Origin of the sequence: uncultured Cyclobacterium sp. (genome assembly GCF_963977555.1) — a bacterium.
Taxonomy (GTDB): Bacteria; Bacteroidota; Bacteroidia; order Cytophagales; family Cyclobacteriaceae; genus Cyclobacterium.
This window is the reverse complement of sequence record NZ_CAXBPD010000025.1, coordinates 1-57,671: the sequence shown is the minus strand read 5'-3', so window position 1 is coordinate 57,671 and position 57,671 is coordinate 1. Positions and strand designations below refer to the sequence as shown.

Annotated in this window: 46 protein-coding genes (1 of these 46 running past the window's edge); 16 read left to right on the top strand and 30 right to left on the bottom strand. The window is 38.5% G+C overall.

From position 1 onward, the window contains the following. From AAC073_RS22630 to AAC073_RS22620, 3 genes are all read left to right on the top strand, one after another. On the top strand, nucleotides 1-17 hold the 3' portion of the coding sequence (locus tag AAC073_RS22630) for a fibronectin type III domain-containing protein (protein ID WP_339926101.1). It extends 1,309 nt beyond the left edge of the window; only the last 17 of its 1,326 coding nucleotides appear in the window; its start codon lies off the left edge, out of view; its stop codon occupies nucleotides 15-17. A 1,947-nt stretch (nucleotides 18-1,964) separates the two neighbouring features. Further along, nucleotides 1,965-3,380 (top strand): histidine kinase, encoded by a 1,416-nt coding sequence (locus AAC073_RS22625; RefSeq protein WP_339926100.1) that lies wholly within the window; start codon nucleotides 1,965-1,967, stop codon nucleotides 3,378-3,380. Nucleotides 3,381-3,434: 54 nt separating this feature from the next. After that, a complete protein-coding gene (locus AAC073_RS22620; RefSeq protein WP_339926099.1) occupies nucleotides 3,435-4,121 on the top strand; it encodes a LytTR family DNA-binding domain-containing protein in 687 nt (228 codons plus the stop codon). Between the two features lie 146 nt (nucleotides 4,122-4,267). On the opposite strand, the gene AAC073_RS22615 is transcribed toward AAC073_RS22620, so the two are convergent. Further along, nucleotides 4,268-7,462 carry a PVC-type heme-binding CxxCH protein gene (locus tag AAC073_RS22615; RefSeq protein ID WP_339926098.1) on the bottom strand — a complete coding sequence of 1,065 codons (3,195 nt, stop codon included), beginning with the start codon at nucleotides 7,460-7,462 and terminating at the stop codon, nucleotides 4,268-4,270. Nucleotides 7,463-7,755: 293 nt separating this feature from the next. Here AAC073_RS22615 and AAC073_RS22610 point away from each other — a divergent pair, with 293 nt between their 5' ends. After that, complete coding sequence (locus tag AAC073_RS22610; RefSeq protein WP_339926097.1) at nucleotides 7,756-9,216, top strand: DASS family sodium-coupled anion symporter; 1,461 nt, start codon at nucleotides 7,756-7,758, stop codon at nucleotides 9,214-9,216. Between the two features lie 333 nt (nucleotides 9,217-9,549). Here the strand turns inward: AAC073_RS22610 and AAC073_RS22605 are convergent, their stop codons facing one another. The 7 genes from AAC073_RS22605 to AAC073_RS22575 all read right to left on the bottom strand — a co-directional run bounded on the left by AAC073_RS22605 (nucleotide 9,550) and on the right by AAC073_RS22575 (nucleotide 18,311). Then, entirely contained in the window at nucleotides 9,550-10,761 is a 1,212-nt protein-coding gene (locus AAC073_RS22605; protein ID WP_339926096.1) for a tetratricopeptide repeat protein, read from the bottom strand. Nucleotides 10,762-10,794: 33 nt separating this feature from the next. Continuing rightward, complete coding sequence (gyrA, locus tag AAC073_RS22600; RefSeq protein ID WP_339926095.1) at nucleotides 10,795-13,389, bottom strand: DNA gyrase subunit A; 2,595 nt, start codon at nucleotides 13,387-13,389, stop codon at nucleotides 10,795-10,797. 165 nt (nucleotides 13,390-13,554) lie between these two features. Further along, on the bottom strand, nucleotides 13,555-14,553 hold the full coding sequence (locus AAC073_RS22595) for a hypothetical protein (protein ID WP_339926094.1): 999 nt from the start codon (nucleotides 14,551-14,553) through the stop codon (nucleotides 13,555-13,557). Nucleotides 14,554-14,646: 93 nt separating this feature from the next. Further along, the gene (locus AAC073_RS22590; protein WP_339926093.1) at nucleotides 14,647-15,159 is read right to left on the bottom strand and encodes a hypothetical protein; all 513 of its coding nucleotides are present in this window, start codon (nucleotides 15,157-15,159) and stop codon (nucleotides 14,647-14,649) included. Nucleotides 15,160-15,278: 119 nt separating this feature from the next. Further along, nucleotides 15,279-15,932 (bottom strand): ribulose-phosphate 3-epimerase, encoded by a 654-nt coding sequence (gene rpe / locus AAC073_RS22585; protein WP_339926092.1) that lies wholly within the window; start codon nucleotides 15,930-15,932, stop codon nucleotides 15,279-15,281. Between the two features lie 68 nt (nucleotides 15,933-16,000). After that, nucleotides 16,001-17,635, bottom strand: coding sequence for a S8 family serine peptidase (locus AAC073_RS22580; protein WP_339926091.1), 1,635 nt, complete (start codon nucleotides 17,633-17,635; stop codon nucleotides 16,001-16,003). Further along, nucleotides 17,622-18,311, bottom strand: a complete 690-nt coding sequence (locus tag AAC073_RS22575) for a hypothetical protein (RefSeq protein ID WP_339926090.1) — start codon at nucleotides 18,309-18,311, stop codon at nucleotides 17,622-17,624. The genes AAC073_RS22580 and AAC073_RS22575 overlap by 14 nt, the downstream gene beginning before the upstream one ends. A 52-nt stretch (nucleotides 18,312-18,363) precedes the next feature. Here AAC073_RS22575 and AAC073_RS22570 point away from each other — a divergent pair, with 52 nt between their 5' ends. Further along, nucleotides 18,364-18,993, top strand: coding sequence for a phosphoribosylanthranilate isomerase (locus AAC073_RS22570; RefSeq protein WP_339926089.1), 630 nt, complete (start codon nucleotides 18,364-18,366; stop codon nucleotides 18,991-18,993). Here AAC073_RS22570 and trmB read toward each other — a convergent pair. The 9 genes from trmB to holA form a co-directional block, all read right to left on the bottom strand. Then, nucleotides 18,990-19,655, bottom strand: coding sequence for a tRNA (guanosine(46)-N7)-methyltransferase TrmB (gene trmB / locus AAC073_RS22565; protein WP_339926088.1), 666 nt, complete (start codon nucleotides 19,653-19,655; stop codon nucleotides 18,990-18,992). The two genes, AAC073_RS22570 and trmB, sit on opposite strands and share 4 nt — an antisense overlap. Before the next feature lie 2 nt (nucleotides 19,656-19,657). Beyond that, the gene (locus tag AAC073_RS22560; RefSeq protein ID WP_339926087.1) at nucleotides 19,658-20,965 is read right to left on the bottom strand and encodes a folylpolyglutamate synthase/dihydrofolate synthase family protein; all 1,308 of its coding nucleotides are present in this window, start codon (nucleotides 20,963-20,965) and stop codon (nucleotides 19,658-19,660) included. 9 nt (nucleotides 20,966-20,974) lie between these two features. Then, on the bottom strand, nucleotides 20,975-21,928 hold the full coding sequence (locus AAC073_RS22555; protein ID WP_339926086.1) for an energy transducer TonB: 954 nt from the start codon (nucleotides 21,926-21,928) through the stop codon (nucleotides 20,975-20,977). A 3-nt stretch (nucleotides 21,929-21,931) separates the two neighbouring features. Further along, the gene (locus AAC073_RS22550) at nucleotides 21,932-22,324 is read right to left on the bottom strand and encodes a biopolymer transporter ExbD (RefSeq protein WP_040418020.1); all 393 of its coding nucleotides are present in this window, start codon (nucleotides 22,322-22,324) and stop codon (nucleotides 21,932-21,934) included. Between the two features lies 1 nt (nucleotide 22,325). Continuing rightward, entirely contained in the window at nucleotides 22,326-23,027 is a 702-nt protein-coding gene (locus AAC073_RS22545) for a MotA/TolQ/ExbB proton channel family protein (RefSeq protein ID WP_339926085.1), read from the bottom strand. Nucleotide 23,028: 1 nt separating this feature from the next. Beyond that, the gene (locus tag AAC073_RS22540; RefSeq protein WP_339926084.1) at nucleotides 23,029-23,682 is read right to left on the bottom strand and encodes a hypothetical protein; all 654 of its coding nucleotides are present in this window, start codon (nucleotides 23,680-23,682) and stop codon (nucleotides 23,029-23,031) included. A gap of 137 nt (nucleotides 23,683-23,819) precedes the next feature. After that, on the bottom strand, nucleotides 23,820-25,493 hold the full coding sequence (locus AAC073_RS22535; RefSeq protein ID WP_339926083.1) for a TonB-dependent receptor: 1,674 nt from the start codon (nucleotides 25,491-25,493) through the stop codon (nucleotides 23,820-23,822). After that, complete coding sequence (locus AAC073_RS22530; protein WP_339926082.1) at nucleotides 25,493-28,495, bottom strand: tetratricopeptide repeat protein; 3,003 nt, start codon at nucleotides 28,493-28,495, stop codon at nucleotides 25,493-25,495. The genes AAC073_RS22535 and AAC073_RS22530 overlap by 1 nt, the downstream gene beginning before the upstream one ends. Before the next feature lie 13 nt (nucleotides 28,496-28,508). Next, nucleotides 28,509-29,534, bottom strand: coding sequence for a DNA polymerase III subunit delta (gene holA / locus AAC073_RS22525; RefSeq protein ID WP_339926081.1), 1,026 nt, complete (start codon nucleotides 29,532-29,534; stop codon nucleotides 28,509-28,511). A gap of 122 nt (nucleotides 29,535-29,656) precedes the next feature. Between holA and AAC073_RS22520 the strand changes: the two genes are divergently transcribed. Beyond that, entirely contained in the window at nucleotides 29,657-30,355 is a 699-nt protein-coding gene (locus AAC073_RS22520; RefSeq protein ID WP_339926080.1) for a tetratricopeptide repeat protein, read from the top strand. On the opposite strand, the gene AAC073_RS22515 is transcribed toward AAC073_RS22520, so the two are convergent. Together AAC073_RS22515 and AAC073_RS22510 are read right to left on the bottom strand one after the other, a co-directional pair. Then, on the bottom strand, nucleotides 30,342-31,178 hold the full coding sequence (locus tag AAC073_RS22515) for a universal stress protein (protein ID WP_339926079.1): 837 nt from the start codon (nucleotides 31,176-31,178) through the stop codon (nucleotides 30,342-30,344). The two genes, AAC073_RS22520 and AAC073_RS22515, sit on opposite strands and share 14 nt — an antisense overlap. 15 nt (nucleotides 31,179-31,193) lie before the next feature. Continuing rightward, on the bottom strand, nucleotides 31,194-32,120 hold the full coding sequence (locus tag AAC073_RS22510; RefSeq protein ID WP_339926078.1) for a glyoxylate/hydroxypyruvate reductase A: 927 nt from the start codon (nucleotides 32,118-32,120) through the stop codon (nucleotides 31,194-31,196). Nucleotides 32,121-32,353: 233 nt separating this feature from the next. On the opposite strand from AAC073_RS22510, the gene AAC073_RS22505 reads away from it, so the two are divergent. Further along, nucleotides 32,354-33,202 carry a DUF2911 domain-containing protein gene (locus tag AAC073_RS22505; RefSeq protein WP_339926077.1) on the top strand — a complete coding sequence of 283 codons (849 nt, stop codon included), beginning with the start codon at nucleotides 32,354-32,356 and terminating at the stop codon, nucleotides 33,200-33,202. A 227-nt stretch (nucleotides 33,203-33,429) separates the two neighbouring features. Here the strand turns inward: AAC073_RS22505 and AAC073_RS22500 are convergent, their stop codons facing one another. Further along, nucleotides 33,430-35,154: a sodium:solute symporter gene (locus tag AAC073_RS22500; protein WP_339926076.1), complete on the bottom strand. Its 1,725-nt coding sequence runs from the start codon at nucleotides 35,152-35,154 to the stop codon at nucleotides 33,430-33,432. A gap of 96 nt (nucleotides 35,155-35,250) precedes the next feature. Beyond that, nucleotides 35,251-37,743: a PIG-L family deacetylase gene (locus AAC073_RS22495; RefSeq protein WP_339926075.1), complete on the bottom strand. Its 2,493-nt coding sequence runs from the start codon at nucleotides 37,741-37,743 to the stop codon at nucleotides 35,251-35,253. Between the two features lie 159 nt (nucleotides 37,744-37,902). Between AAC073_RS22495 and AAC073_RS22490 the strand changes: the two genes are divergently transcribed. Next, nucleotides 37,903-38,847 carry a phytanoyl-CoA dioxygenase family protein gene (locus tag AAC073_RS22490; RefSeq protein WP_339926074.1) on the top strand — a complete coding sequence of 315 codons (945 nt, stop codon included), beginning with the start codon at nucleotides 37,903-37,905 and terminating at the stop codon, nucleotides 38,845-38,847. Between the two features lie 13 nt (nucleotides 38,848-38,860). Here the strand turns inward: AAC073_RS22490 and AAC073_RS22485 are convergent, their stop codons facing one another. Both AAC073_RS22485 and AAC073_RS22480 read right to left on the bottom strand, forming a co-directional pair. Beyond that, nucleotides 38,861-41,038 carry a DUF5916 domain-containing protein gene (locus tag AAC073_RS22485; RefSeq protein WP_339926073.1) on the bottom strand — a complete coding sequence of 726 codons (2,178 nt, stop codon included), beginning with the start codon at nucleotides 41,036-41,038 and terminating at the stop codon, nucleotides 38,861-38,863. Between the two features lie 174 nt (nucleotides 41,039-41,212). Continuing rightward, nucleotides 41,213-42,406 carry a Gfo/Idh/MocA family oxidoreductase gene (locus tag AAC073_RS22480; protein WP_339926072.1) on the bottom strand — a complete coding sequence of 398 codons (1,194 nt, stop codon included), beginning with the start codon at nucleotides 42,404-42,406 and terminating at the stop codon, nucleotides 41,213-41,215. A 254-nt stretch (nucleotides 42,407-42,660) separates the two neighbouring features. On the opposite strand from AAC073_RS22480, the gene AAC073_RS22475 reads away from it, so the two are divergent. Beyond that, a complete protein-coding gene (locus AAC073_RS22475; protein WP_339926071.1) occupies nucleotides 42,661-43,341 on the top strand; it encodes a hypothetical protein in 681 nt (226 codons plus the stop codon). 114 nt (nucleotides 43,342-43,455) lie between these two features. Next, nucleotides 43,456-44,655 carry an L-2-hydroxyglutarate oxidase gene (gene lhgO, locus AAC073_RS22470; protein ID WP_339926070.1) on the top strand — a complete coding sequence of 400 codons (1,200 nt, stop codon included), beginning with the start codon at nucleotides 43,456-43,458 and terminating at the stop codon, nucleotides 44,653-44,655. A 110-nt stretch (nucleotides 44,656-44,765) separates the two neighbouring features. On the opposite strand, the gene AAC073_RS22465 is transcribed toward lhgO, so the two are convergent. The 5 genes from AAC073_RS22465 to AAC073_RS22445 all read right to left on the bottom strand — a co-directional run bounded on the left by AAC073_RS22465 (nucleotide 44,766) and on the right by AAC073_RS22445 (nucleotide 49,088). After that, complete coding sequence (locus AAC073_RS22465; protein WP_339926069.1) at nucleotides 44,766-45,113, bottom strand: hypothetical protein; 348 nt, start codon at nucleotides 45,111-45,113, stop codon at nucleotides 44,766-44,768. Nucleotides 45,114-45,295: 182 nt separating this feature from the next. Continuing rightward, nucleotides 45,296-46,519: an NAD(P)/FAD-dependent oxidoreductase gene (locus tag AAC073_RS22460; protein WP_339926068.1), complete on the bottom strand. Its 1,224-nt coding sequence runs from the start codon at nucleotides 46,517-46,519 to the stop codon at nucleotides 45,296-45,298. Between the two features lie 21 nt (nucleotides 46,520-46,540). Then, nucleotides 46,541-48,073, bottom strand: a complete 1,533-nt coding sequence (locus AAC073_RS22455) for a helicase HerA-like domain-containing protein (protein ID WP_339926067.1) — start codon at nucleotides 48,071-48,073, stop codon at nucleotides 46,541-46,543. 123 nt (nucleotides 48,074-48,196) lie between these two features. After that, the gene (locus AAC073_RS22450; protein ID WP_339926066.1) at nucleotides 48,197-48,604 is read right to left on the bottom strand and encodes a DUF4332 domain-containing protein; all 408 of its coding nucleotides are present in this window, start codon (nucleotides 48,602-48,604) and stop codon (nucleotides 48,197-48,199) included. Nucleotides 48,605-48,635: 31 nt separating this feature from the next. After that, a complete protein-coding gene (locus tag AAC073_RS22445; RefSeq protein WP_339926065.1) occupies nucleotides 48,636-49,088 on the bottom strand; it encodes a DUF937 domain-containing protein in 453 nt (150 codons plus the stop codon). A gap of 768 nt (nucleotides 49,089-49,856) precedes the next feature. Between AAC073_RS22445 and AAC073_RS22440 the strand changes: the two genes are divergently transcribed. Then, the gene (locus AAC073_RS22440) at nucleotides 49,857-50,558 is read left to right on the top strand and encodes a molecular chaperone DnaJ (RefSeq protein WP_339926064.1); all 702 of its coding nucleotides are present in this window, start codon (nucleotides 49,857-49,859) and stop codon (nucleotides 50,556-50,558) included. 839 nt (nucleotides 50,559-51,397) lie between these two features. Here AAC073_RS22440 and AAC073_RS22435 read toward each other — a convergent pair. Together AAC073_RS22435 and AAC073_RS22430 are read right to left on the bottom strand one after the other, a co-directional pair. Then, the gene (locus AAC073_RS22435) at nucleotides 51,398-52,000 is read right to left on the bottom strand and encodes a tetratricopeptide repeat protein (RefSeq protein ID WP_339926063.1); all 603 of its coding nucleotides are present in this window, start codon (nucleotides 51,998-52,000) and stop codon (nucleotides 51,398-51,400) included. 14 nt (nucleotides 52,001-52,014) lie between these two features. After that, complete coding sequence (locus AAC073_RS22430; protein ID WP_339926062.1) at nucleotides 52,015-52,830, bottom strand: 2,3,4,5-tetrahydropyridine-2,6-dicarboxylate N-succinyltransferase; 816 nt, start codon at nucleotides 52,828-52,830, stop codon at nucleotides 52,015-52,017. A gap of 36 nt (nucleotides 52,831-52,866) precedes the next feature. Here AAC073_RS22430 and AAC073_RS22425 point away from each other — a divergent pair, with 36 nt between their 5' ends. The 5 genes from AAC073_RS22425 to AAC073_RS22405 all read left to right on the top strand — a co-directional run bounded on the left by AAC073_RS22425 (nucleotide 52,867) and on the right by AAC073_RS22405 (nucleotide 57,464). Further along, the gene (locus AAC073_RS22425) at nucleotides 52,867-53,982 is read left to right on the top strand and encodes a glycosyltransferase (protein WP_339926061.1); all 1,116 of its coding nucleotides are present in this window, start codon (nucleotides 52,867-52,869) and stop codon (nucleotides 53,980-53,982) included. Between the two features lie 264 nt (nucleotides 53,983-54,246). Then, the gene (locus AAC073_RS22420) at nucleotides 54,247-54,918 is read left to right on the top strand and encodes a metal-dependent transcriptional regulator (protein WP_339926060.1); all 672 of its coding nucleotides are present in this window, start codon (nucleotides 54,247-54,249) and stop codon (nucleotides 54,916-54,918) included. A 165-nt stretch (nucleotides 54,919-55,083) separates the two neighbouring features. After that, on the top strand, nucleotides 55,084-55,533 hold the full coding sequence (locus AAC073_RS22415) for a DUF255 domain-containing protein (RefSeq protein WP_339926059.1): 450 nt from the start codon (nucleotides 55,084-55,086) through the stop codon (nucleotides 55,531-55,533). Next, nucleotides 55,533-56,915, top strand: a complete 1,383-nt coding sequence (gene mnmE, locus AAC073_RS22410; protein WP_339926058.1) for a tRNA uridine-5-carboxymethylaminomethyl(34) synthesis GTPase MnmE — start codon at nucleotides 55,533-55,535, stop codon at nucleotides 56,913-56,915. Before AAC073_RS22415 ends, mnmE begins: the two co-directional genes overlap by 1 nt. 81 nt (nucleotides 56,916-56,996) lie before the next feature. Beyond that, a complete protein-coding gene (locus AAC073_RS22405; RefSeq protein WP_339926057.1) occupies nucleotides 56,997-57,464 on the top strand; it encodes a hypothetical protein in 468 nt (155 codons plus the stop codon). Nucleotides 57,465-57,671: the final 207 nt, after the last annotated feature.

Genomic DNA, 57,671 nt, shown 5'->3' with positions numbered 1-57,671 from the left:
TAAAAATAGCGCCTTAACTCTAGTCGATTAAACGATTAATTTAGCTGAACATCATAAATGCCTTTTGTCCAAACTCCCCCTTTAAAAGAAAGGGGGACTCAGGGAGATTCATTTCATTTTTAGCATGCAAAATCGGTAATTGGCTCCACATATAGACTGGTAATAGGGCTATGAGAATTTCTTTTTTTTAAAAAATACTCAACAAATCCCCCTTGATCCCCCTTTAAAAGAAAGGGGGAGTCGCGTGAATTTAGATTTTGAGCGGCTTTTAGGGTCGTGTTCTTTTTTAGTAATTTAACCTTCTGATTAGGTGATCCTTTGGGTTTGCCTTCCTTCTAATTTATTATCGGGTTTCGGTTTTGGTATTCCCAAATCAAAACAAAGAAGCCTGAAGGGCTGAAACTATAATAGCCACGGGTGAAGCCCGTGGTAATGAAAATCTACACGATCTTGATTTTGGCGGTATTGTTGCCCCTTTTCTGCAACAATGCTGACAAAATCATATTGACGAAAGCGCTATATTTTCGTCAAAAGATTTCGGATTTTCCAATGAATCCCCTCCCTATTATTGTCATGACAAATTCAACAAATCCCCTCCCGATTATAGTCGGGACAGGCTTACCCCCTTTCACTAGGGGGAGTCGCGTGAATTTAGATTTTGAGCGGCTTTTAGGGTCGTGTTCTTTTTTAGTAATTTAACCTTCTGATCAGGTGATTCTTTGGGTTTGCCTTCCTACTATTTTAGTATTGGGCATCGGTTTTGGTATCCCAAATCAAAACGAAGAAGCCTGAAGGGCTGAAACTATAATAGCCACGGGTGAAGCCCGTGGTAATGGAGAGCTACACGATCTTGATTTTGGCGGTATTGTTGCGCCTTTTTTGCAACAATGCTGACAAAATCATATTGACGAAAGCGCCTTAAGGGACTAAACGATGGGTTTAAAGCTTATACGATTCGTCAAAGAATTTCGATTTTCCCCAACAAATCCCCCTGCCCCCTTTCGCTAAGGGGGAGTCGCATGAATTTAGATTTTGAGCGGCTTATAGGGTGGTGTTCTTTTTTAGTAATTTCACCTTCTGATTATGTGTTCTTTATGGGTTTCCCTTCCTTCTAATTTATTATTTGGTTTCGGTTTTGGTATCCCAAATCAAAATGAAGAAGCCTGAAGGGCTGAAACTATAATAGCCACGGGTGAAGCCCGTGGTAATGGAGAGCTACACGATCTTGATTTTGGCGGTATTGTTGCGCCTTTTTTGCAACAATGCTGACAAAATCATATTGACGAAAGCACTTTAAGGGACTAAACGATGGGTTTTAAATTTGCACAATTAGTTAAAGAATTTCGGTTTTTCCAACAAATCCCCCTACCCCCTTTCGCTAAGGGGGAGTCGCATGAATTTAGATTTTGAACGGCTTCTGGGTAGTGCTCTTTTTTGGTAATTTAACCTTCTAATTAAGTGATTCTTTTGGGTTTGCCTTCCTTCTGTTTTATTATGATGTTAAAAAGGATCTCAGTTTTTCCAACAAATCCCAGTATGGGGTGATATGTATTTACATTTCCCTATGGCTTCGACTCCGCTCAGCCGCCGGGTATTGGCTCGGAACATCTACTGGTTTTTTTTGGGATTCAACCTTTGGTAGATTGGCAATTGCTTTAGTTAACAATTCCATCCCTGTATTTCCCCATTTCGTCACATTTCTTTGATTGGAGCTTCTGAATAGAATAATCTTGTGTAAAGATTAACAAACACCAATACCTGCATTTACACCATACGGATGTTCTCATTTTAGAATCGCCATGACAAAAACAAATAAAAAATGCTATATACTATTGACTATTGTAGGATTACTATACAATATCTACTTGGCTTATGCTGCCCATAAATATTCCAATCAACTTAACCCAGCACAAACCGAGTGCAAAGTATTTGGTTTGAATTTTAATTTATAAATTGAACCCCTTATGAAAACTAAATCATTAGCATTTCGACAAATCGAATGGTGGATCGTTACATTGGTCTTTCTGATTATCGTTTTAGTCAATATTCTTAGCGCAGGTAATATAAACCACCGTGGAGCAAATCATGAAATGATTGGCTATTTTGCCAAAATATTTATCCCTCTGATTCTATTTTTGGTGTTTTACCTTTTTCATATGGTACTGATTCCAAAATACCTAAGGAATAAAAAAATGGGCCCCTTAATTTTTTTAAGCCTACTTATTGCCATTTTCTCTTATGTCATCATTACCTTATTTTCTATTGGTTCCAAAATAACAGAATCCCCATTCACAGCATTTTATTTTAAAATAATGGCCATTTACATGGGCTATTTGGTTTGGGTGATTTTTTTAAAGCAGGTACTAACTCCACCCAAAATGAAGGATTATCAATCCTACAACTCAATCCGTTTGGGTAGCATTTTCTTTTTCCTGACTTTATTTCTACTTCAAATTGATCAATTGGTCCACAGGAGTATTGCCTTTATATTGGCGTTTGCTTTGCCTTCCATCCTTTTGGTATTGATTTACAATTACTTTCTAATTTATAAAAAGCGGCTATCTGGCAAGTCGAAGTTGGCCAATTTTTATAATGTACTTTTAATGGTACTCTTTCCAGGTTTTTTCCTACTTATAGCCATGGCGGAAGGAGATGAGATACCCCTCTTGATTGGCCTGGGTATTGGATTGCTTATCCAATTGGTAATCATCCCCATATCCAACCTTTCTTTTGATAAATATCTTGGGATGGTAGGTCAAATTAAAAACCTGAGTCACAAAGTAGAAGTAGGCTCGGCCAATTTAAGCTTCCTGAAATCTCAAATCAATCCGCATTTTTTGTTCAATGCCCTGAATACCCTTTACGGTACTGCATTGATGGAAAATGCAGAGAAAACGGCCGATGGGATTCAAAAACTTGGAGACATGATGCGCTTTATGATTCATGAAAACCAACAGGACCAAATCCCATTAAAACGAGAAATTGAATATGTTAATAATTACCTGGACCTGCAAATGCTACGCTTCGAGAATGAGGAGAACCTATCAGTGGATTTTAAACTTCCCCCTACTGAATGTGAAGGACAGATAGCCCCCATGTTGCTAATCCCATTTGTGGAAAATGCCTTCAAACATGGCATCAGCACCAAAAATAAGTCCTGGATCCGGATCAACCTGCGTTGCATGAAAGGAACCGTGCACCTGGATTTGGTCAATAGCATCCATCCCAAGAAAACTGCTGAAAATGCCAAAGACGAATCAGGAATTGGATTAGAAAATGTAAGAAAGCGACTGGAACATTACTATCCCGGAAAGTACAATTTATCCACCATTTCAAATGAAAGTGAATATTTCGTACATTTCTCCTTGCAACTGGATTGATTGAACCCGAGATACGCAATAGACCATCTATTACGTATGACAAACCTTAACTTTATGTTAAAAGCAATTGCTATAGATGATGAGCGAATGGCCTTGGAGGTGATCAAATCCCACGCCTCCAAGGTACCCTTCATTACTTTGGAAGCCGTTTTTTCTGATGGCATCCAAGGACTGGAATACCAAAGCAACAATCCGGTAGACCTTATTTTTTTGGACATCAATATGCCTGATATTTCAGGAATTGACCTGATGGCCATGCTTCCGGATGTTACCATGGTCATCTTTACTACTGCCTATTCTGAATTTGCCGTGAAAGGCTTTGAACTCAATGCACTGGATTACCTATTAAAACCCTTTCCCTTGAGCCGGTTTTTAAAAGCTTGTCAAAAAGCCCGCGATTGGAAAGCTTTGCAACCATCAGAAGAACCGGAATTTATTTTCATCAAAACTAGCGATAGCCAACAACGTGTAAATTTTTCTGAGCTCTTGTACTGTGAAGCCACAGGAAACTATGTGTCCCTTCAATTGGAGGTAGAAAAAATAATCAGCAGGATGACCTTCAAAGAATTGGAAAAACTGCTCCCCTCCTATTTTGTCCGTACACATCGCTCTTTCATGGTCAATAAAAACCGAATCAATAAGATTGAAAAACATCAGGTACAAATTGAGCAGCATTTTATCCCTGTGAGTTTGTCCTATGCTGACTTTTTGTGCTTCGATAAGCTCAGCAACCCAAAATAATTCTATCACCCCGATCTTAAGCATGTCAAAGGGTTCATCGAAGCCTTTATGATAAAAAAAGCCAGTCCATAAACGATGAACCGGCCTCTATTTTACCTTTACTAAAATGTGATTAGGGCATTATTAACCCCAATCACATTTTTCAATTACTCTTCTTCCATCGGATGCTCTTGCAACAATTCTGTTGGAGAGTAGAATCCTGTTTTGTCTTTGATTGCCGCCCTTACAGCTTTCACTTTGTCAGGACTAATGGCAGAAGCTTCGTTTCCAAAGCTATTTCTTACATAGGTCATTACTGCTGCCACTTCCTTATCATTAAGCATGCCTCCATAAGGGGTCATTGGTACTTGACCGGGATAATCCTTACCCAATACTTCGATTGGTCCCATCAAGCCATTAAGTACGATTTTGATAAACCTTTCTTCATTACCATTCACCCATTTGGTTCCTGCAAGCGGTGGGAATCCAGAGGCAGTTAGTCCTTTGCCATCTGGCTGATGACAAGTGATACAAAATCCTTCTCTACTGTAAATGGCTTTACCCATTTGGAAGAGGGTTAATTCTTCACCTTTTAACCTTGAGTTTGATGCCTTCGCCTCTTCTGCTGCCTTATGAAATACAACAGACCCGTCAGGATTGATGACCATATTTTTAACCGACATATCATTCAAGTGTGCCAAAGAAGTCTCAAATGGTTTTTGCATCCAGTCATCCATTGGATGCTCATTGGCCACCTCCAAAATGGCCAGTCCATCTTCTTTATTTATCCAAGAGGCAGCAACGATGGCCTCTAGCCTTACGCGTCCGTGTGGATCAGCAGCAGCTTTTTTAAGTAAAGCTACCTGATCAGAAATTTGATGTCCTGTATAACGGAGTATCCTTGCCACGGCAGCTCTGACCCTATGGTCTTCAGAGTCCATCAGTTTTTTCAATAAGTCCTGGTCTACAGCATTGAGTCCCCAACTCACCCATAATCCTTCCAATAAATGGTGTTCATACCTGGGATCATTTTTATCAAGTGCAGCCATCCATGTTTTCATTTTGGACAAGACTTCATTTTTGTCTCTACCTCTCAATTCAGTTCGGGTAGTATACCTGGCCCTGAATTCCGGCAACTTCAAATTATCCAATAATGTTTCAATAGAAGCGCCATCAATTGTTGGAGGTGTTACCAAAGGCCTGGAAGGGTAAGTGATTCTATAAATTCTTCCATGAACATGGTCTCTCAATGGATCCCTGGCATTGTGTTGCATATGGCCTACCAATATATTGTGCCAATCTACAAAGTAAAGAGAGCCATCAGGAGCAAATTCCATGTCAACAGGTCTGAAATTTCCATCACTGCTTTTAATAAGGTCCACCCGGTGTTCACTGTCATAGCCTGTACCATCCTCTACCATACGGTGCATTTTCATTCCTAAAAAGCCAATGGTATTGTTAATCAACAAGTCACCTTGAACTTCCTCAGGAAAATGTCTGCTGGAAACAAATTCAAGTCCTGAGGTAGGCCTTACCCTATGGGCATCTTCTATCAGGTTTGGTCCTTTGTGATTTCCTTCCCCATACCTGGATTTTACTGACCCTGGCATCATCCATCGTACATCAGGACCTGAAGTTTCTGCAAAGAAATTTTGTCCCCAATCATCAAAGGCGATGCCCCAAGGATTAGGTATAGGAAGCTGGGCGGTTCTTTCCAATCTCCTTCTGGCTGGATTGTACCTGTAAAAGCCTCCATTGGTAGCCCTTACAGGTCCATAAGGGGTTTCTACATCTGTATGAAGGAAAACCCCTTCCCCCATGTACATGGCACCTGAAGGGTCTGCTACAAAAGCTGAAATATTATGATGTGTATCATGGTCATCAAAACCACTCAACAAGATCTCTCTTTTCTCTGCGTAATCGTCTCCATCTTCATCTTTAAGAATAATGAAATTGGTGCCTTGTGAGAGATATACACCTTCAGGAGCTATTTCCATTCCAATAGGAAGGTGAAGACTGTCTGCAAAAACAATTTGCTTGTCAGCTTTTCCATCATTATCAGTGTCTTCCAGAATTAAAATTTTATCATTTGGCTTGGGGTCACCAGGTTTGTAATGTGGATAACTAGGCATTACAGAAACCCATAATCTTCCTTTTGTATCAAAAGTCATCTGTACAGGGTTGGCCAAATCAGGAAATTCTTTTTCAGAGGCAAATAATTCAACTTTATAACCTTCTGCAACTTCAAATTTATCCAAAGCATCTTGTCCGTAAAGGTATTCCAGGTTGCCGTTCTTTTCCGGATTATAATTGGTATTTACCTCTGGCAACTCAATGGTATTCTCATCAGCCATAGCCAAATCAAATTTTTCTCCTTTATTGGCTTTCCAAATTGCCTGGTCTCTATTGTCCGTCATTTGACGGATTTTCTTCAATTCGTAAGGATAGTTATCTGGTCCAAAAGGATTGTACCTACGGCCAAAGACGTGAACCCCATTTGGGATCTTATAGTCATTGTGCCACATCCAGTTTTTTTCCTTAACAGCCGCATGGATGGCACTTCTGTTGCTTTCGGCTACCGCTTTGTCTTCACCAAAGATATTGTCTGTAATGAAAGTAGAAAATTTCTTGTACCCTTCTTCTGTCAATTGAAAACCATCAATGGTAAGGTAATCATCTGTTGAAGCGAACCATGAAGAAGACGGTTCAAAAGCATCTACAAATAATACTTGATTCCTTTCTGCAATTTCTTTCATTGCAGCAGTATACATTTTTAGGTTTTTATTTTCATTTTCACCATTGGGCAAATCAAAATCTCCACTAAGATTTTCAAATGCTATCGGTGAAACCAATGCCAATTGGGGTGGTGCTTCTCCATTATAGACGGTATTTTTGGTATGCTTGATAAAGGCTTCCAATTCATTTTTATACATTTCCAGCCCTTCTTGGCCTTCAAATGACTCATTGTATCCAAAAAAAGCAATGATTATGTCTGCTTCATGCCTTTTAATCCACTCATCTGGCGTCTCAAAATGTCCTTCACTTCCTGAATTGGTTGCTAATTCATCCTGAAATTCCTCTGCACCAGGAAAAGCCCAAGGAGATACCCTACCTGCGTGAGGCCTAAAACCAGGTGTGTCTCCCCCATCACTCATATTTCTAATATACAATAAGGAGTCAGGATAGCGAACATGCATTTCTGTTTCGAAAAATCCGTAATTCATCATTCTTGATCCCAGATTATTTCCGATTAAAATAATATGGTCACCTTTGTTAAACGCTAACCTGGGGCCTTCCTGCCCACATTGAAAGGCAAAAAATGCCAACACCCCGATTAAAAGTTGGGTTCTAATTCGCTTCATAAGTTTGTACTTGTTTTGGATCATAGGGTTATATTTTCATTTCTAACATTCTAGGAATGATTAATTTTGTCAATTGCACATAGGCCAACATCAATATTAGCAAAATTTTTCAATTTATTTTACTAATACTACACAAACCTCTTCAGACGGGTATAAACCATAACTCCGAGTTTATAGAAGGTATAATCAACATTTGAAGTGGTTTTAAGTAAAATTGTTGGTCTAACCATTACTGTAAAGAATACTTTCGAATTCGCTCATTTTTAAGTAATCTTATCTTTTATTCATAATTTATGCGAACTCAACAAATAGGTTTATTCTTAGGCCCCATCGTTTTTCTACTTTTGTATTTAGGCATTGCACCTGAAGGTTTGTCTCCGGAGGGCATCTCATTATTGGCCGTCACATTTTGGATAGCCATATGGTGGATTACTGAAGCCATTCCCATTGCAGCAACAGCCTTGCTTCCATTGGTTTTATTTCCTCTGACAGGAATATTGACCTTAAAAGGTACTTCAATCTCCTATTCAGATCCAATGGTGCTCTTGTATATGGGAGGGTTTATGATTGCCGTAAGTATTGAAAAATGGAATCTTCACAAACGCATTGCTCTTAAAATAATATCTTACCTGGGAACGGATCTAAAGCGGATAATCCTGGGTTTTATGGTGGCCACTGCTTTTCTGTCCATGTGGATATCAAACACGGCTACTTCACTGATGATGTTACCAATTGGTATCGCCGTGGTGGTGCAGATGTCAAATACCAATAAAGGCATAAAGAAAACCCTAGGCCCATCATTAATGCTTGGAATAGCCTACAGTGCGTCCATTGGCGGAATGGCTACCATCATAGGCACGCCAACAAATATCATTTTAACAGGTGTAGTGAACAATATTTATGGCATAGAAATTAGCTTTGGACAATGGATGCTTGTTGGCTTACCTATAGCTTCTGCATTGTTAATTGTCTGTTGGTATTATTTGGTAAATTATGCCTTTAAATTTCCAAAGACGCTGCATTTAGCCGGTGGAAGAGAAGAAATCAGCCGACAACTTAAAACTTTAGGAGCAATGACCCTCCAAGAAAAGAAAGTGATGTGGGTTTTTATAGGTGTCAGTTTTTCATGGATAACGCGTAGTTTTTTAATTCAGCCTTTTATTCCTGTTCTCAATGATACAATTATAGCCTTAATGGGCGTCATGCTTTTATTTGTAATTCCTGCAGGAAATGAGAAAAAGGAAAAATTGCTGGATTGGAAAGTAGCAGAAAAAATTCCTTGGGGTATACTAATATTATTCGGAGGTGGCTTAGCTTTGGCGGAAGGTTTCAAAGAAACAGGTCTCGCCAATTGGATTGGAGAGCAATTTGTACTATTAGAAAATGTGCCATTTTGGCTATTTTTATTGATTATAATTGCTGCTGTAAATTTCCTTACTGAAATTACTTCTAATGTGGCAACTGCCTCTATGCTACTGCCTATTCTTTCTGCAGTGGCTTTGGCCATGGGGGTGCATCCGTTTGGACTAATGATAGGTGCAACCATGGCAGCTTCATGTGCCTTTATGCTCCCTGTAGCCACGCCTCCCAATGCTGTAGTATTTGGTTCAGGTTACCTTACTATTCCAGTCATGATGCGTGCTGGCTTTTTTCTAAATCTGCTTTCGATTCTATTAATATTATTGGTAACCTTATTTTACCTTCCATTGGTGTGGGACATTAGTCTGCTTAGGTATCCCGCAGAATGGAAATAGTTTCGGGAAAAGCCGGTTGAGAAGCGCTCAACCGTAAAACACTTAAGTTGAATAGATTAGAAGAGGAAAAATTTTGCACAAACACTTATTAAACTAAGGTCAATATTATTGACTTGTTGTCAGCATAGTTGCTTAATGCTGTTGATACCCTATTTTCGATCGCATTAGGGTTAAGGATTTGATCCCCAACTAAAAAAAGGAATGTGATAAGAACCACATCAACACATAACAGCTTACCCATACTCAATTGAATAAAAAATATCACCGAGCTACATAAAAAAAGACCTAAGCAAATATGCCTAGGTCTTTTCTAATATTTTATAGGTTATTGAATTATCTATCCAACCAACCTTCACCTAATTTCTCAGTCAATTTCTGATTGTACTCTTCAACTTTAGAATCGTTCTTCAATCGACTATGAACACGGTATAAAATTTCCATGATGTCGGTATTGTCTGGCTGCAAGTCTGAAGCCTTAGTGAAGTAAGGCAATGCTTCTTCATATAACTTATTAGACTGCGCGAGCATGCTTTCAGATTTTGCTTCCCAATCTGCATCAGAGAGATTGTTCACTTCCGTCTCAATGTCTCTGGCTTGGTCCAAATAAATTGCTCCTGCATAATAGTTACCTTCAAAGAATTCAGGATCTGCTACTACTGCTTTTTTATACTCAGCTAAAGCACCATCTAAGTCCCCGGATTTCTCTTTAAGGTAACCATACCTTAATAGAATGGCAGAATTATTCGGGTCGTTCTCTAAGGCTTTTTCGATTGAAACCATAGCCTCATCCATTTTATCCAACTGAAGTAATAACTGGATTTCAAATTCAGCTAATCCTTTGTCATCTGGATACTTTTCTCTTGCTTCGGTTACAACTCTATATGCCTCTTCAGGATCATTGTCTTCAGCACTGGCAATTTGAATTAAGAAATAGTAGGCATTCAATTTATTGTAACCTTCTACATCCAACAATTGCGTGAAGTATTTTTTTGCCGCTTCAGTATTGCTAACCATGTTAGCAGTATACCCAGCATTAAATACTATAGAAGTATCATTTGGATCCAAATCAGCTGCTAAAGAGAAAAACTCATGAGAAAGTTCCATGTCTTCCTCTTCGTATTTAGCGATAGCTTTGTTAAATGCCGCATTCTTCAACCTATATACACCTTCACCTTGAAAATTAGCAGGCATATCAGGCAATACTTCTTTAAATAAATCCTTACTCACTTTAGAAGTTGAGTCAGCATTCTCAATTTCAAAGGTCTTGATAAAGCTCTGTTGTGCTTCACGACCCATTGCTACTGTAGTCTCCGTATTGGATGAATCTACCTCAAACATCTGTGTTTCTATTTTACCTTTGATAAAATAGGTTTCAGATTGTGCTCCAGTTTCTTCATCCGATATTGCGGACTTGATTTCGGTATAGGCTTCTTCTAGGTTACCTCTACCAAAGTTTTTCTCAGCAGATCTAACTACCTTTTTTTGGCCAAAGGCAACAGTTGAGGCGATGCCCACCAAAGCCAACGATAAAATTAACTTTTTCATGTTACTAGTGTGGTTCTTTATTGGTTTCAATTACTATTCATTTATAGGATTATCTTCATTGTCATCTGTCTCATCAGAATCAGGTTCGCTAGGCGTTTCTGCATCGTCAAGAGCTTCAGTTTCCTTTGGATTTTCTGGATCTTCAGTAACATCTACTACTTCAACTTCTTCCAGATCTTCTTCCAGGTTTTCGATTTTTTCTACCGAAGAAATTTCATCAGTTTCATTAAGTCGAATTAACCTAACGCCCTGAGTAGCTCTTCCCATAACTCTAATCCCTTTTGCCGGAGTTCTAATGGTAATACCTGATCGATTTATAATCATCAAATCATCTGTATCTACCACCTCTTTAATAGCTACTAATCCACCGGTTTTCTCAGTGATATTCATTGCTTTAACTCCTTTTCCACCCCTATTGGTGATCCTGTATTCAGACAAAAATGAACGTTTGCCATAACCTTTGTCTGTTACGACGAGTAAGGTGGCATCATCTCTTTGAACACAAACCATGCCAATTACATGATTTTCTTCTCCCCCCAAGTTAATGGCTTTCACACCCGTTGCTGTTCGACCCATTGGCCTTACAGTGGATTCGTGGAAGTGAACGGCTCTTCCAGAGCTTGACGCGATAACTACGTTCGCATCACCATTGGTCAACTCTACGTTTAATAGCTGGTCATCCTCCCTGATGTTCAAGGCAATGATACCATTTGTTCTTGGCCTGGAATATTGTTCTAAGGTCGTTTTCTTGATGATACCTTTCTTAGTTATCATCACGATATTGTTATTGTTTATATAATCAATATCGGTTAAATCCTTAACCTGTATGATAGATCTAATACTGTCAGTACTCTCTATATTAATGAGGTTCTGTATAGGTCTACCTTTTGAAGTTTTACTTCCTTCTGGAATTGCGTAAGTTTTAAGCCAGAAAAGTTTACCCTGATCTGTGAATATCAATAGGTAATTGTGGGTCAAGGCGGTAAAGAGATAAACAGTGTAATCATCTTCCTTGGTGCTTACCCCTCTGGATCCTACGCCTCCTCTACTTTGAGATTTATACTCTGTGAGGACGGTCCTTTTAATGTATCCTTGATTGGAAACGGTGATCACCACTTCCTCATTAGGAATCATGTCCTCATAGTTGAAGTCTTCCGCATTGTGTTCAATGGCAGTTCTTCTTTCGTCGTTGTATCGGGTTTTTATTTCTAGCAATTCATCTTTGATGATTTGCATTCTTCTTTCCTTATTGGCAAGGATATCTTTTAACTCTTCAATAAGTTTCATCAACTCATCGTATTCAAGCTGAATTTTAGCCCTTTCCATACCAGTAAGACGTTGTAGTCTCATGTCTAGAATAGCGCGGGCCTGAATTTCAGTGAGCTCAAACCTTTCCATCAAACCATTTCTGGCCGTTTCTGGGTCTTTTGAATCTCTGATCAACTGAATTACAGCATCAATATTATCCAAGGCAACAAGATACCCTTCTAGGATATGTGCTCTTTTTTCTGCCTCTTTTAGTTCGTACTCTGTTCTCCTGACAACTACTTCATGTCTATGGTTTACATAATGTAGAATAAGCTCTTTCAGGTTTAGTGTAAATGGTCGGCCTTTAACCAAAGCTACATTGTTGACACTAAATGAAGTTTGAAGTTGCGTGTGCTTGTAGAGGTTATTAAGAACAACACTTGGCATCGCATCTTTCTTGAGCTCATACACTATGCGCATTCCTTGCCTATCCGACTCATCCCTAATGGCCGAAATGCCGTCAATTTTCTTCTCATTAATGAGCTGAGCTGTTTTCTCAACCATCGAAGCCTTGTTGACTTGATAAGGGATTTCATGGATCACAATCATCTCCTTACCCGAAGCCTTGGTTTCAACTGATGCCTTGCCTCTTAAAATGACCCTGCCTCTACCCGTTTCGAAAGCAGCTTTCACACCATTGTACCCATAAATGATCCCCCCAGTAGGGAAATCAGGGGCAATGATGTGCTCCATTAATTCAGGAACAGTAATGTCATTGTTGTCTATATAGGCAAAAATGCCATCAATCACTTCTCCTAAATTATGAGGCGCCATATTAGTGGCCATACCAACTGCTATACCTGAGGCTCCATTTAGTAATAAGGCCGGAATTTTGGCCGGTAATACTATTGGTTCCTTTAAAGTGTCATCAAAATTTAATTGAAAGTCAACAGTGTCCTTGTTAATATCGGTCAGTAGTTCTTCAGCAATCCTTCTCAATCTTGCCTCTGTGTACCTCATGGCCGCAGGGTTGTCACCATCAATGGATCCAAAGTTTCCTTGAGGATCGACTAACGGATACCGCAATGACCATGGTTGGGCCATTCTAACCAAAGATTCATAAACAGCTGAATCACCGTGTGGATGGTATTTACCTAATACTTCACCGACTATTCTGGCAGATTTTTTATAAGGCTTGTTGTGGGAAACCCCCAACTCCTGCATTCCATAAAGGATTCTGCGGTGTACAGGCTTTAGACCGTCTCTTACATCCGGTAAAGCCCGGGAAACAATAACCGACATCGAATAATCGATGTAGGCGCCACGCATTTCGTCCTCAATATTAATCGGAATGATGTTCTCGTTTTCTCCTTGAGCCATATTTAATTTTTCTCGCTTATAACCTGCAAGATAGCAAAAAGTAAAGGTTTAGAAAAATATTATATTTCTTACAATTCAATAATTCGGTATCCTTTTTATATTCATGGAGTTAATTTTACATATCGCGAGAATTAATTTGGAAAATTACCTCCCAAAACCCCCAAATCAGTTGCCATACCACTGCCCTACTTTTCTATTCTGCCTTTTCCATATAGAGCTTCCTCTGTACTCAACCCCATTGTGAAGATGCTTCATAACTACCTTGCAACCTGCCACTTTACATCTTTTTGATCCTGGAAGACTCATGGAAACACCTACCTGTAAAGTATAAATTGACTGTTTGAGGGACTGATTTTCCACGGGGTCCGTCATCTTATATTCATAAGGCCTGAATTCTGCTGCAGGTTTTATAAAAACTTTGGAATATTCTGATAAATCTCTCTCAAATCGAAGTCCTACTCCATAATAACCCGAACTTGCAGAAAGTCGGGGATCAAGAGATTTCTTTAATTTCATGGATCCAAATTCCCCTTCAGCAATTATTCGCCATGGATAAAATTGTCTTGCCCTCTGTTTAAGTTGGTTTTGTATGGAAATATTGCCTTCGGAAAATTTCCTGTACCTCCAACGCAAATAGGCTCCTCGTTTATTGGCGTCCCATAGTACCAAGCCGACTGTTCCGTAGAATTTATCATAAGTATACTGCTCTTTTTCCATGGTAAAGGCATAGCCTGCACCATGGAATTGATCGAAACTGCCCCATTCTCTACCATAGCCAGCACCTACTACCAACATGTTAAATAAATTGAGGCGAACCCCCAGATTGACAGGATAAGCAAAATTTGAATTTCTAAATGAGATAGTGTCTTCACTCGTTAGCTCAGCCGGCTCCATGATGTCCAAATTTGTTATAGGATAATTTTCAGGCATTTCACTGTTGAAAATTAGACGGTTCTCATGATACCCTGCTCCTGTAGACAATTCAAAAGAAAAGTTACTGACCGCATTTCTAAATGCATTGCCTACTTCGCTTTCGCTTTTCTTGCTTTTAATTTTCCTGTCAATTCCAAAAATATCCTCTTGAGCTAAACTTTGAAAAGTAATTGAAACAAGTAAAACTACCAAAATGCTGTAAAAAGAAAACAATTGCTTATTCAATTCCATAGTTATAAATGGTCTTTAATTTACTAACGCAATAAAATAAAAAAACCCTCAAAATTTGAGGGTTTTTTTTCTTAACGTTTAAGAAATCGCTAATTAACTGGCGTCAGAAGTGCTTTCTTCTTCAGCTGGAGTTCTTTTTTCTTTTAAGTCAGCCATAACGCTATCCACTTTTTCTTTCACTTCGGGATTTGCCTTCATTGCCTTATTTACTTTATTGTAAGTTGCAATTCCTAAAACATCATCGTTTTTAATCAAGCCAATTTTCAATTCTCTTACTTCAGTGCTTAAAGATCCCATGAATTCTAAAATGGCTTCATAAGCTACTTTCTCTTCGTCTGTGATTTCAATTTCAGCAAGTTTGGCTTCATCTTCCCAAGCATCTTTAATTTCGTTATAACGGCCAGCTCCATCAATAACTTCATTTTCCTTAATCATGCTGATTAACTCTTCATTTTTTTGATCATAAAAAGCCATTACAGAATCTTCCATTGCAGCAAATTTCGCAATTTCTTCGTCCGTAATTTCTTCTACAGCTTCATCTTGTGCTTGGGCATTAAAACCTATTAAACCACAGAATAATAAGGCCAATCCTAATAATTTCTTCATAATTTTTCTTAATTTATTAAATGCTATCTACCTTCGAATTAAATCAGAATCAACCAATTTAACAAACAATGAATCAAAAAACATCCAAATAATATATAGATTTGCGCTAAATTTTGAATTTAAACAATAAACTTTAGCTTATTAATTGTTTCTGTAGGATTTTCTGAAGAAAACACAAAGTTACCAGCTACCAGAATATTTGCACCAGCATCCAACAGCTTTTTAGCGTTGGACAAGCTCACTCCCCCATCAATTTCTATTTTTGCATGCGATCCAGTTTCTACAATCAATTGACTTAAAGCCTGAATCTTTTTATAGGTGTTTTCTATAAATTCTTGTCCTCCAAAACCAGGGTTTACCGACATGATTAAGACAGTATCTACCTCTCTAATAATATCTTGCAAATTCCTAACAGGTGTATGTGGATTGATGGCCACGCCGGCTTTACAATCCATTGCTTTGATGGCCTGAATCGTACGGTGGAGATGTGGGCAAGCTTCCATGTGTACTGTGATTTGAGCGGCACCAGCTTTGTGAAAAGCCTCCAGGTATTTTTCTGGTGCTACAATCATTAAATGAACGTCCAAAGGCTTTTTCGCATGCCTATTTACTGCCTCTACTACAGGTAAACCAAAAGAAATATTGGGAACAAATACACCATCCATAATGTCGACATGGATAAGATCTGCAACAGAATCATTTATCATTTCTACTTCCTTCTGAAGGTTAGCAAAATCGGCTGCCAATATGGAGGGCGCTATCAAAGGATTCATAAGAAATGGGATTTAGGTTAATAATAATCGAATAATATACAAAAAAAGGGAATTTTAAGGTCAATTCCTTATTTCTTCCATAACTTCACCTTAGAGGCTGTGAATTCATCTTGTAATTCAACCAGATATATTCCAGGATTCAACAGCTTCATATTTACATTATAGGGGAAATTCTTCCCCATTCTCTCCAAATCATGTTCACTGATCATCTTTCCATCACTGGAATACAGTTTCATCTTACAATCAGTACTGCCTCCGAATTCAATAAGCAATTGATCCGCTACCAAAGGGTTAGGATAGATTCTCGTAGCAGTAACAATTTCAGGATCTGTCGGAAAATGTTTACCAAACATGGCCCGTGTGAAATCAGGAATGCCATAACCAAGTTCATTGTCCGGATCGGAATATTGTGAGCCACTAAGTATTATTTGATCTCTTAATTCTTTACTGGTCCATTCTGGATTTGCTTCCCTCAGTCCTACTGCCAGTGCAGCGACTTGTGGAGCAGAAAAAGACGTTCCACTGGCAGTACTCGTGCTTCCTATCTGCCGCCAGAGCGTTACGCCAGTACCATAAGCCATGAGTTCGGGTTTTACCCTATCATCAGTACTAGGGCCTATAGAGCTGAATCCTGCTTTTTCAAAACTACTATTAACCGCACCTACTGCTATTATTCCTTTCGCATCTGCTGGAGCCGTGATTGTTTTCCAGCTAATATTCCCCTCATTTCCAGCACTACTGATCACAAGAATTCCTTTCACCGCAGCCATATTGGCTCCTTTGGTTATAATTGAGGTTTCCCCATCCAGGTCTTCTCTGGTGTAATTCATTTCTGCATCATCGAAAAAATTATACCCAAGAGAACTGTTAATCACATCCACTCCAAGGCTGTCCGCAAATTCTGCAGCCCTGACCCAATTGTATTCTTCGATTTTATATTCCGAATCTACATCCTCTGTGATGCACAAAATATAATTGGCTCCGTATGCCCCTGCAATTAGATTTTCTGGATCATAAGCAGCCATCAAGGACAAAGTACCAGTTCCATGCGTATCTGCCCTGAATACCGTATTGGCACCTGCCAAAACAAGGTCTTTGGTGGCTACAATCTTATTGCCTTCGAACAAATGATCAAAAGCCGGAATTCTATCCACATTCAAAAACCCAGCATCAAAAATCGCTACCAATACCCCTTCACCGGTATATCCAGCATTGTGCATATCAGAGATGCCCAATATACTGTTTTGAAAAGCGAAATTGGAGACTACTTTGGAATTCTTAAACCACTTTCTCTTTTTTTTAGCCTTGTAATCCTGGGTGCTACTCTCCGAGTGACTTGGCCCACCCTTGGCTACCAAAATTACTTCATTAACAAAATCCAATGCCGCGATATTTTTAATTTCCGCCGATGAAGCATGTACAATTGAGGCATTTAGCCATTTGGAATGAAAAAGAAAGTCATCTACATAAGGTCTCAAGGATTCAATATACTTATCAGAAACTGGCAAGTCAGTACTGTCTAATAAAACCTTGTCCCTATCCCGTCGAAGCAAAGTTTTTTGGGTCAGCCAGGTTTCAGGATGCTCTAGACTATAAGTGCTACCTGGTTTATATTTATAATGCACTGCATACCTGTCCTGGGCAATTACATTGGCTGTAATAAAGAAGAACACAAAAGCCAATGCTACACTATAATTTACCATAATTTATAAGCCTCAAATGAGTAAAACGACCCTGCTGAATAATTTGTTCGCCTAAACAATCATTTCTAGAGCAATATTGGAATACTTCATAGTAACTTTCAACCAAGCCAATGTTCTTTGCAAACACCTCGTACCTATTGTCCCTGATGGTGATTAAATCATCCTCTTCACTAACCCTAACCTTAACGGCATCAGGAAAGGCAAATTGGTTCAAAATATAAGACCCTGTACTTTCAATAAAATGGTTTTCTTCAACCTTGTTATTCAGGGCATTCCCATTCCAATTGAAATCCAATGCTAAAGGATAAACCAAGATAATTTCCTGAAGGTTATTGTACTGCTTAATAATGCGATTATTTATTAGGGTGGCTGTATAGACCACTTCGTTTGTCCAGTTGGTTTTATTCAAGGATTTTTTTCGGTGAAACAGGTAAACCAGTTCTTTGTCTTCATTCAAATAAAAATCAGCGATTTCATCGTGGTAAAAATAACTTTCCGTTTCGAAGTCCTCTTCTCCAAAATAGATCGTTTCGTCAACACTGTATTCCCAAAAATTTCCTATTGCCAATGGATAATAGGTTGAGGCGATCACTTCAGGATCCTCTCTCTCTTCTGTGCAGCTACCCATAAAAATAAGGAGAGGTAGCAACCAATACCTTTTATTAAAAATTATCATTTTCTATCTTTGAATGCAATTGAAAATTACGGAAATAATCGACTAAAATAAAATGGCTTTAAAAACTTTTGTAAAGATAAGTAATGTCAACAACTTAAGCGATGCACGCTATTGTTCTGGAATGTATGTTAACCTTATGGGTTTTTCCCTTGAAGAGAGCGATGAGTACTATGTGACGCCAACAGCTTTTAAAGAAATTACAGATTGGTTATCCGGATTGGAATATGTTGCGGAATTCTCAGCCAGTCATCCCGCTACTATTTTAGAAACGATGGCGCAGTATGAAGGATTCTCTTATATTCAAATAGACGAAAGACTTCATCTCCCCATGCTTAAAAACACTAGTTATTCCTTAATCTTCAAATACACTTTGAAAGAAGCGGAAGATTTAGAAGACCTAATGGATCTGGCTCCCACTTTGAAAGAAAACGACATATTGTTAAATCTCGAATCTGATACTTCAGTGGAGCTTACAGTGGCAATTCAGGAAGAAATCAAAAAAATAGCAGCAAAATGTGATTTGCTACTAGGTTTTGGCTTTGATGATAAAAACATTGACCAACTTCTTGACACAATCCCATTAAAAGGTATCAGCATGAAGGCTGGGCATGAAATCAAGCCAGGAATTAAAGATTTTGATGAATTAGCAGATATTCTGGAAGCCATTGAAGTGGAAGACTAGGGTTGTTTAAAGCCAAATTCAATGTATTTGATGGTCTCTCCTTTTTCCATAAACATTTTCTCATAACGGGTCATGATACCATGGTGATCGTCTTTCCATTCTGATTGGTAAAAATCTCTGGTATTTTTGAAAATGACGATATCGTCTCTATTTTCAAATAATTCAAAGGTGTATTCATACAATCCTGTATTGTCGGTTTTGAAATGTACATGACCCTCCGGGGTCATGACCTTTTTATACTTTTCTAGAAATTGTGGAGCCGTAAGCCTTTTTTTCTCCTCTCTGTCCTTGGGTCTTGGGTCTGGAAAAGTTATCCAAAGCTCATCTATTTCACCTTCACCAAATGATTCCTCTATCAACTCTATTTGAGTCCTTAGAAAGGCTACATTTTGCAAGCCTTCCGCTATGGCAATGGTACTGCCTTTCCAAATCCTGCCTCCTTTAATATCCACTCCAACAAAATTCTTTTCGGGCTCGACCCTTGCTTGACCTATAGTGAACTCCCCCCTGCCACAGGCCAATTCAACAACCATCGGTGCTTTATTCTGAAACTGATCAGACTTCCATTTACCCTTTATCTTTTCAAAGCTCTCTTTTCCAGGCTGGATAACATTGGTGTTTTCCTTGATTTGTCGGAATCGCTCTAGTTTATTTCTTCCCATTATTATAATTCGTTTATTTCTGCCACGACAAAGGTACTTCCTCCAATAAAAATCAGGTCCTCTGCCCCTGCCCTTTTTTTAGCGTCTGCCAATGCAGCATTGACTTCCGTAACCACCGTTCCATGCAAACCAAAACCATCGGCCAAATTTTTCAGTGCTGCCGCAGGCATAGAGCGGGGTTGATCGGCTTCACAAAAAATGTAGATTGCTTCTTTAGGTAATTTTTCCAATACCTTGGCGTGGTCTTTGTCCTTCACCATTCCCAGCACCATATAAAGGGTATGTGCTTTCTTCAAAGTCATAAGCTGCCCAACAATCTCTTGAATACCATCCACATTATGTCCTGTATCACAGATGGTTAAAGGCTTGTCCTGTAGTATTTGCCAGCGCCCTTTAAGCCCTGTATTTTTCACAATATTGGCCAGTCCTTCAGATACCTGATTTCCATTAATATCAAGTCCCATTTCATTTAAAATGCAAAGAGCAGACAAAATACCTGGCAGGTTTTTGGCCTGATAGGTTCCCATTAAGTCCATTTGAACTTTTTGTAAACCTAAAGGAAAACCAACGATTTCATAAGCTACCCGTCTTTTGCCACTTGCATCTGTAGCGTATCCATTAAATTTTGTTTGGAACGACTGATCAGCAAATGTTATGGCTGCCTTGTTTTCTGAAGCTTTGCTTTGAAATACCTCGATAGTTTCGTCCTGCGTTTGACCAATCACAACTGGCACATTTTCTTTAATTATTCCAGCCTTTTCAAAAGCAATTTTATCGATGCTGTTTCCTAGAAATTGTTCATGATCAAACCCAATATTTGTAATGATGCTCAGGATAGGATGAACAATATTGGTACTATCAAACCTTCCCCCCATGCCTGTTTCTATAACGGCATAATCCACGCCCATCCTTGCAAAATAATCAAAGGAAAGGGCAACAGTCATTTCAAAAAAACTTGGCTTTAAGGCCAATAAAAACAACTTATTGGCTTCTACAAAATTTATTACCTCACTTTCCGGTATTTCTATGCCATTGATTTTAATTCTTTCTCTAAAGGATTTGAGATGCGGTGAAGTGTAAAGCCCGGTTTTATAGCCAGCTTCTTGTAGCACCGAAGCCAAGGCATGAGCTGTGCTGCCTTTACCATTCGTTCCTGCAATGTGAATGCTTTTAAACTTAGTTTGAGGATTCCCCAGGTGTTCACAAAGTTTTAAGGTGTTGCTTAGGTCTTTTTTGAAGGCTGAGGCTCCTACACGTTGAAACATAGGAAGTGCCTGAAGCAAGAAGTCCAGGGAGGATTGATAGTTCATTGAGGTCAATTAATCTACTCGGATAATAAAGATGATTTTCCCTTTCGAATATTCAGCGATAGCGTCTCCACTTTGAGGCTTAAAGGTCAAGCTATTAACCACCTTACGATAATAATTTAATACTTCATTGCTTACCGTATAGGTATCAGGAATGGCTTGTACAATTCTTCCCCCGGAATCTATCGTTATATTAAAAATAATTTGTCCGTTTCTATTGGAAACCCTGTCTTGAATGTTTGGTCTGGAAGCAAAATCCCAACCAGCAAGGTCTAGGTTATACCCCCCACCGTCACCGGTATTGCCTTTACCTGATTGTAAGATTGACCTTCCGTCTATGGTTCCATTTGGATTGCCTTCATCCCCTGCTTGCCTGCTGTTTCCTTGATTGCTTCCAGCCGATGGTTTTTTACCTGTTCCAGTGCTACCTCCAGCTCCAAATATAGCTCTGGGGTCTACTGTAGGTTGGGGTTTTTCTACCTTTTCAGGCTGAGGATCTTTTTCAGGTTGACTTTTAACAGGAACTTCAGCTTTGGTAGTCGTTTCTTTAGGACTTTCTTTTTTTTCCACCACTTTCTTTTCGGCCTTCACTGGGCTAGGGGTTTTAGCTACTGCCTCAACCTTAGGCTGGGTCTTTTTTGGTTCTGCGGGTGCAGGATTAGCCTTAGGGGGTGTTACTGGTGTAACGGTCTCAGTAACCTGCGGAGCAGGATCACCTGGTGCTGCTGCTTCTGTATTTTGCTCTTGGCTAGGAGAAGGTGGTGTTTCTGTCTGTTTTGAATCCGAACCCACATCTGAAAAACCCAGGTTCAACTCCAGCCCAAATTGAGACATAGGAGGAACCGGTTGTTTCCACACCATGACAAAATAGAGTCCAATCAAGAGCAATACATTAAAAATAAGCGTAATGACTAATGCTTTCCGATTGTTTTCCGCTGTCGCTTTATCGTCTTCCCAAACTTCCATCTCTTACTTAAACGGTTGTGTTGCAATGGTGACATTGGCGCCAAGGCTGGCTGCATAGCCGCCTATTTCCACCAAGTATTCCACCGGCACTTCTTTGTCGATATGCAAAACCACATATCCTTTGTTATCCTTTAACAACGCTGTCAGTGCATTTTTAATTTCATCTCTGGATACTTGCTTGTCATTGACAGCAAACCTGAGATCTTTGGTAACGCTTACCGTTACTTCTTGCATGACAATATCTGAACTTTCACTTGAGGGTAAATTCACAGGAAGACCAGATGGCGTTATAAATGAAGAGGTAAGCATAAAAAATATAAGCAATAGAAAGATAATGTCAGTCATGGAGGACATGCTGAAACTAGCTTCTATTTTATTTTTTGACTGCAGTGCCATATTATTTTTTATCCTGTAAAAGGTCTATAAATTCGATGGTGGTGTATTCCATATTATGGATAAGCTTAGATACGCGAGTCACAAGGTAATTATAACCTAAGTAAGCTACAATACCTACCACCAAACCTGTAGCTGTGGTGATCATGGCTTCGTAAATCCCTGTGGATAGGAGCTTTGGTGAGACCATTCCTTCTTCCTGGGCTACACCTATAAATGCACGAATCATACCTGCAACTGTACCTAAGAAGCCAATCATAGGAGCCGCACCAGAAACTGTAGCCATCAAACTGAGGTTTTTCTCTAGTTTATAGATTTCAATTTTCCCTACATTTTCTATGGCCACTTCAATGTTTTTAAGTGGGCTACCGATTCTTTCCAATCCCTTAGAAATCATGTGTGCAACAGGTGTTTCTTCGCCTTGACAAACCATTTTGGCCTGTTCTATATTGCCACTCTGTACCATCATTTTAACCTGATCGATCATACCCTTAGGCGTTGTAGAAGCCTTTTTTAAGGTAATAATCCGCTCAATGAAAATGAAAATAGCGAGGATAAAAAGTAAATAAAGGGGCACCATCATATAACCGCCCTTAATCATTAAATCCAACAGGCCAATGTCATTGGAACCTGCACTTTCCATAAGGGCAAGAGAATCTACAGCCTGAAGGCCATCATTAGTTGACAAAGTTTGTAGTAATATCATATTAGTATTTCAAAACCCATAAGTTTTCCTTGTAATTCTCTTGAACTTCCTCTATCGCTTCTAAACCCAAATCTACATTTTCATATTGACCTATTGCCAATCTATAATAATGGATCTTTCCATAGGGATGTATCAAAAACGTATTCACGCCTTTTTTATTGAGTCTATTGGAATAATCTCTTGCAAGATCATCATCAATAAAGCTTGCCACCACTAAAAAGTATCTTGGAGCATTTTCTCGGCTATTAATTTCCGAAAGTCCAGGCAAATTTTCTTCCTCAACTTCAGCTTCCTCAATCACCGCTTCTTGTTCAGGTGCTGCTGCAGATGGAACTTCCTTTGTTGATAACTCAGTCTTTTCTTTTTCTGGAGAGGTTCCCTGATTTAGTTGATCAAAAACCCCAAAATAATACAGTCCAAAACCCAAACCAATTATGAACAAAAGAACAATTAAAAAGACGCCAAGGGTGTTGTCCTTTTCCTTTTCTGCTGGCGGAATTTTTTTTGATTCAATACCAGGTTTTTTACCTGCTGCACCTGAAGCAGACTCAGAACCTTTGGCACCTTCCAATGGCGTTACATTGACCGGAGGCAGGCCAAAGTCCTCATCATTATCGGATTGGCTATTTTGATCCTTGGAATTTTTATCAGACATCTTAAAAATTGTTATTTTAATCCACTAAGCTAAAGTAAAACCAGCAAATCGCCAATATTGACACGAAAAATTCCGCAATTCCAAATATTATAATTTTAAGCTGAGAGGTGCTTTTCTCCTAATAATTTAAACTGCTTTTAAAATTTGAAACTTACTCCACCTATGAATTGAATGGCTCGAACAGGATAATTATTGAAGCGCTGGTATTTTTGATTCAGCAAATTATTTCCGTAGGCAAAAGCAGAAATCCTGTTGGTAATGGCATAGTCTGCTCCTATTTGTAGGTCAACAATCGTTCCTAGTTTTCTTTGGTTGGTAGAAGCGAGGTTTAAGGCTTCTATCCCTCCCATGGCATTGAGGTTTGCATGAATCAGCCACTTCTTATCGGGAGTAAAAGTGTTGTTTAGTTTGGCTTCCCATTCAGGTCGATGCCATGCTGCTTCAATTTCATCCAATGTGTATTGGTAAAAATGCGCCGAGGCATCTAGTTGATACCAGTCATCAAATGCATAATCCAGAGAGGCATGGTATTCTACGACCTTAGTATTGTTGTCATAGATAAGTTGAAACCTGCTACTGTCCATTTCATTGTTACCATAAAAGTGCATGTTGGTGAAATCACCATATTTAACTCCTATTTTATAATTGGCCTGATCATTGGCTTTACCCGAAATCCCAGCATCAATCTGGAAATTCTGAATCGTGTTTTTCAAATTTTCAGATGGACCCAAAAATGGATTTTCTTTTATAAAATCATAATAAGTGTTTCTAATTACGTCACCCTCATAGGATCCATATATGCCTAGTTCAGGAACTACATAGTAGGACATGTTTAAAACCGGATAAACATGTAAGTCCTTAGATTTATTGGGTACTATATCATTTTCCTGTATCACATTGGCTCCAACCTTTATCTTGAAGGCGTCTTTGGCATATTGTACATAGGGCTGTAACCTAAAATAATTGCGCTCGATGTCATCATAATAAATATCACTTGGGGAGGTAAAAGCCAAAAGGGTATTGATGCCTCCTTTAAGAAAATCGTTGGCTCTGAAGCCTGCATTGGCCCGAATAACTACTTCACTTTCTTTCGCTTCAAATCTATCATTGAACAAGCGCAATGCCACATTGGCTTCATAATCAAAAGGCTCTATTCTATCCACTCTTCTTATTCCAGCCATGGCTTTTAAGGTACCAAATACTTGACGGATGGAATCCTGCATTACTAGATTTTCAGGATCTGGAGTATAGCCATAAAAATGATGCATGTCTCTCTCATAACCAATTTTACCAAATACTTCAAAATCATCTTTATAAAGACTCCCATTTAATAAAACAGCAGTGTGGTCTTCTGCAGAATTTTTGCCGTCCACTGGCCCTGTATAAAAACCTTGGTGTTTCAAATGGGCCCCATAGGTATAATCATCGTTATTAAGGTTATGATAATCTGCTTGAATTAAAGGAGAGGAATAATTGCCATAGCCAAGTTTTACTATTGCCTGCGTTTGATCACTTTCCAATTTTGGAAAAGCCTTCGCGTAAGGCTGGAAATTTAGCGCTACAGGAGCCAAGGTTGCGGCGAATTTTTTGACCTGGTAATTGTAATTTATCGAAGTAGAAACAGGTGGCAAAGCAGGGCTCTTCTCAAAAACCCTCGATTGCCTAGGCAGACTCAAAACCCTATCCTTCCGAATAATAAATTCCGTATCCCTAATTTCTCCTCTTTGGGGTGCTGATTTCTCTTGCGAAATTGCTTGGGTAATCCCTGCAATTACCATCAGCCCAGTTAATAAATATTTTATTCGTTTCATTAATTGGCTATGTTGATGGTTTTCAATAAAGTTTCTGCCTCTTGTTTGACGGTTTCGTCTGAAGCATTTTCAATAATGGACTCTAAGGTAGCTTTGGCTTGAAATTTTTCATCCAAAGAAATGTAATTTTGAGCAAGCACTATAAATTGCTTCCCATACCAATAAGCATATTGGGTAAAGGGCTGAGAATTGTCAAATATCAACTGGTTGGAAAGCGCAAACTCTCCTTTTTGATGACGCAGAAGGGCGATTTTGTAGAGGGCTTCCGCACCTTGCTCCGTTTTATAGTTATCCATGAGTTGCTTATAAACCGATAAGGCCTGGTCTATGGCATTAGTACTTTCCAACGATTTTGCTTTGATCAGCAATGCATTGGGTTCTGAATCTATCGTAATGCTTCCGAGTGAAAGAATCTTATCAGCACTTGAAATGGCTTTGTCATAGACTTTAGTGTTAAAATAGGATTGCATTAAACCATAAGTTGCCTCATACTCTTCAGCTTTACTTCTTGCATTGTCAGCAATAAACTGATAATAGGGAATGGCTTTAGAAAAATTACCCTTTTCAAATTCAATTTGTGCTATTTTCTGGAACACCCTACTTTTTAGGTTGTTGTCACTGGTCTTTTCTATTTCATAATAGATCCCCAATGCCTTCGGCTTATCTCCCATCCTAAAATAAGCATCTCCTAAATAATACTTGGCTTCTGTTACCTGAGCCGAGTTTGGATAATTTCTAATAAAATTTTGTAATGCTGTAATTGCTTCCTTGTGAGATTGATTAAAGACCAAACTTTTTGCCGCTTCAAACTCTACATTTTGTAGGTTGTTATTGCTTGGATTTGATTTTCGGTACCCAGACAGGTAAGTAGAAAATTCTTGCGACCTGCCTTCTAAAGACAAACTTTCCTGTAAGCCGACCAATGCTGTTTCACCATTCTCAGCATTAGGGTATTTATCTAGGATCATTTTATAATCTTCTATGGCAGCATTATAATCTTTTAATGAATAGTTGGCTACAGCTCTGCCCTCTAATGCGAATGGTATAAAAGGACTGTTAGGTTTAGTCCTTATGAGCAATGAAAATACATCTCTTCCTTGTCCATAATTAAGTTCTTCCATGTGAATTTGCGCCTTTTGGTACAGCACATCTTCTATGTACAAACTATTTGGAAAATTATTGATCACTTGATCAAATTGCCTTATTGCTTCGTTGTTATTCCTTTGAAAATTGGCTACTACCCCCCCTCTGAAATAGGCATAATCACTGTATTGGCTACTTTCGGCTACTGCACGTCTGAATACATTGGCCGCCTCAGTGAATCTCTTTTGAACGTAATAGGTGTCACCAAGTCGAATAAAGGCATCCTCATAATGTTGCTTGTCACTGCTGTTTTTAAGTTTATCCGTATAGGTTTTAAACTGTCTTTCTGCTTTATCATACTGCCCTTCATTATAATAGGCATAACCAAGACCAAAATGAGTTCCTATCAAACTTGGATCCATTGATGGCGGATTCATGCTGATTAGTTTCTCATAAGCTTGAATCGCAGCTGCTGGCCTATTATTGGCCGCATTGGCTTCACCTTTCCAATATTGCGCTTGGTATTGTAGTGATTTGTCTATTGGATACTGTAGCGATTTGTCTAGAAGTTGCAAAGTACCTGTCAGGTTATTGTCCCTATAATAGGTCATGGCCTGGTAAAAAGTAACCTTCTGATAAGCAGATTTTATTCTATCCGATTTGTTATTCATTTTCTCCATGTGGCTAATTGCACGGAGGTAATTATTAGTGTTGACCAAAGCATCACTGAGTAAGTTTTCTGCAGCGGTTTTTTGGCTTCCTTGCGGGTATTCATTGAGGTAATTGTCCAAAGCTGTTATCGCTTCCTGAAACTTGCCCAATTCTAGACTTACTTTGGCATAGTTGAACAAGGCCTCTTCTTTAATTTCAGGCCTGAAGTCCATCTTATAAGCGGCGTTAAAGCTATTGGCAGCAAATGGTAAATTCTTCTGCTGAATATAAGCATATCCCAAGAAGTAACTTGCCAAATGCCCTAACTCATCGTTGACCAGCGCTACCTCTTTAAAAAACTGGCTTGCTTCAGCATATTGTTGGTTCTCGTAATGGGAAACACCGGCTTTATACTGTTGATCTCTTGAAAGTTTGCCTTTCTTAGCTGTATAGAAAGCCATATAATGGACTGCTGCCTGGCCGTAGTTATTTTTATCGTAATAAGCTTCCGCCAACAGCAAATGTATTTGTTCGCTGTTCTCTAGGTTCTTTTTGTTAATTATTGGCGCAGCATAATCAATCAATGTATCTAATTTTTGTTGCCTATAATAAATCCCAGCCAACATATAAGGCACTTTTAGGCTGTACTCGCTTGATTTCTCTGCTTCTTTAAAATCCTTGGCTGCAGACTCGAAATCTTCTTGTTCAAAGGAACTAAAGCCTGAATAGAAATAAGCGCTTGCTAAATAAGGACTGCGAAAGGTCTTTGCCCTTTCAAAATAACTTTTAGCTTGGGTATAGTTCTTAAGTTGGAAATAGCTGTATCCTATTTTAAAAAACAATTCTGGGTGTCTTTCAGTTGAAAGCGGCACATTGCGGAGCAAATCATAATTGTTGATTGCTTTTTTGTAATTTTTATTGACAAAATAATGGTTGCCTAAAAACCACGCTGCTTCATTTCTAAGCGATTCATTTGGGTGGTCAAGAATAAACGCATCCATTAAGGAAGTGCCCTCGGGGAAATCTCCACGGAGAGAAGACAAGGCCTTATAATACGCGACAGCTACAGATCGACTGTTATCTTCAATTCCTGGATGCATAGACAACCTGTCAAATGCTTCTCTGGAGGAGGAAAATTGGTCTTTTTGATAAAGTTCAAGCGCATCCTGAAAAGTTGCTTCCAAGCTGGTTTGATGTATACTGGACTGGGAATAAACCTGACTGAAAATTAGTAAGGATAAACCATATAATAGAAACGTTTTATTCATTCTCAATTTGCGCTCAATGAAGAATTTTAAAAATAAGTTCTTTTAATGTCTGACTGTCTTCCATAGAATTTGTAGCAATTACTCCTTTGGAACGTAAATCTGCCTCTCTAAGGTATCCAACCACATCAATAATCTTGCCTAAAGAATAATTCTTTGCAGCGATGGTATATTCTTTCACAAAATACGGATTGACTTTAATCACTGAAGCAAGCTCTCGCTCTCCTAAGTTTTTATTGGCTTTTACCAACAGCAGCCGAGAGAAGTGCATGAATAACAGCGATAAAATTGGAATTAATGGATGGGCTTTGGTATTTTGTCCAAAGTAATTGATGATGGTATTTGCCTTTAAAATGTCCTTATAGCTTAAGGCTTTGGTCAACTCAAAATTATTGAAGTCTTTGCTAATGCCTATGTATTGCTGGATATGGCCTGAATTAATCTTTTCCGGTTCATTAAAATTAATGACCATCTTATCAATTTCATTGGTCAGCACCTCCATATTGTTACCAATGGATTCGGCAAGGATCTGACAGGCTTTGGTTTCTATGGTATGCCCCTTAGATTTCACATATTGTTCAATATAGGGCGCCAACTTGTATTCAGGAACTTTGTCTGATTTAACCATAATGGCCTTTTTGTCCAATTCTTTGGCAAGGGCTTTCCTCCCATCCAGTACTTTGTATTTATAGGCAAAAACCAGAATAGTACTTGGAAGTGGATTTTTGATGTAGGCAATTAATTGCTGATCCCCTATTTCCTTTCCAAGTTCAAAAATATTTTGGGCTTCCTTTACAATGACAACTTGCCTATCCGACATCATAGGAAAGCGCTTCGCATTGGTGAGTATAGATGCCATTGTGGCATCCTTACCATACATTATCGTTTGATTAAAACTCCGATCTTGTGGAGCCAATGCATTGTTTTCAATAAAATCCGTAATTTTATCAATAAAATAAGGCTCTTCACCCTGAAGGAAATAAATAGGGGCAAATTTATTTCCTTCTAGATCTTTTAAAATACTTTCCGGTTTACTCGGCATAGCTGGTTTAAAAATGAAACTAAAACAGGTCAAATATAAAAAGAATTAAGGATTATTAAGGCTAGAATGAAACAATACCTTTATTACTTTTGTATGTATACTGACACTAAAGCAAATTTAAGGTGGAAACTATAGAAACAGGCATCTCTTTCTACAAAGAGGGGAAATTTGATGAAGCATTGGCGGTATTTAACCAGCTAATCGTAAATGAAGGAAAGCTTCCTAACTATCTTCATTATCGTGCACGCATACAATCCAGGCTTGGTGCTTTGGAAGAGGCATTAAATGATTTTGATGCTTTATTAGATTTAGATACTTATAACACCACTTTTATTTCTGATAGAGCCGTGGTACTGCATCTCCTTGAGCGCAATCACGAAGCAAAGGAGGCATTTGACCAGGCTTTAAACCTTGATCCAAATAATCCCTACCGGTATTCAAGCAGGGCCTATTTTAGGGATAGAATAGGTGACTTGAAAGGGGCAATTGCAGATTATGAAAGGGCAATAGCACTTGACCCAGAAGATGCTGTAGCGCACAATAATAAAGGAATTGTAGAGGAAAAACTTGGCTATCAGCAACAGTCTAAACAAAGTTTTTATGAGGCAGACAGAATTACTGGATACCAAGCCCCTAAGGTAGATGAAACCCCGATGCCGAAAATCGATACAGTAGCGGATGACAACAAAAGCCCAATTCCAGATCAAAAGGATGCCATAAGCCTAAAAGGGTATTTCAAAACTTTGTCGGGTATCATTACCAATAAAGACACCAGAGAAGAATTTATGACTTTCCTAAAGGCAAAGTTTAGAGGTTCTTGATTACGTAAAGGGGTTTGTTGATAAAATAAGACATCTTTTTAGAGAGGTTATTGGTGAAAAGTTTCTCGAACCAGGTTTTCTTTTTACTAAGGGTAAATAAAATATTTCCCTTCGAAGTAATCAAATAGTTCTCCAAACCTAACGCTGCATCATCTCTATAAGATTTTAATACGAAGTTGATCTTATCATACTTAGCAAAAGGTCCCATCTCTTCCTTTAAACTTTGATGTTGGGCTTTGTCTATAATATTGGATTTTGAACTTACGTGGACAATGTCAATTTCAGCGTCATAACACTTGGCTATTTTTACTATTTTCTGAATGGCCAATTTGTCCTCTTCCAAGTAGTCCGTAGCGTAGACTAATTTCCTGGGTGCTTTAAAGAAAACCTTTCTAGGTATAATAAAAACGTCACAACTGGACGCCAGCACAACATTACTCGACTTAGTGCCTATATAATTGTTCTTAAATTCATTAATTCCTTCTGTCCCCATTACTATTAGGTCAACGTTATTATCTTCCGAAAAGTCAATGATCGTTTTGACGGTCTTTCCTTCTTTTATCAAAAAACTACATGAAGCCAAGCCTTTATTGAGACTTTCTTCCTGAACCGTTAGTACGAGATTTTCAAGTTTACTTTTTGCAGCATCGAGACTGTCTTCCAATGCTTTAGTGGGGAAAAGCTTCTGATAGTCGTCCTTGTCAGGAACATGAAAGAGTATTAATTCAGCCCCCAGCTTTTCACCTAACCTGGCGGCATATTCTATGGCATTCAAAGCACATTCAGAAAAGTCAGTGGGACAAAGAATGGTGTAGTTTTTCATATTTGAACGTATAAATTAATATCCTTGATCTGTGCTGACCTCATTAAGTAAAGGCCTTTGGTTAATGAGATTCCTATAATTGGCGATAATTTGTGGTGCTGCTGCTTTATAATTGGTAATACTTGCAATATGTGGGGTGACCATTATTTCCTCCTGCTCCCAAAAAGGGTGATTCTCGCTCAAAGGTTCTTGGTGAAATACATCCAGCAAAGCTCCCGACACCTGACCTGAAGCAATGGCAGGAATCAAATCCGCTTCCACCAAGTGCTTTCCTCTAGCAACATTTATAAGAAAAGTACCCTGTTTAAACTTTTTAAACAAAGTAGCATTGAGAAACCCCTCGGTATTGGGTGTCAATGGCAACAAACAGACCACGATATTGACCTGATCCAAAAATTCTTGTAATTCATCGCCATAATAATAGGGATACCTAAAGTCCTTTTTTGGAGAATTGCCATAGCCATAACAAGGAAACCCCAGCGCATTTACCTTGTCTAATACATCACCCCCTAACTCTCCTACTCCCATTACACCTACTGAAATAGGTATTTCTGGTTGTGTCATGTCCCAGGTTTTAGACTTCTTATTTTCAAGATAGCGCTTAAATTGCCTGTGGTAATTTAAAATGCCCATCACCACATAATTGGTCATGGAAAAAGTAAGTCGGGGATCTATAATTCGGGTAATGGGTATGTTCTCAGGAATATAATCCGACATAATATGGTCCACTCCCGAACCCATAGAACAAATGAGTTTAAGATTAGGGAAATCCTTAAGTATATTTTTGGGGTGTTGCCACAGAACAACAACTTCCACAAGTGCATTGTCCTGAATATCAGGATAAATTTGGAAGTCAATGTCCGGGGCTAGCTCAAGAAAAATGCCTTTCCAGGCATTAAGTTCTTTTTCAGATTTATTTGGCGCAACAATTGCTAAAGCCATGAAGAGAATTTGTTGATTTTGGATAATTAAATTATGATAAATAGCCGCTAAAAATCCTTCAAAGAGTTTTAGACAAAAGACTACTTAAAGCAACATATTTGCCTACAATAATTTTATACTGACAAATTTCATATCTTTACAAATGGGTAAATTTATCGTTTAAAAGATTTTTTTACCCCAATGTAAGTATACTATACTCCTTGATGATTAACAACAATCTAATTATAAATTCCATGAAAACAAAGAACATTGTTTGCCTAATTGCACTTTTTGCATTTGTTCAGGTGAGTGTATTTGCACAAATTAAAATGCCTCAAGCGAGCCCAAATAGTCAAGTTTCTCAGCAGGTTGGCCTGACTATGATCCACCTGGAATATTCCAGACCGAGCATGAAAAACCGAAAGATTTTTGGAGAATTGGTGCCCTTTGGAAGTGTTTGGAGGACAGGAGCTAACAATCCTACAACCTTGGCATTTGATACGGATATAAAGGTAAATGGGCAATCATTGAAAGCTGGCAAATATGCCATTTATACTATTCCTGAAAAGCGATCCTGGACCATAATCTTCTCCAAAAATACAGCATTGTGGGGAGCCTTGGGATACGATGCGGCTGATGACGCACTTAGGTTAAATGTTCCAGTAATTAAGCTTAAAAAAGCTGTAGAGTCTATGGAAATTAATTTTTCGAACCTGACTGATTCAGGTGCTCAACTTAATATTTCCTGGGACAAAACATCCGTTGGATTCGGTATAGAAATGGAAGTTGATCGTGTGGTCATGGAGCAAATTAAGGAGTTGCTAATAGATCAGGAGAGCAATGATCCCGGTTTGCAATTTCAAGCGGCCAATTATTATTATAACCAAGGTAAAGACCTTAATTCAGCCATTGACTGGGTGTCAAAGTCCGTAGATGCTGACCCTAAGTATTATACCGTGCATCTGAAAGCTAAAATCCAAGCGGCTTTAGGTAATAAAAGTGAGGCAATTGCTACTGCACAAGTGTCAATGGAAATGGCAAAAGCAGAAGGAAATCCTGATTATGTAGCCCTTAATCAGCGATTGATTGATTCCCTCAAATAATATGAACTTGCCTTTCGTTTACCGATGCATTTACTACTTGAAGTAAAGCAATTAAAATAGTTCACCAAAACAAAAACCAGGGGGAATTGTTGCCGATTGTAGCAACATTACCCCCTGGTTTTTTATATGATAGCTAAAACTCCTAATCTATAATAAGCTTTGAGTTTTTCAAATTGACCTCTATCAGGTATTTCTCTTTTGTATTGAACCTGTGCTTAACCTACTCTTTATGAATTAATAAGTTTTTCTTGCTTTGGAATAAACAAGTTCAAAATAGCCGCAATCACCATAACCAACAAGCAGCCAATCGCATTGTACCATAAAAACCCTATATCAATGCTGAGGTTTCCTATCGTTTTCCCATTAAAATAATGAAGTGTAAGAATAAGTATTTCGGTAATGATGGCCCCAATAAATACAGCTCGCCCTCCTATCCATTTCATAAAAAAGGCTACCATAAATATCCCTAATATACTCCCATAAAATAGAGAGCCTAAAAGGTTGACGGCCTGAATAAGGTTTTCAAATAAGGTAGCATAAGTAGCAAACAGAATCGCAAATACACCCCAAAGTACTGTAAACCATTTAGATGATTTCATGTAATGATGGGAGCTTTTATCCTTATATATGGACCTTCTGTAAATGTCAATAGTTGTAGTAGAGGAAAGGGCATTCAACTCTGATGCAGTGGAGGACATGGCCGCACTAAATATCACCGCGAAAAGCAATCCAATTACTCCTTGAGGGAGGTAATCCATAACAAATCGCATAAAAACATAATCCGTATCTCTGGTTTCTGCCAATGGATCATTTTTTACAATCAAATCCTTGACCTTTTCCCGCACTTCTTCTTGCGCTTTAGAATGCCCACCAATGGCTTCCGTATATTGATCAACAGCTACCTGGTCCTCCTTTTCAATGGCTCCCAGTAAGCCATCGATACTCTTTCCTTTGCTTTCAAAGATACTCGTGTACTCTTTTTCCAAATCATTGAATTCGTGTACATATTCACTTTGCTTTAACTTATCTAATTGTATGGTATTAAAGAAAACGGGAGGTTGAAAGAATTGGTAAAACACAAATACCATCACCCCAATAAAAAGGATGATAAATTGCATAGGTACCTTTAAAAAGCCATTCATCATAAGCCCCATTCTACTCTCTTTTAGGGTCTTCCCACTCAAATACCGCTGTACCTGTGATTGATCTGTGCCAAAATAGGAAAGGAATAGGAATAAGGCTCCTGTAAATCCAGACCAAAAGTTATACCTATCAGACAAATCAAATTCAAAGTTGACAATATTTAGCTTTTCCATTTTACCTGCCACATGCAAGGCCTCCGTAAAACTTACCGGTATCATTTGAACAACGATAATTCCAGCCAAGACCATGCCTCCCATCATCACCGTCATCTGGTGCTTTTGGGTCACCGAAACAGCCTTCGTACCACCAGATACGGTATAAATTACCACAATAAAACCAATAAAAATATTGGTAAAAGTAAGGTTCCAGCCCAAAAGTGTAGACAATATAATGGAGGGGGCATAGATGGTAATACCTGCTGCTAATCCTCTCTGTACCAGAAATAGACTGGCGGTCAAAGTCCTTGTCTTTAGGTCAAATCTTTGTTCTAGAAATTCGTAGGCAGTATAGACTTTAAGTTTGTAATAAATGGGCAGGAAAAACATGCAAATAAATATCATGGCTACTGGCAAGCCAAAATAAAACTGAATAAACCGCATGCCGTCAGAATAAGCTTGCCCAGGCGTACTCAGGAAGGTAATGGCAGAGGCTTGCGTGGCCATTATTGACAAACCAATGGTAAGCCAATTCATGTCATTGCCACCACGGATATATTTGTCCATGTCCTTTGGCCCGTACGTTTTATAAATCCCATATCCAGCTATGAGCAACAGGGTTCCAAATAAAATAGTCCAATCAAGGTAACTCATGAAAAATGTTTAGTTAACCAATACAAAGCAGCAATTATAACTCCCAAAACCACTATTTGAAGCCAATACAAGCGGTTCCAGTTTTGAAATTCCTTACTATTCTTCATTACCTTGTTCAATTAAATTGACAAACAGTTTGATCGCTCCAGGTACACCTGCTGGCAGGAGTCTAAACCAGGAAATTCCTGAATAGGTATAAGTGCCTTCGCCAAAATCAGTAAGCAAAAGACTTCCTTTTGAAGCTATTTCGTCAGGATCTTGCATCAATAGCGGTGTTTGATAATGGTCATCCCAGCTACCGGGGAAATACAAACCTCGCTCCTGTACCCAACCTTCAAAGTCTATAGGACCAATCTTATTGGGACTATTAAGGACAGGATGATTTTTAAGCAAAATTTGAACTTGGGAATTTTCTACCGTCACCCGGTCTCTGGACAAGGTCATTGGATAAGGCCCAAACTCGTTGCTCAAAAGTGAAGCACTAGTATTGTATTGAACAATAAGGTTTCCCCCTGCTTTAACATACTGCATCAAAGCATCCCTATTTATGGCGAGCGCTTGATTCACATTAAAAGCCCTAATTCCTGAAATGATCGTTTTGTATTTTGATAAATCTGATCCCAACTGAATGTCATCAATTATTTCAACAGCATATCCTAAATTCCTGAGAATTCCTGGAACATCATCTCCTGCACCCTGAATGTAACCTATGGTTTGATTGCTAACTTCCATGTTAAGCCTAATCAAATTAAAAGTGGCATCAGGGAAATAGCTAAGGTTAGGAATATGGGTGTATAGTATACGTTTGGTGTCTTTTTGAAATACCTCACCATTCGCAGTTTCAAAGTAAACTTTATGAGAAGATTTCTCTTCACCATTTATTTTCTTCAAACCTATATGATAATGAATAATCTTATTTTTCTCATCTATTGTTTTATCCTCTATTTTAAAATCTGAATCAGTTAATCCTTCAATATGTAATTGTCCCTCTTTTATGTCATTACCAAACTTTACAAATACGTCCAGGATTGCTGGTGTATTATTCAATAAAAAAACATTGTTTTGCACTACTTCTACAGCAATTTCAGGAACTATTTTAAATGGCTGAACAATCTCTCCGCTTACCCGATCATTGTAGCGGTATTGAAGAGGGATGGCTAATTCAAATTGTTCCCCTTTTAAAGTAAAGGATAAATTACCTTCAACGGTTGGCGCATTGTAAGGCTTGCCAATCATCTCTTGATCTGTAACTGTATACAGGTTTTCTTCAGGTTCATTCCTTAGCCAATAAGGTTGTGAATTTATATGATCCGATGGAATTTCAAAGGAAACATCTTTCTCAATTGCCTTATTATTGGCCAACTGCACTTCCAAGGGAAAGGTCTGGTCGAAAACACGGAAAGAATTTAAGTTTATTTGATTTTCAGTGACTTGATTGAGTATTATTTTTCCGCTTATACGCCCCGCAGGATAATTCAATTCCGTGTCAGATAGAAACAAGGCCTTCCAGCCAATTGCTTCCAATATCAATTGATTGATAAGTATTTGCTTGTCATTGACCCAGGGTAAATTCTCTTGAACTTTATTCAGTTCTTTTCTGATTTCGATTAACTGTCCGACATTATTGGCTGGTTCAACAAAATCAAAACTGTCAACCAAGGCCGCTATCTTCTGAGTGATGATCTCCCCATTAGCCAATTGTTTCCATCTTTCCTCTATGTTCTCAAAAGGTGATTTGGTATAAGACAATCCAGCTGTGAATTCGATAAAATCAGTTCCTTCTCCGATATCGGCAGTGGCGCCAAATCCTTGGGATTTGTGCATGGTTCGACTATCAGCAGCTATTTTTGAATAACTCATTCCCAATAATGGATTGAATTTACCTACTGGGAATTCATAAAATTGCTTATCCGGCTTGGGCTCATATTTGCCTCCCCAGGTATAAGCGTTCCAAAAGATCCTTTTGACTGACCATGGTTCTACTTTGTTCAATTGCTCAGGAAAAACGGATGGGTCGCCAGAAACTTTGAAGGCTTCTCCAGCAATTATAGCTGATGTGGTATGGTGACCATGGGTGATTCCAGGTGTGGTGTTGAATCTGGTAATGATGATATCAGGTTGGAATTTTCGAATTACCCAAACCACATCTGACAAAAGTTTTTCACGATCCCAATTATTTAAAGTTTCATCTGGATTTTTGCTGTAGCCAAAATCAATGGCTCTGGTAAAATACTGTCTACCTCCATCTGTCTCTCTGGCTTTCAATAATTCTTGGGTACGAATCATTCCGAGTTCAATACCCAGCTCCTTTCCAATTAGGTTTTGACCACCATCTCCTCTAGTAAGGGAGAGGTAGCCCACTTCAGCCATTTCCTCATTGCCCAGGTAAGCAATCAACCTCGTATTTTCATCATCTGGATGAGCTGCTACATACAGGATCCTTTTGGTTTCTTTAAGCTTTAAAAGGCCGTGGTATATGGAAGCACTACTCTGTGCTTTTAAAGTACTGTTTGAAAAAATACTGAGTAAGAGGAATAAGCAAATGCCTATGGGTTGTTGATAGGCTAGCTTCGTGGGTTTAGGTATCATAGTTAAAAGTAAGCATTGCGTTAGTCAACCTAAAACTAAATTATATTAATGGAAATATAGGCAGATCAGGCTAAGAAATTTGGAAACTCCCATTGCGATATTGTGGAATAAGGTTAAAAATGCTATCTTATTAAAAGGTTTGTAAAGCAATAAATCACTATGACCAAAAATAAAAACATCAAAGCGATACCAGGCAATCCTTCTACTGCTTATTCAAGCAAACATCATTTAAACGATAGGTCCAATGGCTTGCCATTAAAAGTATTAACAGAATCAGACTGGGACTTCTGGGTACAAAATGGTTATGTGATCCTTCGGCAAGCCGTACCAAAAAACCTGACAGCGAAGGTCTCTAAAATGCTATGGGAATTTGAAGAGAAAGATCCCGCCGACATTTCCACCTGGTATGCCAAGGAATCCAAAGAAATGGAAATGAAAGAGCTAACCAACAGTGGAATGGTAGAAGTTTACAATCACCAATATTTATGGGATGTACGGCAGTATCCGAGAGTCCATGAAGCATTTTCAGACATCTGGGGCATGGAAAACCTGTGGGTAACCATAGACCGAGCCAATCTAAACCTGCCTTCCAGACCTGGATTTGAGTTCAAGGGATTTATCCATTGGGATTACGATCCTGAAACCAATCCTCAAAACGTTCAAGGCCTTGTGGCTTTAAACGATCAGGATGATACAACTGTAGGTGGCTTTCAATGTATACCTGAGCTTTACCGGACTTACGAAAGCTGGAAAAAAGACCAACCGAAAGATCGAGATCATTTTAAACCTGACACAAGTGGGTTTGAGCTCACAAAAGTAAAGCTAATGGAAGGGGACTTATTGATCTTCAACAGCAAACTTCCCCATGGTATCCGGCCAAACCTCAGTGAAAATAAAGTAAGAATGGCACAATACATATCAATGATGCCTGCAGAAGAGGACAATGAAGAGATGAGGGACTGGAGAATTTCTTCCTGGAAAAATAGCATTTCTCCTGAAGGCTATGCTTTTCCTGGAGACCCCAGAAATTGGGAACAAATCAAGTACCCAAAAGCGGAACTCAGCCCTTTAGGTAAAAAGCTATTGGGAGTTACTCCCTGGTAACTCCCAATAGCTTTTATAAAGACCACCAATAAGTGAATTTCAATGCCAGCGTCCTATTTTTAACATAGAATGGCGCAGGTATATAATTGTCGGTATATACCAGGTAAAGGTCCGATGCAGGTTTAAATCTCCATTGGAACCTAGTATTAAGGTTAATATTATTTATTTGTTCATTGTACTGACCAAAAGCGGTAAAGAACAAGGTATTGGTAAAGGTCACATCGACCCTTGGGCCTACTAACCAGAATTTGGTATTGCCCCAAGGTTCAGGCAAATCTATTTTATTGTAATTACCTGTAATAGAAAGGCCTACATAAGGTTGAAAACGATACCCTAGCTGACCTGCTATATTGAAACGTTCACCATCAGCAAAGTAGCCTCCATATTGAGAGGTTAAGGTATAAGTGAAAAGGCTTTGTGGCTTTGAAATGTATTCCATTCCAAAAGAATTCCACTGGTGTTCCGTATAGGCATCCAGTGTAAATTGACTGTAATTGGTAGGATCAAAAGGCCGCTGCAATACGATGTTGTTATAGGCGTATTTTGCGGTCAAAATACTTTGGCTCCTAAACCTAATGCCATAAGAAAGTTCAGTAATATTGTCTGTTTGTTCCATTTCCATGTCATAAAACAGGGATGTATTAATCGTTGGCCCATGGTGAAGTATCAACTTGCTTTTAGGGAAAAACAGATAGGAAGCATTCGGGTTGATTCTGTAATAACCATTTCTAGGGACGTACCCTACCTCTGCAAGGTAATTTGGCGCCACGTACTCATGTTTCCATTCCCAAATCAAATTTCCACCCAGGTACCTGATATTCGCAGCATGTACCGCACTTTCATTTGATTTTAAGGGACTAAAGGATTTAAGGAAAAAAGCCTTTCCGGCCCACTTGCCATTGGAAGATGCAAGATTGTATTCTAAACCTGCATTTCTATTATAGCTGGCGATGGGATCACCAGGATTGTCACCGCCTGTAGGTAATGCTCCTATATTGGTGCGATTTACAAAAATAGCCCCAATATTTGACCTTTGCCCTATCCTTCTCTGACCTGCCAAAACAGAGTAATTTTGGCCCGGAGTATTCGTTTCACCGACTTCCCCAGTCTGCATGTTCATGGCTCCAATACGCCAGTCCTTATTGATTTTACCACTAAGTCGCGCGCCAAACTGAATGGGTGCATTCAGGCCAATTCGCCTTGAAAAGAAAGGACGGATCGTTTCATAACCAAAACTAGAGAACAAATCTCCATTTTCCAGGAAAAACTGTCGGCGTTCAGGATAAAACAATTCAAAGCGATCAAGATTGGTAATTTGTTGATCTACTTCCACCTGTGAGAAGTCTGGATTGACTGTCAAATCAAGGTTTAAAGAAGAACTGATTGCTATTTTAGCGTCTACCCCTACTCTATTCTGATAATCTGACGGCAATTCTCTGACATTGTCTTTTACCATGCCGCCCATTACATAAGGAATAACAGAAACATTCATGCCTGGTTCTGGGGGCGCTTCATCCCAAACCAATATGCCTGTATAGGCAAGAGAAGCAGAAGGAAACTGACGAGGAACGGGTGCCCAAGAAGATTTCTCAGTTGACCTTAGGTCATTTCGACTGAAATTGATCCCCCACTCCTTGATACCTTTTTTATACCTTATAGATTTAAAAGGAATAGAGGCTTCAAAAATCCATTTATCAGCGTAATTTTGGACTTTAGAAACCCATTTATTGTCCCAGCTTAAATCTATACTACCTCCTCCATACATGATTCCATCCCACTGTGCACCTGCGGCGTTGGCTCCAAAAGAAAAACCATTGGTCTGATCATCAAAGGTATCCATGAAAAGTAAGAAGTTGTCATTTTTACCAAATGAGAAATCACGACGCAAAGATTCTACATAATAGGGATCATTTTCTCCATGGTAGTTGATCACCAAAAGGTAAATTCGATCCTCATCATAGGTCATCATTACATCTGTCTTCACCTCTGCATAACTGGTATCCATAGGGAGAATCATGTAAAAATCTTTGGCTACTTCGGCATCTGCCCAAGCCTGCTCGTCTACTACACCATCTATCAAGACAGGAGAACTTGCTCTTTTTATATTTAACCTGTAAGCATCATTGATTTTTTGCGCCATTCCAGGAATGGCAAAAAGGATAACTAATAATAAAATAAAACTTTTCCGCATGATAAATTTCCCTTGCCGCCAAAATTATATGAGGGGCATTTGACCAGTAATAAATAAAATATTTAATATAAAGCGCAATAATAACCTAAATAATACAAAAACTAGGCTTTGCAGGCTGTGTTTTTTTAAATTACACCTGATATTATACTGATAGCGAAATGGGCATATAAATGGTTAAGCTTTAGAGGTCTTTTGAATTACTTTCCCTGTTTCTTTGTGTTTTAGGATAAGCTTCTCATCTCCATTAGTTAGCGTTTCTTTTTTGATCAGAAAATATTCATCATCATAATTAGTATAACTTTTTCTCCCTTCTTGATTGGCATCTCCTCTCCAGTCCGCTATAATTATAGGTTCCCAAAGTTTACTTTTGGCTGACAAAAATGCTGCATCTAAAATGGCATTGACAATGTACCCATCATAAAAAGTTTCCCTGGGAACTGTCCCTTTCTCAATGGCTTCAAACATGTCTGTAAACATGTGTGGATAACCAAGTTCATGTGCTTCATCTCCTACAGGAAACAGCCATCCTGAATCTGATTCCGCCTTTTCAGCAATGTACTTCGCTCCTTTTCCTGTTGTGAACATATCAAAACCTGTTCGCAGGAAACTATTCAACCAAATCGTTCCTTCTGTTCCCATCACTTCATCCCTTAAATCCATCCCACCTCTGAAAGTCCAACTTACTTCAAACTGACCAATGGCTCCATTTTCATACTTTACCAAGCCAATGGCATGGTCTTCAGCAGCTATAGGATGCACTTGGGTATCTGCCCAACACATCACTTCCACAGGACGGACTGATTTACCAATAAAATTCCTTCCTATTTCGACACAATGACATCCAAGGTCTATAATAGCTCCGCCTCCTGATTGTTCCTTGTCCCAAAACCAATCACTATGAGGGCCAGGATGGGCTTCTCTCGATTTGGTCCACAATATTTTACCTAGGCTTCCCGCATTCACACTTTCTACGGACTTTAAAAACTTAGGTGTATAACAAAGGTCTTCCAAATAGCCCGCAAAAACACCTGCTTCTTCAACAGCATCAAGCATCCTTTTAGCTTCTTTGGCCGTTCTACCAAGCGGTTTGGTACATAACACTGCTTTACCCGCTGCCACACAAGCCATTACAGCTCCTTCATGCAAGTGATTAGGCAAAGAAATAATTACGATATCTATCTTATCGTTGTTGATGATTTCTTCCATAGATGAACCATAAGTGTCCAACCCATAGTCCTTGGCAAATCTTTTGGCATTATCCTCATTTCTGGAATAAACACTAATTATTCTATCCAACCTTCTCTGGGCATGGAGTGTATCGGCATAAAAACGGGCAATAAATCCCGAACCAAGCATGGCAATATTCATAGGTATCTATTTTGGGTTATATCACTAAAAAGTGATAATGTAAGTATTCAACAGCTTATACAGCGGCAAACCAATTGTATATTTACGGTAAATTACTAAAAGAACAAAAATCGGTGCATAAAATCAACCCAGTATGTAATCTTTATGTCTAAATTTGAAAGGAATTTCGAGGTTAAACCAATAGTAAGTTGCTCCTTTTATCCCGAATGAATGCGCAAGCATAATAGCTTAAAAAACGTTTTCTATTTTAATTGATGATTATAAATAACATTGAGAAATTTTTAGACTGGATTTTAGCAAGAAAGCTAAACCTGACCTATGATATTCCGAGGCATAAACTTCGCATTTATGATGGGGAAGAAATAATTGGAGACTTGTGGCTACCTTTTACCCTGTCCTTTAATACCGAGACGAATAGGGTCACCAAAGTTGAAAAGAACTGGGTTGTATTCCTGATTAGGTCTGGAACTGCTGCATTAGGCTATTTTGAAGAAGGTACGAATACAGAGCATAAGGTCATTAGGGCTTATATGGTTAGAAAGAAGCAGGGTAAAAGTCAAATTAAATATTTGAAAACCAAAGGAAAATCAAGGGCTGGTTCAAGAGTAAGACTAGAAGCTTCAGAAAAGTTTTTCAATGATATTAATGAAAAACTTTCAAGTTACCTCGACAAATACCCTGTAGATTATATCGCCTATTCTTGCTCCAAAACGCTATGGCCCTACTTGTTTACAGAAGAAGGTAAACTAAAAAAAGACGATCCCAGGTTGTTTAAAGTACCGGCTCATATACAAGAGCCTGGTTATGAAAAATTGCTGGAGATCAATGATTTACTACAAAGTCCGAATTTAATCATTGCAGAGAAAAATCCCGATTATTTTTCAGCATACAAGGACAAAGAACATCAAGCTCCCGAAGAAGATGACAATTGGTAGTTGTCTATAACCCCCCTAAAAGCAATCGCTACGCATTTAAGAAAAGTAAAATAAAAGCTTCAGAAAAGATATATCAATCTACTGTGTATATTTGTTCTCTAAGAAAATAGAATTATGCTTTACGATATTACAATTATTGGCGGCGGAATCGTTGGATTGGCCACAGGCTTAAAAATTAAAGAGCAAAGACCTGAATTGAAAGTGGTTATTTTGGAGAAAGAACCAGAGGTAGCAAGCCACCAAACAGGTAACAACAGTGGGGTGATCCATTCGGGATTGTACTATGCTCCTGGAAGTCTAAAAGCCAAAAATTGTATTGATGGATACCATCAATTGATTCGATTCTGTGAAGAAAATGACTTGCCATTTGAAATTACAGGTAAGGTTGTCGTTGCCACCAAAGAGGATCAATTGCCACAGTTGAACCGCCTGCTTGAAAGAGGTTTGCAAAATGGACTTGAAGGCGTTCGTTCTATCTCGATGGAAGAACTTAAAGAGCTTGAACCACACTGTAATGGAGTGGGTGCTTTGCACGTTCCTCAAACAGGAATAGTGGATTATAAGCGAGTGGCCATGGCCTACGAAAAAAACTTTGCAGCCTTAGGAGGGGTTGTTTTATTTAATCATAAAGTACTGGATATTAAAGACATAAATAGCATCATCACCATTAATACTTCAAGTACTGAAATCTCTACTAAAGTGGTTATTAATTGCGCAGGACTCTATGTAGATAAGGTAGCGGGAATGCTTGAAAAAGATCCTCTTCCCATTCGAATCATTCCATTTAGGGGAGAGTATTATAAGATCAAAAAGGACCGAGAGTACTTGGTAAAGAACTTGATTTATCCTGTGCCGGACCCCAATTTCCCTTTCCTAGGCGTTCATTTTACTAGGATGCAAAAAGGGGGTGTGGAAGCTGGACCTAATGCGGTATTGGCCTTCAAAAAAGAAGGGTATAAAAAAACCGACTTTGACCTAAGAGAATTTTTGGATGCTGTTACCTGGCCAGGCTTACAAAAAGTAGCCGGTAAATATTGGAAAACTGGTTTAGGAGAATACAAAAGGTCATTTTCTAAGGCGGCATTTACGAAAGCATTACAAGAATTGATTCCCGAAATTTTGCCTTCTGACCTTGTATCAGGTGGAGCTGGTGTTCGCGCCCAGGCTTGTGATAGGGAAGGTGGATTATTGGATGATTTTGCTATTCAGGAAACTGCTAAAGCTGTTCATGTAATCAATGCTCCCTCTCCTGCAGCTACCAGTGCACTGTCCATAGCAGATAAAATTAGTGAACTTGCATTGCAAAAAGTTTAAAATTTTAATGCGCCTATTGATATGTAATTAAGCAAGCGCCAATCGAGTATATACTATTGGATAAAAAAACGTTGGAACTTTGTGTCATTCTTTCTAATGAAGGATGAACTTTATCTGTAATTCCTAACTTCTAAAAGAACCGATTGGGTGCATTCCTTAAATTCCTTCACATGAGCATCCATATCATTGACAAAACCATCTTCAGCCAACTTTTTCTTGCCTATAGACAAAATATTGGTAAGCCTTTTTAAACCAAACAGACTTAAAGTAGGCTTTATTTTATGTCTTGCTTGCTTTATGCATTCTAAGTTTTCCTCACCAATGCCTTTGATATAAGCCCCTTCTAATTCTTCAACTGCAATTTCTATGGCATCCAACAATTGGTTTCGGAAAACTAAATCATCTTCTACCATTTCCTCGATTTTTTTAAAATCAATATTAATAAAATTACCTTCCATAATTGTTATTTAGTTGAAACCAATATAGGCAATAGAACTACTACTACGAAATGGAATCCTTACAAAAATTAGTCAATTGTTACTATTTTATACTAAACACAAGATTTTCAGCGGTTTATTTTCTAAGTAGATTGATTTTTGCTAAAGTAATTACATCGATACCATTGAAAAAATATAAAATCCTATTGCCCAGTTAAACTTGACGCATTTCCAGCCAAAAATCCTGTACTCCAGGCTGCTTGAAAATTATACCCTCCAGTGATTCCATCAACATCAATGACCTCACCTGCAAAAAACAATCCTTTAACCAACTTGCTTTCCATCGTATTAGGGTTTATCTCATTAAGTGATACCCCACCAGCAGTAACAAACTCTTCCTTAAAGGTAGTTTTTCCTGAGATTTTTAAAGAAAATCTGAATAAATTTTCAATTAATTTATTGATTTTTTTCTTATTTATAGCCTCCCACTTTAATTCTTGTTCAATTTCTGCTTTCTCAATAAGAAATTCCCACAATCTTCCCGGCAATCCGAAAAGAGGATTTTTGGATATTTTCTTTAATGGATGCGCACCTTTAAAATTTAACAGCTCCGTTCTTAGGCCATCTTCTGTAAAATCGGTTTGCCATTTTATAAGTGCTGTCGCTTCATAATGGTTTTCGTGGAGCCATGCTGCACCAAATGCAGAAAGCTTTAAAACTGCAGGACCACTAATTCCCCAATGGGTAATCAATATCGGGCCAGAATATTGTAACTGACTGCCTTCAAATCGAATATGCCCATCAGGCACACTTAATCCTTTAAGTGAAATGATTTCTGAAGAAGGGGCATTAAAAGTGAAAAGCGATGGAATGGGTGGGTTTATACTGTGCCCAAGCTGATCTACAAGGGTATAGCCCTCTTTTTTTGGTTTTCCTCCTGTGCAGATTACCAACCTATCCACTTCCCAATTGTCATCGGTAGATTGAAGTAAAAACTTACCATGGACCACTTTTACCTCTTGAACACCAAATTGGTAAACCACCTTAACTCCAAAAGATTGAGCCTCTTCTTGTAAAACATTTGCTATACTTGAGGACCTATCACTTACAGGAAATACCCTGCCATCTTGCTCGGTCTTCAATGGTACCCTTCTGCTTTCAAACCAGGAAACAGTATCCTTAGGATTAAAGCTTCGGAAAACCTTTTTCATGAACTTGTTTCCTCGGGGATACCCTTTTAAAAACTCGGAGGTAGAACTGGCACCATTGGTTACATTGCACCTTCCTCCCCCTGAAACCAATACTTTTGACAGCACTTTACTGCTTTTTTCAAATAAATAAACTTCTGCACCATTCTTAGCTGCTTGAATGGCAGCAAAAAAACCGGAGGCACCACCTCCTACTATACCAACCTTTAATTTTCCCACCTTACTGAATCAGCCTCCTATTTATCTTTTTTTATTGGTCAAAGAACCCATAATTCCCCTGGTCAATTCTCTAAAAAATGTTCTTCCAAGTTGTCTGACCATGGTGTTCTTACTTAGGGATTCAAAAAATCCCACCTCTTTAGCAGCTGAAGCTTTTCTTTGACTTTTGGAAGGTGCCTTCATTTCTTCCTTCTCAGGAGCTGCATTGTTAATTTTTTCTTCTAACATCTCGAAAGCACTTTCCCTATTAATCGGCTCATTGTATTTTTTTATCAAGCGGGACTTGCCTACCTGTAAGTCAATTTCTTCAGGACTTAGAATACCCATTCTTGATACTGGAGCCCTCAAAAGGGTATGAACAAGAGGAGTCGGAATTCCTTTTTCATTCAATACCGTCACCAATGCTTCGCCTATCCCCATGGCAGTCAAAATCTCAGCCGTATCATAAAAGGAAGATATGGGGTAATTTTCAGCAGCATTTTTTATGGCTTTACGGTCCTTGGCAGTAAATGCGCGCAAGGAATGTTGCACCTTTAGGCCTAATTGTCCTAAAATCTCGTCTGGAACATCCGTGGGACTCTGGGTGCAAAAAAAGATGCCGACACCTTTAGAACGTATAAGCTTTACGATGGCTTCAATTTTTTCTAAAAGGTCTTTACTGGCATTTGAAAAAACCAAATGTGCTTCATCAATGAATAGACAGAGCTTGGGAGCCTCTTGGTCACCTTGCTCAGGAAATGTCTCGTAAATTTCAGATAGCAAGCTCAACATAAAAGTGCTGAATAGCTTGGGTCTGTTTTGTATGTCTGTCAATCTTATTATAGAAACAACCCCTTTACCGGATTCTTGTCTGACAAAATCTTCTACCTCAAAAGAACGTTCTCCATAAAAATTATCCGCTCCCTGTTGCTCTAATTCAATAATTTTCCTAAGAATGGTATTGACAGAACTAGAGGAAACCGCTCCAAATTCCTTGGTAATTTCTTCTTTTCCTTCATTGATTGTATATTTCAAAATACTCCTAAGATCCATCAAGTCCAGTAATGGAAGATGTTTCATGTCACAGTACTTGAAAACCAAGGACAAGATACCAGACTGGGTATCGTTTAGGTCGAGGATCTGAGCCATCAGTACTGGTCCAAATTCAGATACAGTTGCTTTTAATTTAACTCCTTTTTCATGACTTATAGACATTAATTCCACAGGTAAGCCAGTTGCTTCATAGGGAATACCAATGCTTGCACACCTTTTTTCAATGTGCTCATTGTTGGTTCCTGGGCAAGCCAATCCTGTCAAATCACCTTTGAGGTCCATAAGAACGGAAGGAATTCCTTTCATTGAAAGTTGTTCGGCGATTACTTGAAGGGTTTTGGTTTTGCCAGTCCCTGTAGCACCAGCAATCAAGCCATGCCTGTTTAGGGTTTTAAGAGGAATTTTAACTTGGGCACCATTGAGTGCTATTTTATCCAACATACCTGTTCCCAGGATGAAGGAATCTTTTTTAAAAGTATAACCAAGGTTAATATGCGCTTTGAACTTCTCTAATTGTTCCATCAATTTTGTCGTTAATATAAAAAAACCTTAATGCGATCCAATAAATCACATTAAGGTCTAACCCAAAATGAAGTTTGCACCTTTGGGTGCTACAACACACTATTAGGGCAAAGTTTTCTTGAATTAGTGGGTCACTACAGGATCCAAGCTCTTGGCCTGCGCTATAAAATCCGTCACTTTTGAAAGTGCTGGCACTGCATTGGTTAAATTTTTGGCTTCATTCGTACTCACTAATGCTTGATGTAAGTTTTCCGCATTTCTAGTACGCAATTCCTTGACGGTGTCTACGCCAGCAGCTTTAAGCAGTTCTGCAAATTGACTGGCAATGCCTTTGATTCTAAACAAATCGGCCATGTTCACCCAATCCAAAATTATTTTTTCATCTATACCACTCGCGGCGGCAATCTCTTTACGTCCACTTTTTCCAGCTCCTTTTTCCAGTAAATTCTCAACAGTGATCACTCCTGCTGCAGAAAGCTTTTCTTTATTTACCGGGCCTATTCCCTCAATTTTGCTAATAGAATTTGACATATTGATATAATTAAGTTAAATGAATAAAGTTTTACTTGAACAAACCGCCTAAACCACCTTTAAGTAAGTCTGAAGCCTTGTCTGCTATGGCTTTACCCGATGATTGGCCTAGCATGGAAACCAAATCAGATTTGTCTATGTCTCCACTTTTTGAACTAGAGATAGCGGAAATAACTTTAGGTAATACAAAAGAAGCTATAGACATGGCCATTTCAGGAGAAAGGCCCAATTTAGATGCATAACTACCAGTAAGGTTTCCTAAGATACTTTTAAACATAGGATTGGAAGTCAAACCGCTACCTGTATTAAGCATTCCAAGTATTCCATCAAAATTTCCTCCAGTTGCCTCTTTTGTTAAACTTTCAAACAAACTGTTTTTGGTCGTGCTAACTGCTTCTGAAGCCTTGCTTTGATCCAAGCCAAATTTTTCTGTCAAGCCTGAAATTAATTCTGGTGATAGGTTTTCTAATAATGATGAAATCATATGTATTTTATTTATGTGAATTAGAATTTGAACCTGTAATTTATAAGTTTATTTTGTACTTCAAAAATAAACATGATTTTTGTAAGTCGGTCAGTGGTAAGGCTAAAGATCCTTACGACAAACTTATATAAGAGAGGAACAATTAATATTTTTTTCTTATACAAAAACTGTTCCAGCAACAATTACGCATTCATTCATTAATTAACAGATAGGCTATAAAAATAGCTAATTCAACTAAGATAATTTCTTTCTTCTCAATGACACATCAAACATTTGATTGATGTTTTTTCATTTTATCCCTAGATACCATGATTTTGTATCATAGCACTATAATAGAATATAATTAAGAATAAATCATCGGACAATATCGTATTAAAACAAGCTTAATAGGTAAATAATTATATTATTATTAGCCTTTTAATAATATTTATAAAATATTTACAATAATAACCCATAATTATCATTAAATAATACAATTTAATTCAATGTTTACTTATAAAAAAAATGAAATTCACCTATATTATTTCTTTTTGACCTCATCAAAAGTTACAATTTTTCGGAAAAAAGAATAATAATTAAGGCTATTTTTTTTGAATGAAACAGTAAAAGGTACATGAGCTTATAAATATTTCAGGCTGTATGGGCAGCATTACGCTATTACAAATGCCTGAATCATCTGAATTCTCGTTAAAAAACATTAAAGTTTTACATGAGAATTGAATATTACCTGAAAGGTATTTACTTTGCCATTCAGAAGAAATAATAACAATGAAAAAGAGCACTTATCTATTACTTTTATTGCTACTAGCAGTCTTTGGAATACTAAATCCTGTCAGATCAAGTGCCCAATCAGGCCCAAATTTAGGAGCCACCTCTGCGATGTTGGAAAATGCTTCAGCAGCTATGGATAAGGGAGATTTTGAGAAGGCCAATGGGATATTTAGGAATATCATCAATAGCAACCAACCTATTCCTCCTGATATGCCTTACTTGTTTTCCAGAACCTTGTATGAATTAGGGCAGTACCATAACAGTAATAGTTTTGTGAATAAATACCTCGATCTAAACGGTTTTAAAGGTTCTTATTACAAACAAGCCAAAGCATTACAAACAGATCTGATACAACCATTGGAAGAAATCGCTTCTTGTCAGTATTGTGACGCAAGGGGTTACAGATATGGTACCTGTGAAACCTGCCATGGTGAAGGAAAAACCGAGCAGGCTTGCTCTCTATGTAGAGGCAATGGTGTCATTGGATGTAGTAGATGCGCCGGAGATGGCATGGTGACCAAGAAAAATGTCTTCAATATCATAGAGTACTTTGAATGTGAGCGTTGCTCGGGAAAAGGTAGGCTAACCTGTACTTCTTGTCATGGAACTTTGGTTGAAACAGATACTTGTCCTGTATGCGCAGGATCAGGACATACCCTTACCGAAGAGCTATGCGACCACACAGCGCCTGAAAAATAACCTTTTTTGTTTCTAACGCCATTGATCGTTTTGCTAATTTCAGTAAGTCTGTTATGAGAATTATAAGATTAAAATTGGTATGAATCCAAATTAACTGTCCTACTTACTTTTTTATCAGGGTCTTAGAATTTCATTTAACAATTTAAAATTTATTTTTACCTCGCATTTTCAGTGGGTATTGAAGAATCAGAAAATACAATTTCCACAGGAATAGACCTCTGAAATAGATCATTACTAACTATTGACACTACCTGGGTTTATGACGATGATTCAATCGTATTGAACTGAATTCAATCATTTTAAATAGTAGTTGCTGCAATTTGCTTTAGCTCCTATTACCTGCTCCGAGCTGTGGATAACGGCAAAATTGATAAGTAAGATGGTTACCCTATTGTCTTTAAATGCTGTACCAAGCTAGCTAAGTTAAATGATCGAGTGCATAACAATCATCATTAGGAAATACTTTATAAAGCAGGATAATTAATGTTTTTATAGGTTAAGTTACAGAAAGTATACAGCCGTTCAATTCTATTGAACTGAGTTTAAAGAAATTGAGTAACTGCTATAGACTTAAAGTCAATTAAATTAACCCCTATTCAAAATACTATAAACGAGGAGCTTATCCAAGGCCTTGCTCTAAATTAAAATGAAGACAGCTTAAAAATGGACTTGGTATACTATGAAGGAAAATTCGCTTTCGGGATAAAATACCTTAACAAAAGATCGACTACTGGTCAATAAAAACTTCAATTTTCTGCACCTATAATAGTAGCTCCAAGACACAAAAAAAGGCCTGATTTATTCAGGCCTTTTGGAGAATACTGTTGTGAGCGTAATGCTTATTTACAGTATTTTTTAATTAATTCATTTGCTGGCTGGTAATCATTCTTAACAGCTGCTTTAAAATCCTTACAAGCATTTCCTATTTTGTCAGTGGCTGCATAAAGCATTCCCCTATAATAATAGGCCTGTCCATTGGTTGGGCTCATTTTGATGGCGGTATTGTATTCTCTTAAAGCCTCTTTTACATTGCCTAGCTTGTGCATAGACCTTGCCTTAAGGAAATAGGCCATTGCTGGCGCACCAGAGACGGAAACAGCATTGTCCGCATACATAAGTGCCAGTTCTGGCTTATCGTTATTATGGTACAAATTAGAAAGGCTCAAAAGAATCTGGGTGTTATTAGCATCTTGCTTCAAAGCTTCCTTAAAGCTTTCTTCTGCCTTTTGAAAATCATCCAGCTCTTCATGTGCCCTGCCTTTATTGTACAGTACTTTAACGTTATTAGGCTTGTTTTTCAAGTAGCTGGTGTAAGCCACAATTGCTTCTTGGTACTGCCCATCATTGTAAAACGCATCTCCCTTATTAGAAGAACCGCCACCGCAAGCCACAAATAAAAAGGCTAACAGAAATATGCCAAATAGGTTTTTAATTGAAATCATAAAATAAATTGAAATTAGACTGCTACACTGTTATCTCTGAGGGCATCATTGAGAGAAGTCTTTAAATCAGTTGAAGCTTTTCTTTGACCGATGATCAATGCACAAGGAACTTGGTAGTCTCCTGCCTTAAACTTTTTATTTAAGGTTCCTGGTATAACTACTGATCTTTCAGGAACATAACCCTTGTACTCAATTGGCTCATCGCCAGTAACATCAATGATTTTAGAACTTGCAGTAAGGGTAACACCTGCCCCTATGACAGCCTCTTTACCTATTCTTACTCCTTCTACTATGATAGCCCTGGATCCAATAAAAGCACCATCTTCAATGATAACAGGTGCTGCTTGAATAGGCTCCAAGACGCCTCCTATTCCTACGCCACCACTAAGGTGAACATTCTTACCAATCTGTGCACAAGAGCCAACAGTAGCCCAGGTATCTACCATGGTTCCGCTGTCTACATATGCACCGATGTTTACATAGGAAGGCATCATCACAACACCTCTTGCAAGAAACGCGCCATATCTTGCTACTGCATGAGGAACCACTCTAATTCCCTGCTTAGCATAATTGGTTTTAAGGGCCATTTTATCATGAAACTCAAAAGGTCCTACCTCTATTGTTCTCATTTTTTGGATCGGAAAATACAGGATTACAGCTTTCTTTACCCAATCGTTTACTTTCCAGGATCCATCTTCATTGGGTTCTGCGACCCTAAGTTTACCATTGTCCAGGTCAGCAATCACCGTTTTAATTGCTATTTGAACGTCTTTTTCATTTAATTGCTCCCTGTTGTCCCAGGCTTTTTCAATAATATGCTGTAAATCCATAAATTTAATATTAGCTTAGTTTGATTTTTCGATTTTATGCCTAAAAAAGTCCCCCTCATAATAGCTTCTGTACTCAAACCTTTGGATGATTCCAGAATGCTGTATAAGCTGGGATTTTCAATTCGTGAAACAAATAAATACGACCTTAACATCATAGGGTTTTCAACAAAAAAAACGCCTAAGGTCAAAAATATACGACTTATTGAAATTTTTTCCGGCCCGAGAACGCATCCAGCTCGCTTATTAGTTCCTTTTAAGTTCCTCAAACAGCTTTTTAAAATAAAACCGGCGATCGTCATTGTGACTACTTTTGAGCTGCTGCCAGTAGCCACAATAGGCAAATGGTTGCTTTCCTACCGACTTATCTATGATGTTCAGGAAAACTACGTCAAAAACCTAGTATACAACCAAACATTGCCTCCTTTAGGGCGTATTTTGGGTATATCAATGGTTAAAATTTCAGAAAAGTTCAGTCAACATGCAATTGATCATTACCTATTCGCTGAGCAATGTTACGTTTCTGAAATGCCCGCCATTAATAAACACACAGTAATAGAAAATAAAGCGGCTATTCCTGCCCTTTTTAAGCCTTCTTTCCCACTCTTGAATCCAGGTGCTCCCCACTTTATCATCAGTGGCACCATTACGCCTGTGTATGGGGTTATTCCTGCCATTAATTGGTTCCTGCAACTTAATAAATACCTAAAAAAGTCAAAATTAACAATAGTAGGGCATTGCCCCATGAAGGATTTTGCTGAGGAATTGGCTCAAAATTACGGTGCCATTAAAGGGATAAAACTTGAGCTTTCCCAAAACCCATTGCCTGCAAGTTTCATTCAGGAGAAAATAGAACTAGCAGATGTACTGTTATTGCCCTACCTACAACTGCCAAGTATAAAGGATAAGATCCCTACCAAGCTCTATGAAGGAATTGCCTCACAAAAGGTGATTCTCATGGCCGACAATCCCCTGTGGAAAACCATTGTGGATAAGTATCCCGCAGGAATGTGCATTGATTTTTCAGCCAAAGAGAACGCATTAAACGTGTGGAAAACCCTATTAAATCTTGATTTCTACCAGTTTCCGCCCGATGCAAGTATTGATTGGCAGGTAGAAAGTAAAAAACTTCAACACCTAATTCAAAATATTTAGGGTTTTTCACCTAAGTAAAAAGTCTCAATTGTACTTTTCCAATTCGCCTATTTCAAGCGTATTTTATTTATTATGACAATTTTATTGATCATAAATAACTGTATAATAATGCATTAGCTATTTTTTAGGCAAGTCTAAAATTTTTTATAAACTAATCTAAACTTTGGAAAAAGTTAAGAACACAGTTATCCACAAGTGATTTAGATTGAAATTAAATATTTTTTTAGACAAGTCTAAATTATATATTTGTGAAAATTTCACATTATGATAGGCTTAAGTCCAGCTGAGGAAAATTATTTGCGAACCATTTACGACCTGCTCGCAGAGGGGCTGGACAAGGTATCGACCAATGAGATCGCTGCAGCGGTCCATACCAAGGCAGCATCAGTAAGTGACATGCTCAAGAGGCTCGCGGAAAAAGAGTTGATCGATTACCGCAAGTACTACGGCGTAAGCCTTACAGAAGAAGGCAGAAAAAGAGCGCTTCACATTATTAGAAGGCACCGTTTGTGGGAGGTGTTTTTGGTGGACAAATTAAAATTCAGTTGGGATGAGGTCAGTGCCATCGCAGAAGAACTGGAACATGTGAAGGCTCCCCTGCTGGTCCGTCGTCTGGATGAATACTTGGGATTTCCCAAATTCGATCCACATGGAGATCCGATCCCAGATGAATTTGGAGAATTAAGTAGCAAGCCTAGAATCCTATTACAGGAAGTACCAGTTGGGCAAAGCGGGAAAATCGTTTCTGTTAGCGATAGCAGCGCGGCCTTTTTAAAATACCTGGACAAAGTCGGGATCTATATTGGTGCAAAGGTGCTTGTGCTGGAAAAAACAGATTATGATGGCTCTCAGGAATTGTTCATCGACAACCAAAAAAAAGTTTTCGTCTCCAAAGAAGTCGCAGGCAATATTCAGGTTATGCTCCATCCCTCTTAATCGGATGGAACCGAATTTAACCTTTATAGGTTCTTGTGAATCTTAGCTTGGCAGTTGTTCGTTATATAAGGTTCCTTCATTTAGGAAATTGACAGCTATTTGCATTTTGACCGAATAGTCGATCTAAGAAAAAATAGCTCGAAGAAAAAATTTATTGAGAAAACCATGAAAAAAGTAATAGGATTAATCGTGTTGCTGGTTTTTGTTCAGCAATTGTCCAAAGCCCAGAATTCAATTGAATGGCATAGTTTTGAGGAAGTCATCGAGAAAACGGCAGAGGAACCCAAAATGATACTTGTGGACGTGTACACCGACTGGTGCGGCTGGTGTAAGAAAATGGATAAAAATACTTTTACAGATCCAAAGGTCATCGCCTATGTAAATGAAAATTTTTACGCCGTAAAGCTAAATGCGGAAGACAGGAAAAAGAAGTTTGAATTCAAGGGTAAAGAATATACCGGACAAAAGATGGCTTATTCAATGAAAGTTAATTCTTACCCAAACTTTGTTATTATGGATGCTGCCATGGAAAACATTACCCAACTTCCTGGCTATAGAGAAGCGGATGACTTTGTGAGTTCACTTAAACTTTTACTTGAAAATTTCAATCATTAATGGCACAGCATTTTAGTCAGAAAGAAGACACCATCATTGCCCTGGCCACCCCTCAAGGTGTAGGAGCCATCGCTGTTATTCGGCTTTCCGGCAAGGATGCTCTAAAACTTGCCAACCAGGTTTTTTACGGAAAAGACCTGGAGGAGCAAGAAAGCCATACGATTCATTTTGGCACCATTAGGGATGAAAAGCGGGTGATCGATGAAGTGCTTGTTTCCTTATTCATTGCGCCTAAGTCATTTACCAAAGAAAACGTGGTGGAAATCTCTACCCACGGCTCCTCTTATATTATCAATCAGGTAATAAAATTGCTAGTCAGAAAGGGGGCCCGCCCTGCCCTACCCGGCGAATTTACCCAACGCGCTTTTTTAAATGGACAGTTTGACCTGGCCCAGGCAGAAGCTGTTGCCGATCTAATTCACAGTGATTCCGAAGCCTCTCATCAGGCAGCCATGAACCAAATGCGGGGTGGGTTTTCGGGAGAGATTGCCAGTCTTCGAACAGAGTTGATTCATTTTGCTTCCATGATAGAGTTGGAACTGGACTTTACAGAGGAGGATGTAGAATTTGCCAGTAGAGACGATTTGCGGATTCTTGTAGAAAAATTGCTCCGGGTTGTGGAACAATTGATCAGCAGCTTTGACTTGGGCAATGTCATAAAAAATGGGGTACCCACCGTAATTGCGGGTAAACCAAATGCAGGTAAGTCCACCCTACTCAACGCCTTACTCAAGGAAGAAAAAGCCATTGTATCCGATATCGCTGGCACCACCCGTGACTTTATAGAGGATGAAATCAACATCGGAGGCGTAATTTTCAGGTTTACCGATACGGCTGGGATTAGAGAAACCACTGATGTGCTCGAAGCCATGGGCGTTAGTCGAACGCATGAAAAAATGAAGGCAGCTTCATTGATCCTTTATCTATTTGATCTGGGAGATACAGACATGGTAGAGATCAGCAAAGACATCAATAAACTGGAAAATATGGGTATTCCTTTCCTTAAAGTAGCCAATAAAGTAGATAAGGCCAATCCTTTATTTATCAGTGATTTAAAAAAGGTCTATCCTGACACTATTTTTATTTCTGCAGGAAAGAAAGAAAACCTGGAATCTTTAACTAGCCGGATACTTGAATTGGTAAACCTGGATAAATTCAGAACTGGAAACACCATCGTTACCAATATTCGCCACTACGATTCCCTCACTCGAACCCGTCAATCCCTGCTAGATGTATTAACAGGATTGGACGAAGAAGTTACAAACGATTTTCTGGCCATGGACATCCGACGCTCCTTGTATTTCTTGGGTGAGATCACCGGAGAGATCACCACTGATGACTTGCTTGCGAATATTTTTAGTAAGTTTTGTATTGGGAAGTAACCTTTGAGGTTTATAAAACCTCGAAGGTTTTTAATCATAAATCTAAATGAATAATTCCTCCCTTTTATTAAAAACCCTAAAATGACCGTTGAAGAATTTGGACAATATCTTTCTTCCCAAAGTCCCGGATTAGAAACTAGCAATGGGCTTTATATTCATTATATCAGGGGTTCGATTTCATCTGAATACAGTTTTGAAGGTGAAGAATCGGATTTTAGTTTTTGTTTGTTTACAGAAGAGGAAAGTCTTCACGAATTTATAGACCGATATAAAATTAAAAATCTTTCAGACCTGGAAGAACTTGGCTACAATCACATTTGGATGCGGTATTTAAATGGAGAAGCTGACACGGAGGTTATGCAAATGAAGTTTGAAGAAGGCCCACTTCGATTTCGATTACACAAAATGAAAACCATGATATTCTCTGCCTCCTTACATTTCTATGATGAAGTGTATGTACACCTGACCTTACCGGAAGACTTTATTTCTTATTTTTTCAAGAATAAATCAAAGATTTCTACGGCTATGGCTAATCGGTATCAGTTTTAGGGAAAATTCCCTTGGCCTGATGCTTAAACTCAAAAAAGGTGCTTTCCTTGATCCCAAGGATTTTGACAAGCTTTTAGGTCTATGAGCTTAGCCATTGAATTCACAAATAAATCACCTCTGGAGAAGGTTCTGGTTCAAAAACTAACTGTATCTAGGGTCTGCTGAAAAACTCAGACAATCTAATCTATAAAAACCCAGTCCAGATTC

Excerpts from the sequence above, each read along its gene's own strand:
- AAC073_RS22495 (WP_339926075.1), bottom strand. The coding sequence starts at position 37,743 with ATGATACCTAAACCCACGAAGCTAGCCTATCAACAACCCATAGGCATT.
- rpe (WP_339926092.1), bottom strand. The coding sequence starts at position 15,932 with ATGAATCCTTTGATAGCGCCCTCCATATTGGCAGCCGATTTTGCTAAC.
- AAC073_RS22465 (WP_339926069.1), bottom strand. The coding sequence starts at position 45,113 with ATGGAAGGTAATTTTATTAATATTGATTTTAAAAAAATCGAGGAAATG.
- AAC073_RS22540 (WP_339926084.1), bottom strand. The coding sequence starts at position 23,682 with ATGTCTGATAAAAATTCCAAGGATCAAAATAGCCAATCCGATAATGAT.
- AAC073_RS22580 (WP_339926091.1), bottom strand. The coding sequence starts at position 17,635 with ATGGTAAATTATAGTGTAGCATTGGCTTTTGTGTTCTTCTTTATTACA.
- AAC073_RS22615 (WP_339926098.1), bottom strand. The coding sequence starts at position 7,462 with ATGAAGCGAATTAGAACCCAACTTTTAATCGGGGTGTTGGCATTTTTT.
- AAC073_RS22550 (WP_040418020.1), bottom strand. The coding sequence starts at position 22,324 with ATGGCACTGCAGTCAAAAAATAAAATAGAAGCTAGTTTCAGCATGTCC.
- AAC073_RS22490 (WP_339926074.1), top strand. The coding sequence starts at position 37,903 with ATGACCAAAAATAAAAACATCAAAGCGATACCAGGCAATCCTTCTACT.
- AAC073_RS22415 (WP_339926059.1), top strand. The coding sequence starts at position 55,084 with ATGAAAAAAGTAATAGGATTAATCGTGTTGCTGGTTTTTGTTCAGCAA.
- holA (WP_339926081.1), bottom strand. The coding sequence starts at position 29,534 with ATGCCGAGTAAACCGGAAAGTATTTTAAAAGATCTAGAAGGAAATAAA.
- AAC073_RS22595 (WP_339926094.1), bottom strand. The coding sequence starts at position 14,553 with ATGGAATTGAATAAGCAATTGTTTTCTTTTTACAGCATTTTGGTAGTT.
- AAC073_RS22430 (WP_339926062.1), bottom strand. The coding sequence starts at position 52,830 with ATGGATTTACAGCATATTATTGAAAAAGCCTGGGACAACAGGGAGCAA.
- AAC073_RS22510 (WP_339926078.1), bottom strand. The coding sequence starts at position 32,120 with ATGGCTTTAGCAATTGTTGCGCCAAATAAATCTGAAAAAGAACTTAAT.
- AAC073_RS22425 (WP_339926061.1), top strand. The coding sequence starts at position 52,867 with ATGCCTAAAAAAGTCCCCCTCATAATAGCTTCTGTACTCAAACCTTTG.
- AAC073_RS22500 (WP_339926076.1), bottom strand. The coding sequence starts at position 35,154 with ATGAGTTACCTTGATTGGACTATTTTATTTGGAACCCTGTTGCTCATA.
- trmB (WP_339926088.1), bottom strand. The coding sequence starts at position 19,655 with ATGGGAAGAAATAAACTAGAGCGATTCCGACAAATCAAGGAAAACACC.
- AAC073_RS22560 (WP_339926087.1), bottom strand. The coding sequence starts at position 20,965 with ATGAACTATCAATCCTCCCTGGACTTCTTGCTTCAGGCACTTCCTATG.
- AAC073_RS22545 (WP_339926085.1), bottom strand. The coding sequence starts at position 23,027 with ATGATATTACTACAAACTTTGTCAACTAATGATGGCCTTCAGGCTGTA.
- AAC073_RS22450 (WP_339926066.1), bottom strand. The coding sequence starts at position 48,604 with ATGTCAAATTCTATTAGCAAAATTGAGGGAATAGGCCCGGTAAATAAA.
- AAC073_RS22480 (WP_339926072.1), bottom strand. The coding sequence starts at position 42,406 with ATGAATATTGCCATGCTTGGTTCGGGATTTATTGCCCGTTTTTATGCC.
- AAC073_RS22455 (WP_339926067.1), bottom strand. The coding sequence starts at position 48,073 with ATGGAACAATTAGAGAAGTTCAAAGCGCATATTAACCTTGGTTATACT.
- AAC073_RS22555 (WP_339926086.1), bottom strand. The coding sequence starts at position 21,928 with ATGGAAGTTTGGGAAGACGATAAAGCGACAGCGGAAAACAATCGGAAA.
- AAC073_RS22605 (WP_339926096.1), bottom strand. The coding sequence starts at position 10,761 with ATGAAAAAGTTAATTTTATCGTTGGCTTTGGTGGGCATCGCCTCAACT.
- AAC073_RS22420 (WP_339926060.1), top strand. The coding sequence starts at position 54,247 with ATGATAGGCTTAAGTCCAGCTGAGGAAAATTATTTGCGAACCATTTAC.
- AAC073_RS22570 (WP_339926089.1), top strand. The coding sequence starts at position 18,364 with ATGGCTTTAAAAACTTTTGTAAAGATAAGTAATGTCAACAACTTAAGC.
- AAC073_RS22515 (WP_339926079.1), bottom strand. The coding sequence starts at position 31,178 with ATGAAAAACTACACCATTCTTTGTCCCACTGACTTTTCTGAATGTGCT.
- AAC073_RS22620 (WP_339926099.1), top strand. The coding sequence starts at position 3,435 with ATGTTAAAAGCAATTGCTATAGATGATGAGCGAATGGCCTTGGAGGTG.
- AAC073_RS22405 (WP_339926057.1), top strand. The coding sequence starts at position 56,997 with ATGACCGTTGAAGAATTTGGACAATATCTTTCTTCCCAAAGTCCCGGA.
- gyrA (WP_339926095.1), bottom strand. The coding sequence starts at position 13,389 with ATGGCTCAAGGAGAAAACGAGAACATCATTCCGATTAATATTGAGGAC.
- AAC073_RS22610 (WP_339926097.1), top strand. The coding sequence starts at position 7,756 with ATGCGAACTCAACAAATAGGTTTATTCTTAGGCCCCATCGTTTTTCTA.
- AAC073_RS22530 (WP_339926082.1), bottom strand. The coding sequence starts at position 28,495 with ATGAATAAAACGTTTCTATTATATGGTTTATCCTTACTAATTTTCAGT.
- AAC073_RS22445 (WP_339926065.1), bottom strand. The coding sequence starts at position 49,088 with ATGATTTCATCATTATTAGAAAACCTATCACCAGAATTAATTTCAGGC.
- AAC073_RS22485 (WP_339926073.1), bottom strand. The coding sequence starts at position 41,038 with ATGCGGAAAAGTTTTATTTTATTATTAGTTATCCTTTTTGCCATTCCT.
- AAC073_RS22535 (WP_339926083.1), bottom strand. The coding sequence starts at position 25,493 with ATGAAACGAATAAAATATTTATTAACTGGGCTGATGGTAATTGCAGGG.
- AAC073_RS22435 (WP_339926063.1), bottom strand. The coding sequence starts at position 52,000 with ATGATTTCAATTAAAAACCTATTTGGCATATTTCTGTTAGCCTTTTTA.
- AAC073_RS22625 (WP_339926100.1), top strand. The coding sequence starts at position 1,965 with ATGAAAACTAAATCATTAGCATTTCGACAAATCGAATGGTGGATCGTT.
- AAC073_RS22590 (WP_339926093.1), bottom strand. The coding sequence starts at position 15,159 with ATGAAGAAATTATTAGGATTGGCCTTATTATTCTGTGGTTTAATAGGT.
- lhgO (WP_339926070.1), top strand. The coding sequence starts at position 43,456 with ATGCTTTACGATATTACAATTATTGGCGGCGGAATCGTTGGATTGGCC.
- AAC073_RS22440 (WP_339926064.1), top strand. The coding sequence starts at position 49,857 with ATGAAAAAGAGCACTTATCTATTACTTTTATTGCTACTAGCAGTCTTT.
- AAC073_RS22505 (WP_339926077.1), top strand. The coding sequence starts at position 32,354 with ATGAAAACAAAGAACATTGTTTGCCTAATTGCACTTTTTGCATTTGTT.
- AAC073_RS22475 (WP_339926071.1), top strand. The coding sequence starts at position 42,661 with ATGATTATAAATAACATTGAGAAATTTTTAGACTGGATTTTAGCAAGA.
- AAC073_RS22575 (WP_339926090.1), bottom strand. The coding sequence starts at position 18,311 with ATGATAATTTTTAATAAAAGGTATTGGTTGCTACCTCTCCTTATTTTT.
- mnmE (WP_339926058.1), top strand. The coding sequence starts at position 55,533 with ATGGCACAGCATTTTAGTCAGAAAGAAGACACCATCATTGCCCTGGCC.